Genomic DNA, 57671 nt, shown 5'->3' with positions numbered 1-57671 from the left:
TTTACGCAGTAATACCTTCAATCGAAGACATTTCCATACGTCTCATTTGGGCTTCAAATAGAGCTTTCTTAAGTCTCAACGTGGGATGCTTAAACGCATTTTGATAGAGTTCCAGTCTAAATACTGCGGATGCACTTGGAGAAAAAATGAAGCTACTTTACTGGTTAGATGAATGGCAAGCTCTTACTCAACAAGAACAAGAGATGGCTTTACCTATCTCTGGCTACGATTTACTTGATGATGTGTTTGTGAAGTATGAACTCGTCGATCTTAACAAGCCATTGTTGTTTACATTTTCTCCTTCCGGTACTGATGTGCAGGTACAAGATTTAACTCCGGATTTTTCTCCTTGGGGCTACGAGCTCGGAATACAACAACAAGTAAACATTATTGCCTTTCAACATTTAGGACAAAGTAATTGGTTCCGTAGTCGGAATTTGATTTTCTTTCTGGATCAGCTATCTGAGTTGCTTCATCCCTTCAAATGTCGTTTGGGTTATGGGCAAAGTCGAGGTGGCTTTGCAATTGGCGCGTTCGCTAACTTGCTGAAACTAGAACATCTTTTGTTGTTTTATCCTGTTAGCACTAAAAATAAAGCGTTAGTGCCTTGGGATGATCGGCCGAGTACTGAGCTTGCTCAGCAGTTTGCTTGGGAAAGCGGCTACCATGATCGAGATTTGGGCAATGCCAAAGGTTATATTATTTATGACCCATCCAATCGCATTGATCGTCTTCATGCTGAACGTTATCCAGAGCTTACCCATTTAAAAGTCGTCGGTATGGGACACGGCACTCAATCCACACAATTAGATAAATTAGAATTTTTTAATCTGGTGGCGCAGGAGTTTGTTCGCCATCAAACCTTAGATATTGACCAATTTAATAAGCAAATTCACGCTTTGTTTTAAAAGAGGACTGATATCAGAGTCCCCTGTAACCAGGGGGAGATGATCACACACTAAAAACTAGATTTTTAACACAATTGCTAGGCGCAATTTAGATGGAGGATTAATGAAGTTACTGTACTGGTTGGATGAATGGCTGGCTCTTTCTCGTGAAGAACAGCAAACCAGGCTACCGATGTCCGGGGAGGACTTACTTGATGATGTATTTGTTAAGTATGAGTTTGTCGACCGCAATAAACCGTTGTTGTTCACCTTTTCCCCTGCTGGTACGAATCTACAAGTACAGGACTTACACTCAGACTTTGCGCCTTGGGGCTATCGCTTAGCCCAGAAACAAAAAGTAAATATTATTTCATTTCAGCATCTTGGGAAAAGTAACTGGTTTCGCAGCCGTAATTTGATTTTCTTTCTAGAGCAGCTATCAACTTTACTTGAGCCTTTTGAATGTCGTTTAGGTTATGGGCTTAGCCGCGGTGGTTTTGCTATTGGTGCCTTTTCCAATCTATTAAAGTTGGATCAAGTATTGATGTTTCACCCGGTCAGCACAAAAAACAAAGTTTTGGTGCCATGGGATGATAGGCCAAGTACTGAACTAGCCCAACAATTTGATTGGGAAGGAAAGTATCACGACCTTGACCTTGGCGATGCAAAAGGCTACATCATTTATGATCCAACTAATGAAATCGACCGCCTTCACGCCAAACGCTACCCAGAGCTCACTCACTTAAGAGTCTTCGGGATGGGACATGGTACCCACGCGACGTATTTGAATAAATTCGGTTTTTATAAGCAAGTGGCTGTAGACTTTATACGTTATCAGAAGATAGATATAGCGCAGTTTCGTCATCAGACTAAAACGCTGCGATTAAAAGAAGATTACTATCAGTGCCTTAACAAGGCGAATGCGAGTTCACAGCATCGTTTGAACTTACTGAGTACCGCTCATAATGTGTTAATTGAAGAAAAGAAAGAACATGTGAAGGAGCATCAAGCGCAAATCGATATTCAGCCACTTGTTGATATTGCGATGAAGCATGAGCATGACAATCCGCAAGATGCAGTACAACTTTTGGAAGTGGCTCAGCAGTTAGTTCCGAATGACCCCGTTGTGGAGCACAAGTTGCAGCAACTGTCGTAACGTTGAGATGTAATGCGGACGATATTGGTCGAAATAGGTCAGTGGCTTTTGTCGCTGGCCTTTTTAATAGCTTATGGATTGATATTTCGATGAAATTTAATGAAGCAGTACAAAATAAAAAGCCCAAGCAAATGCTTAGGCTCCATAAATGTTAATGCGAGTTTTAAAATTCTTTTGGCGCAAAGCCTGTCATCACATCAAGGCGAAGTTCTTTACCAACTTTTGTTAATGGGTGAACGATTACTAAGCCGCGTACGCGTTTTTTTAGTTTGCCTATGTCCGCTTGTTCTGCTTTGGTGATTTCACGAGAGAAAGGCATATCAAGTAAGCTTTTACGTTCTTTGTTCAGCTCATAGTTTTGCTTGTGCTTTAACTGGTTAAGCTTTTTGGTCAGCTGTTCTACTTCATCCGTGAACTTTGTAATCATTTCGTGATCACCACGAGAACGTGCCGCATCAAGTTTACGTTGGCATGTATCTAAACGGTTGTGCAGCTTTTGAATATCAGTTTTTATGCTCATGGTAATTTGGCTCAAATTTTAAATAGTCGAGGAGTATAGCATAGCTGAGATCACACGCTCTACTATACTTCTCGATTGTCTGGCTTTAGTTAATCAGTTCATTGCCCGATACGTTACCAGAGAAAAAGGCTTCGACGTTATCAAGCGTCACAGAGGCAATATTATTAAGTGCTTCGTGAGTCAAGAATGCTTGGTGGCCAGTAAACAGCACGTTATGACAAGCCGATAAACGGCGGAAAACATCATCTACAATGACATCGTTAGATTTATCTTGGAAGAATAAGTCTTTTTCATTGTCATACACGTCTAGGCCAAGCGCACCAATCTTACCTTGTTTCAACGCTTCTATCGCCGCTAGTGAATCTAGCAACTCGCCTCGACTGGTGTTAATGATCATTACACCATCTTTCATTTGCGCGAAGGCTTTTTCGTTCAATAAGTGATAGTTTTCTTCACTCATTGGACAATGGAGAGAGATAACATCCGCATTAGCGTAGATTTCTTCAAGCGAACAGTAACGGGCTCCCATTTCTAGTGCTAATGGATTTTCGTAGGGGTCGTAGCAAAGCAGTTCCATGCCAAGCCCTTTGAAGATACGCATCGTCGCGATACCAATCTTACCCGTACCAATAACACCAACAGTTTTTCCGTAAAAGTTAAAGCCAACAAGACCTTCTAGCGAGAAGTTGGCGTCACGTGTGCGTTGGTAGGCCTTGTGAAGACGGCGGTTTAGGCACATCATTAAACCAACCGTGTGCTCTGCCACTGCTTCTGGTGAGTAAGCAGGAACTCGAACCACTTGTAAGCCTAGTTCTTTGGCTGCTTGTTGATCAACTTTATCATATCCCGCGCAGCGCATAGCAATAAGCTTGGTCCCGCCCAGAGAAAGCTGTTTAAGGACAGGAGCTGAAAGATCATCATTAACAAACGCACATACAACATCACTGCCGTGCGCCATCTTGGCTGTTTTTTCGGTTAGTCGGAAGTCGTGATAGTGAAATTCAAAATCGCGGTTATTTTTAATTTTATTAAAAGAGGCTTCGTCGTAGGATTTTGCACTAAAAAAAGCAATGTTAATCATGGTTCCCTCTCAAAAAGTGCGGACTTTATAAATAAATATGCTTATAAAGTAATGCAACTTAGCCGCAATGAATAGAGAAATCTTCTCTTTGACTTTTGTTGTATCAAATAACAATAAGAAGTACGCCTTTCAGCGAGTGCTATCTTACGGTTCCGCATTAGATACTGTTTGCTTTACGAGCATTAACTGACTAGCATTATCGCTCTTTTCTTGTTCACTTTATTAGCTTAGGCGTTACGACAATGTCAGTAAAATGGTGCTCTATGTTCTTGTGTTGTATGTTTGCTTCTGGCACTCACGCAGCTGTTGACCTCGTTAAAGTCGACAAGTCTAAGCGTCGAATGTATTTGATGGAACAAGGAGCAGTGCTAAAAGAATACCGAATTGCTTTAGGAGCGAACCCTCAAGGACATAAACAAGAAGAGGGAGACAATCGCACGCCAGAGGGCGAATACACTCTAGATTATGTTATAGAGGACTCTGCTTTTTATCGTTCTGTGCATATCAGTTACCCTGATGCGATTGATGCGTTGGAAGCGAAGCGCCGAGGTGTATCCCCTGGAGGGAACATCAAAATTCATGGCTTAAAAAACGGTGAGAGTCAGTTGCCGATTTACATCCAAAGTTTTGATTGGACTAATGGGTGTATTGCGATTACCAACGAGGAGATGGATGAATTTATCCAGCTTGTCGAGATGGGGACACCAATTCAGATTGAGTGGTAATAAAAGGTCCCCTTTAATGTTCTGGCTCTTATAGGCTATGGCATAAAGCGCTGTGGATGATCACTAAAAATACCGTCTAATTGAGGTAGGTATTTCAGTTTATTTGGATTGTTCACCGTATAGCACATCACTTTGTAACCGGCTTGTTGGAGTTTGTTTATCTGGCGAGTACGAACCCAGTTAATGTTTAGGTTGCAGCTATAGGCACTAACTTCTTCCAAAAGGCGTTTATCTTTTCTCGTAAAGAATTCACTTAACACACCCAATCGGTAGCCACTGCAGTATTTGTGCATCGCTCTAATGACGTCATGACTAAAGCTGGATAGGAGTACATTCTCTTGCGGCATTGGACTTTTTGCTAACGCATTGGCTAGAGTCTGCGCCACTTCTTCCGCTGGATGGTTGTCTACTTTAACTTCAATATTCAAGTTAAGCTTATTCTCAGTAGCTAAAGTGAGCAGTTCATCTAGTGTCAAGATCTTCTCGCCTGAAAAGTCTGTGCTAAACCAACTACCGAAATCTAATGCTTTTAACTCTTCCAGGGTGAGCTCATCAACACGCCCTTGTCCATTGCTGCATCGATTGACGGTATGATCATGGCAAACCACTAAAACATTATCTTTGGTAGGCTGTATATCCACTTCCACCCACTTTAATCCCAGGTCAATGGCTGCTTGAATGCTTATTTTTGTATTCTCAGGGTATGAACCTGCCACGCCACGGTGACCAATTAATAACGTTTCCATTCGCTTTATCTTTTGCTTTGCGGTTGCCAGATTGTACTCGTTTTTTCTATGAAGATATATCTAGGTGCATATTGTTAGGAACCTTTAGTACAAGTGAACATTAAACTCTAATTAGTACGTTGCTGCTTCTTGGACTGAGTCCTGTGGACTTAAAGCCTTAGAGTGTGTAGTTGTTTAATTGGTAAATGAGTAATAAAATGCGAACCATTTTTATTTGAATGGTGAGTGGTAATGTCACGAGTTTTGATAGTCGATGATGACGTTCCTTTGTGTGAGCTGTTAGAAGCGGTTTTGCAAGAGGAGGGCTACATCGTATCTTCTGTGCATTGCGGTGAAAGTGCGCTGCAATATATGGAAAAAACGCCTGTAGATCTTGTATTGCTTGATGTCATGTTACCAAACCTTAACGGCATGCAAGTTGCTCGTAGGATCTGTCAGCGCTTCGCGACACCTATTCTAATGCTTACCGCTCTCAACGATGAAAACTCGATGCTTGATGGTTACCAAGCGGGGGCCGATCAGTATATCGGAAAGCCCTTTAATGTCGCTGAGCTTCTAATGCGCATCAAAGCGATTCTTCGTCGTGTTGGCTTGGAACGTCAACGTCAGACGATGTGTAGTACCGTTCAAACGATCAGCGACCAGCTTAATAGCTTACCCCTCACAAGTACGGAAGCTGAACTATTGAGCTACTTGGTAAAAAACCAAGGAGTCGTGATTTCAAAAGCAGAGCTTCAAACTGAAGTGTTAAAGAAAGAGCTGAGTCCTTTTGATCGCAACCTTGATATGCACATCAGTAACATACGTCGCAAGTTAGTTGAAGCGGGGCTTTCCAAGCAACATATCAAAACCTTCCGTGGCAAAGGTTACAGTTATTTAGAGGCTGTAAACCGTTAATGAAGCTCCGATGTCCACCTTTTATTGCAAAACGTAAAGATAGCTTAGCGTTCAAGTTATTTAGTTGCATGACCGCAATTGTCATTAGTATTTTGGTCGTGCAATCCTTAGCGGAACAAGCTCTGGTGAAAGCCATGTTGAAAGTGCCCGATAGTGTACGAGAAGAAATGCTAGACCTTGCACATCAAGCCAATGTATTGATTGAGCACGGAGACATGGACGAACTTGCTGACTGGGCAAATGCGCAAAACTTTTATTTATTTGTGTTGAATGAACATCAGCAACCAGTTACGCACCGTCTGATGCATCCGCACTTCGAGTTCAAACTTCAATTTAAGAGAAGCATCGATGATCAACTTGAGGGGAAAGTGAATCGCCCCATCATCAATATTCCTTTAGTTCATGGCAATACTTTAGTGATTCAATTGCCACATCGACTGCACCCTGCAAATGACTTCATTCTGTATTTCTCTATTCTCAAAGTCGTGATTGCAGTGGTTATTTTGGCGCTCTTTTCGCTGCTAATGGCACGTAACTTACAGCAACCATTGGATCGATTGAGAGAAGCAAGCAAAAAGCTATCTAATGGCGATTTTAATGTCAGTGTCGTGAAAGAGCTGAAGTCGAGCACGCGTGAGTTTAACGAGTTAGCGCAAGATTTCGATCACATGACGCAACAGATTCATTCTCTCGCTGAAAAGCAGCGACTGCTTATAAGAGATGTCTCTCACGAATTGAGAACGCCGTTAGCGAGGCAGAACTTGGTTCTGCATCTTTTGCGAAAGCGTGTTGGAGAAAGTGAGCAAAGTCTAGTGACAAGGCTAGAAGATGAAGCAAAAGAGCTAAACCATTTGATCAGCGATATATTGGAGTTCAGTCGCTTGGAAAATGCGCGCTTCGACAAAGCCACGAAACGCTGTGATTTAGAAGTTTTGCTCTCCCCGCAAGTAGAGCGTTGCAAAATAGATTTGAAGCCAGAACAGACGTTGTCTTTCCGCTCAGAAGCTGTATGTGCTAAAGCTTTTTGTGAAGAAACGCTCGTCATTCGTTGTTTGAACAATCTTATTGGTAATGCCATTAAATATTCAGGACAAGCATCTCAGATAGAAGTTTCTCTGGAAAATTATGTCAAAGAAGGGCAGCAGTTCACCATAATGTCAGTATCTGATGATGGTCCTGGTATTCCAGATAACAAGCTGGTCGATATTTTTGATCCGTTTACACGCTTAGATGCTTCTAGAGATAAAAAGCTTGGTGGCTACGGTTTAGGTCTTGCGATTGTCAAAGAATCCATGCGTATTATGGGTGGAGCAGTTACGGCGAAAAACCGTGAGCAAGGTGGTCTGAGGGTTACTTTAGTGTTCAAGCAATAAGTATGATTAAGTCGTAATTTTTGTGACTAATATCACATTGTCATAGCGCGTAATCAGAGAGTACTTTACAAAAGTTTGCAAATGCAAAGAATGTAAATTTAATGCAAATGGTAATACTTATCACTTATATTCACCCGCGAAATAATTAAGAGGGAATCGCATTCAACAAGTATGTGGCCCGAAAAATAATAATCGGAGTGAAAGGATATGTTTACTAAGAGCCATTTGGCGTTAGTGATCGGTGCGGTGTTAGCAACACCTGCAGTGGCGGAAGTTCAAACAGACGAACATGTAGTTGTAGAAGGTCGAGAGTTCGGCTACAAGGCGGATATAAACAGTACAGCAATGCGCATGGAAATGACGCAGCTGGAAACGCCGGGACAAGTAGCGGTTATCGATGAAACGGTAATTGATGAGCAGCGTGCAAGTACACTTGGTGAAGTGCTACGTAACGATGCAAGTGTTAGCGCGGGTGGTACAAGCCGTAACCGCGAACGTTTCTCTCTACGTGGTTTTGAACTTAGCAGTTCAGACGGTTTTCTTCGTGATGGCCGTCAACACTGGTCACACTACCGTCAGCCAATTGAGCTTTTAGAGCGTGTTGAAGTGCTTAAAGGTCCATCAGGTCTGCTATACGGTAAATCTGAGCCGGGTGGCTTGGTAAACATGGTTTCGAAAAAACCAACAACTCAAACACAAGCAAGTTTGAGTCAAGATCTAGGTTCGAATGATCACTCACGCACTGTGCTTGATGTGAGTGGCGCGCTAAATGATGCAGAGACACTGCGAGCGCGCGCAATTTTTGCCAAAGAAAGCTACGGCTCTTGGCGCAGGTACGGTGATGGCACTGAGCCTAAAACAGATCGTACGGTAGCGGGCCTAGTGGTTGAGTACGACATCACCGACAACTTTATGGTATCGGCTCATTACGATCGCACGAAAGACGATGGTAGCGTAGACTCTGGCGCATACATTGTTGATGGCAAAGCGGTTCGCGGTGATAAGTACATTTGGGATGCGCAGTGGTCTGAAATTGATAACGAAGTAGAAAACTACGGTGTCGATATTAATGCGCAAGTCACGGATAACGTGAACGTAAAAGCAGGTTACAACCGTCAAGACTTTAAGCGTTTTGATGTGGAGTCTTACCCAGGTTTCGAAACTTATGACCAAGATACTAAGATCGACCATTCTGGTAACGAACGCAAAGATAATTGGGTGTTTGATACTGCATATATAGATGTGACGACGGACTTTTCTCTGTTTGGTACAGATAACACGTTTTTGGTAGGTGCGAACTATCTAGAGTATACCTATGACCGTTTCCAAAAGTATTACAACCCTATAAGTATAGAAGCCGGTCAGACAGTGCCTCGTCCTGGGTACTCTGGGAAAGTTAAACAGTCCACAAGCGAGCACGATACTTGGGGTATCTACGCGCAAAATATGATGACGATTAATGATTACTGGCAAGTGCTTGCAGGTGTTCGTTATGACGAAAAGCGTGATGATGACCTGACCGAAAACCAGGTTTCTCCAAAATTTGGTGTAATTTTCCACCCAGCGACGAATGGCTCGGTTTACGTTCAGTACTCTGAAAGCTTTATGCCGCAAGGTGAAGTCAGCAGTGGTCGTGGCAAAAAGTATATCAATGATGGTGAGAAGCTAGACGCAGAGCGTGGTATCTCTTACGAGATCGGAACTAAGTGGGAACTGTTTGATCAGCGCTTATTTGTATCTGGTGCTGTGTTTGATATCACGTTAGAGAACATCTCGCTGGATGTTGAAAGCGGCAAAGACGCGGGCGGCAATCTCCTACACAAGAAAACGCAAGGTGGTGAGCAAGTTCACAAAGGTGCTGAGTTAATGGCTCAAGGTTTTGTGACCCCAGAGTTGTCGCTAACGGCTTCTGCAATGTATTTGGATGCAGAGTTGACGAAAGCGGATAAAAAATTCGAGGGTAACCGCCCTGTAGACGTGCCAGAGTTCTCGGCAAGTCTATGGTCTAGCTACAAGGTTCAAGACAACACTAACTTAAACCTTGGTTTGATTTATGAAGGTGATCGCTACGGTGATGCAAAGAACACCTTCAAGAAAGATGGCTACGCTCGCGTTGATATGGGCGTGTCATACAAACATAAGTACGATGAAAACTTGGATATCATTGCTCGATTCAATGTCGAGAATTTATTCGATACCGACTACTTCGCAGGTGGTGGTAGCACGAATAGCGAGCAAAAAGGTGCGAGTGGGGTTGTGGTTGGAGAAAGCCGCAACTACATGGCAACAATCCAGTTCAAGTACTGATAACAATTTGATTATTAGAGGGGAAGGGTAGTCTTCCCCTTTGGTCGTTTTTGGAACACAGAAATATAACTCGTATGAATCTAATGAAATCAAGTATCGCTCTGTTGATATCATCGGTTTTGATTCCCGCTCACGCGGCGAACTTAAACGATGCACAAGCTGTGCAGAGTAAAACAAACCAGTCGTCGGCGGTAAGCCAAAAACGTATTGATGCAAGCGCAGAAAAATCACTTACTCTAGAAGCTGAAATTGAGCAGCTGCAAGAGGAAGTCGGTAACTTGAAGATTTATCGCGATCATCTTGCAAGCCTTGTTGAAAGTCAAAATCAAGAAGTTGATAGCTTGAACGAGCAAATTGAGCAGATTGCTCAAACTCGTCAAGGTGTCGTGCCTTTGATGTATCACATGCTTGAGGGCTTAAAAGTGCTCGTCGCTAACGACAAGCCTATACGCAAAGCGCAACGTGAGGAGCGAATTGCAAAGCTGGATTCCATGATGACGCGTGCAGACGTTGCGGATGCAGAGAAGTTTCGTCGTATTTTAGAAGCGTACCAAATTGAAATGGATTACGGCACCAAGCTTGGCGTTTACCAAGGCAAGATTAACCTAGGTGACAATGAAGCTGTGGAGGCGGACATTCTCTATTTAGGCCGTTTGTCTTTGGTAGCGCGTAGCTTATCTGGTGACACATTTTGGAGCTGGTCACAGCAACAACAAGCATGGCAACAAGTGGGTTCTGAGCAAAAATCAGAGCTAGACAAAGCGTTCGCTATGGCGAATAAACAGATCGCGCCGAGTATGTTGACTCTGCCAGTGTCGTTAACCGCTGCGGAGGGCAAATAAATGATGAAAAAATGGTTATCGGTTGCATTAATCTCGACAGCCGCATTAATGCCTTATACAACTTTTGCTAGTGATGCGTTGTTACAAAAGGCGCAGCAAGAAAATCGTCAACAGCAATCGCACAATGTCGCGCGTGAATCAGGTTTTAAGCAAACAGAGCAAGACCTACAGGCTATAAAGAATAAATTGGTGGCAGAGCGTGCTGCTCTTCAAGCAGAGGCGGACTCATTAAGTGTTACCTTCGGTGAAAATGAAGCAGAACTGGCACAGCTAGAAGAAAAGTTGCGTCTAGAAACCGGGAGCCTAGGTGAGTTATTTGGCGTCGTTCGCCAGAACGCAAAAGAGCTAGAGTCTGAGCTAAAAAGCTCAGTAACCGGTGTAGATGCAAACTCATATCAGAAAGATATCGATGCTATTGTTGCGGCTAAATCACTGCCAACGTTGACCCAACTTCAGGCGATGTGGCGCAGCATGGAAGAACAAATCAAAGCAAGCGGTGAAATGGCAAACGTCTCTTTCACACTGCTAAATGGCGAGGGTCGTGAACAAACGGTTAGTGGTGTTCGTCTTGGTTCTATGGCGCTGCTGGATGACACTGGCTACGTTAAGTGGAATGGTCAACGCGGAGATGCGGTAAACTATCTTCGTCAGCCTGAAAGCGGTCCAACAGCGAATACTATTTCCTCTGGTGACATTGATGCGCTTGTCATAGATCCGTCACGTGGCATTCTTCTTGAGCAGCTCGCAAACTCACCGACTTTGGCTGATCGCCTAAATGCGGGTGGCGTTGTCGGCAAAATCATCCTTGGTTTATTGGCTATCGGCCTATTGATTGCGCTCGTACGTGGTGCATCTCTGATGATTTCGCGCCAGAAAATCATGAAGCAACTGAAAACCCCAGCGCAGCCAGGAAACAACCCTTTGGGTCGCGTGCTTGCGGTATACCAGAAAGACAAGCATCGCAGCGTAGAAGCGTTAGAACTACGTCTTTTGGAAGCCGTTGTTGATGAGCAAACCCACCTAGAAAAAGGGTTGTCGATGCTTAAGCTTCTTGCTGCTCTAGCTCCTATGCTTGGCCTACTAGGCACGGTAACGGGTATGATCGAAACCTTCCAAGTCATCACTCAATTTGGTAATGGTGATCCGAAAGTAATGGCGGGTGGCATTTCGATGGCACTTGTGACTACCGTACTTGGCCTTGTTTCAGCCATGCCTTTGCTATTAGCGCACAACGTATTGAGCTCTCAAGCAGAAAATATTCGCAGTATCTTAGAAAAACAAGGCATCGGTTTAGTTGCAGAACAAGCTGAGCGTGATATGCCGAATAACAAAAGTCACTCTAACACCTTAGCGGAGAACGCAGCGTAATGGAGCAGATCCTACTCAGCACATTGGGTTTGATCAGTGAGGATTGGGCCACAACCTTGATGAGCTTTATGCAGCAAGGTGGTCAAATCCTATGGTGGCTGGCCGCCGTCGTGGCGGTGTGCTGGCTGTTGGTTATGGAGCGAGTTATTTATCTCACAACGGTTTTCCCTGGGGTAAAAAAACAGCTTTGTGAGCAGTGGCACGCAAGATCAGAGCACCACTCTTGGTACGCGCATCAAATCCGTGAAGGATGGATTGCAAAAGCGCAAATCGAACTACGCCAAAACCTATCGACTATTAAGCTACTTGTGGCGGTTTGCCCAATGCTAGGGTTGTTAGGGACGGTGACAGGCATGATTACGGTGTTTGACGTAATGGCATCGCAAGGCAGCAGCAATCCGAAATTGATGGCTTCTGGTATCTCACTTGCTACGCTGCCAACCATGGCAGGTATGGTAGCAGCGCTTGCGGGCATGTTTATTCATGCTCGCCTTAGCAAAGTGTGTGAACGAAAAGCTATCCAGTTAGAACAATCTTTAAGGAGTCAAAAGTGAGACTCGGACGCAGACCTAACCAACAAGATGAAGCTCAAGTCGATTTAACCTCGATGCTTGATATCGTCTTCATCATGTTGATCTTCTTCATTGTGACCAGTTCGTTTGTACGTGAATCCGGTGTAGAAGTGAATCGCCCCCAGGCTTCTAATGTAGTAAGTCAAAAAGACGCGGGCATTTTTATCGCAGTAACGGCAGCGAATGATGTGTACATTGACAAACGAGTGGTTGATATTGAGCGTGTTGAGGCCTCTATTGAGCACCTGTTACTTGATCAACCTGATGCCTCGTTAGTTATCCAAGCTGACGAGCATGCTTACAATGGCACTGTCGTGAAAGTGATGGACGCTGCAAAGGCGGCGGGTGTGAAGAACATTGCATTGGCGGCGGAGAAACCTTAATGGGCAGGCTGTTACTTGCACTACCAGCATCACTGTTAATTTCTGTGAGCTTGTTTAGCTTTATGGCGTGGATGGTTGATAAAGGCAACCAGCGTGCACCAGAAGCTTCAGAAGCCGTTCGTTTTGATATGGTGATGGTAGAGAATGAAGCAGACGTGCAGCGTCGTCAACGTTCAGTGCCGGAGCAACCAGAACCACCTCAAGCGCCGGAGCCAATGGATCTATCTCAAGCTGATACTCAAATGGAACCAATGAGTCAGATGACGCCAGTCAGTGCTTTAGGTTTAAACACTGCCCTTGAAGGCATTGCGATTAGCGCCCCAAACTTGAAGGGAACAATGGGCAACCAGCAAGCACTGCCGTTGTATCGTGTTGATCCTCGCTATCCAAGTAAGGCGCTGAAACGTAGAGTGGAAGGTTATGTCATTATGCGTTTCACGATCGATGCAACTGGACGACCAAAAGATATTGAAGTGATCGAGGCTGAGCCCGAGCGCATGTTTGAAAGGGAAGCAATCCGTGCGCTTAAAAAATGGAAGTATCAGCCAAAAGTTGAGGATGGTGTGTCAATTGAGCAGTTCGGACAAACCGCTAAAGTGGAGTTCAAGTTAGCCAAATGATGAAAAAATTCTTAATCGGTACGGTATTAAGCCTGAGTGCACTCTCAACCATTGCCAGTGAGTTAAGCCAATACACCGCAGCGAGAGTTCAACGAGCACATAACTTGGCTCAAGAAGAGAAACTGAAAGAAGCGATTTCATCTCTTGAGGCTATGGAGCTTTCTCGTGGATATGACCAAGCTTATGTCGCTCGAATGTTGGGTATTTTTTACTGGCAGAACGAGCAAACTCAAGCGGCGATTAAGCAACTTGAGTTGGCAGTCAATAGTGGTTTGCTACAAGATGAGCAAGCATGGCAAACCCGAAAAATGTTGGCTGATATACTACTAAACGAGCAACGTTTTTCTAAGGCTTTACCTCATTACTATGCCTTGAGCAAAAACATTCCTAAAGGTCAAAAAGCGCATGAGCTATGGCTGCGTATTTCCCAATCTCATTATCAACTGAGTCAGTGGCAAAAAGTGCTTTCAGCAATGGCTCGTTATGAGAAATTTGGTCAGCCAGACAAGCTTGGCGCATTGTCGATAAAGCTTTCTGCTGAGCTAGAACTGAAAAAGTGGAAGCCGGCAATCTCGACCATCAAACGCTTAATCGTGATTGAACCTGAGCGAATTGAATGGTGGCGTCAGCTTGTTGCTCTATACCTACGGGTTGATGACAACAAACGTGCCCTAGACTCTTTGGCGTTGGCAAAACTGAAAGGGTTACAACTTAGCCAAGATGACTTAAAGCTGCTGGCACAATTGTACGCGAAACGAGGTATTCCTGAGAGAGCTGCGTTGGTGATGAACGAGCTAGAGGATGTAAACTCGAATAGTAAGCTAAAAGCTCAGCAAGCAACGTATTGGCAAATGGCAAAAGAGTGGGAAGAGTCTATTGATAGCTGGCGTATTGCAGCTCAGCTAGATAGGCAGTATTACTGGAACTATTCTCAACTGTTGGTGCAAGAAGGCCATTATAAAGATGCCATTGCCGCGCTCGATAAGGTCAGAGGTCGTAAAGCGGATGTTGCACTTATCAAAACTCGCGCTTACTACAAACTTAAGCGGTTTGACGATGCGCTCGCTAATGCCAAAAGAGCGAATGAGATTAAGCCATCGAATCAGGCAAAGAGTTGGGTTAAGTATCTATCACAGCTACGCAAAGTAGAATCGACGCAGAACTCATAGCGAACATTTTTATTAAATACCCGAGCTCAGTCTCGGGTATTTTTTTGTCTAAAGTCATAAAGGCTATTTATTGTATGAGCTTTTCATAAAAAGCTAATGCATCAAATGGTCGGGAGAAAAAAGGGCTTTTCTCTATGTATTCTTGATGTACCTTGCTCAGTGTTTCAAACTTTTCTCTCGATGTAGGTTCGATATGAAAAGTTAGGCTTTCAGTCGATTCTACAAGCTTTAATGTTGAGGTTCTTGAAGCGTTATTTTTTGCTATTAATAGATAATATGCTAGCTCTTGCTTCTCTTTTAATACACAAGCCTCAAAAGCTTTCTCGCTTAAAAACGGCAGAACAGGAGTTAATGCTTCTATATGCTTCTTTGAATACTCTAGGGTTTGTTTGTCAGGTGTATTCTGGTCTGCCATAGATTCGCACAGCTTTATCTTAGCACCATAATTATCGATAGATTGGCTTACGTTGTTAAACAAACTGGCTTCAAACTTTTCACTTGCGAAAGTGACACTTGAGAAAAGTGATAAGAGAATTATTCCAACATTCTTGTTCATATTTTTCCTTCTGAACTACACCATAACGTTTGGCTAGCATCAGAAAATCTTCTCTATCTAACCCTACACTAACTTCTTAGCTTACCTTTTTTATCTAGTTTATGGATAGTTTTTAAGCTTTTCATTAAATATACATAAAGGCGCATTTTGGTGGAGTCTATCCCACTTTTTAGTATTGGAAATATCATTAAATTTTGAGTCATTAAAATTGATAGGGTTATTATCTAGAGGGTAGGCAATCGGTAACTCGCATTGGCCCAAATAGCTAAAACATGTGCAAGCCAAGCTGAATTGAAAAAGTAAACAATGTAAATTAAATGCCAATACGAATGATTATCACCTAAATTATGCCCCACATTTATTGGTGATGATTGTTTCTATGTTGCTTAAAAGCAAAGGTGTTCAAACTTGGGCTCGCCGCCTACATATCTATATTTCGATGGCTCTTCTCTTAGTTACGCTGTTTTTTGCAGTAACTGGTATTACCCTCAATCGCCCCGAATTGTTTGAACGCAGTGAACCTATCATTCAACAACATACTCTGACGGTTCCGCACTCAGTTTTATTCTCACATTCAGATACCTTTCAACCTAATCGTGAAGGGCTGGTGGCTTTCTTGACTAAAGAAACCGAGCTTCGCGGCACTCCCTCCGCACTAGATGTGTATACCGAAGTTGAGCAAGGTGAGTTGTTACTCGGAGAGCTTTCTATGGATTTTAAAGGCCCGGGTTATAACGCTACGGTCTTTATTGATATGACTACTGGTGCAGCAGACGTCGAAACGACGCACTACGGTATTGTTGCGCTGCTGAACGATCTACATAAAGGACGCAACAGTGGTGGGATTTGGAAGTGGTTTATCGACGTCACTGCGCTTTTGATGGTGTTTTTTGTTCTTACAGGCGTGTGCTTGTTACTGCCTAAGAAGAAGACGCTCAGAACGTCAATGCAATGGATGAGCTTTGGTACGTTACTGTCGCTCGTAATTTATTTTGTTGCTGTTCCATAACAGCTTTTTTAGAGAACACTTATGTTGAACACAGGAAGATTTTTCCGCCGTAATCACTTTTGTAAAGCCGCTTTGATCGCGGCTTTTACTCCTTTCTCTCTTTCCGCGGCGCCTCTACCAGATAACGCGAAGGTCGACTTCGAACTCGAACTTCCAAAGATAGATACCTCAATGTATGCACGCCCTTATGTGGCGGTTTGGGTTGAAAACGATCAGCGTAAACCGGTTAAAACCATCCAGTTATGGGTAGGGAAAGACGAATGGTTAAAAGATCTACGCAGCTGGTGGAGAAAAGCGGGTCGTTATGATCGTGAACTTGTTGATGCGGTGACTTCTGCAACACGTCCTGCTGGTCAATACCGCTTTGTCTGGGATGGAACCAATGACGCAGGGGAGCGTTTGGAACAAGGAAATTACACGTTGTACGTCGAGGTCGTTCGTGAACACGGTGGGCGAAACTACTTACGTCAAAAAATAACGCTAGCGGACAGTGACGTGCGCTATGAGCTTAAACCAACACAAGAGACGGGTGTCATCACCGTCAATTATCAAGTTAAGTGATTAAAGGACACAACAATGAAAACCAAAATGAAAGTAGTGGCATTGGCGAGTGTAATGGCAATGGGATTGGCTGTAACCACCACCGCACAAGCACATCCACGTTGGGTTCTGCCCTCTCACTTTACGGTTTCTAAAGAAGGCGGTGACTGGCTGACATTTGATGTTACTGCCTCTCACGGAACGTTTGTTTTTGATAAGCCTGCGGGTAGTGATCAGGCATTTGTGGTGATGCCGGATGGCCGCTCTGAGCGTCCTAACTTTGTTGTTCGTGGCAAGCGTCGCTCTATGTTTGATTTCTTTTTTACAGAAGAAGGCACGCACAAAGTCGCGATTAATAATCAGCCGAGCTACTACACACAATACAAAGCGGGCCGTCGTGATACGGTGAAATGGGCGCGAGCAAACAAAGCTGAGCGTGGTGACGTGCTTCCTGAGCAAGCGCGTGATGTGGTTACTCAACTAAGTTACACCCGAGCAGAAAGCTACATTACGGTTGGTATGCCAACGGACAAAGCGTTGGAGATTGAAGGCAAAATGCTGGAGATGAAACCGATCACGCATCCATCGGACATCATTGAAGGTGAGCCTGTGACTTTCCAGTTTTTCTTTAACGGAGAGCCACAAGAGGGCGTTACTGCTGAGATTACACGTGAAGGTACCATGTACCGAAACCATCAAGAACAAATCGATGTGGTGAGCGATAAAGATGGCAAAGTGATCTTCACGCCAGAAGTCGCTGGGCGCTACTTAATGAAAGCGAACTACAAAGGTGAATTAAAAGATAATCCATTGGCGGATAAAGCGAGTGCCAATGTTCATCTTACGTTTGAAACTCAACTTAACTAATCGAATTAGGCTCAGCAATTGCTGGGCCATTTTGGAATTATCATGAATAACACTTCTCTTCTAAAAGCTGTTTTGCTTTTTTCTGGATTTGCGTCCTTTCACGCTGCTGCACATTTTCCTCTGATGAGCTGTCACTTGGCGCAAGATAAAGTGATTTGTGAAGCGGGCTACTCGGATGGATCGACAGCGGTCGACTACGATGTCGAAATGTACGATTACGACGACAATCTGATCGCCAAAGAAAAAACAGATAAGCGTTCCATCGCAGAATTTACTCACCCTGAAACAGATTTCTATTTGGTATTTGATGCCGGACATGAAAGCCCGGTGGAAGTGGATATCGTTGAGCTGAAAGAGAAATGAGTGTACAGAAAGTTCGCCCTGATGATGGTAACCGAGAAGGAAAGTGGGTCGCACTGACAATCGCAGCAATTCTCAGTTCAGCAGCCATACTTATGCCCTACCATCAGGTCGCGACTGAAAAGCCAGACATGCAGTCTCATCAAGTGTTAATCACGGATTTACATCAAAATGAGTTGGGGTTGATCGCTGAGCTTAAGCTCGCTCATGAAGAGATTCGTGATTTGCAGCTAGAAACTGGAACTTGGCCTGAGGTCTCTGACATGGAGGCGCTTTGGATTGCTCCATTCGTGAAAGACCAAAACTGGAAGCGTAAAGGTTCTCATCAGTGGCAACGAATTGATGACGGTGTCTACATTGGCGTGAAGACCAGTGCCCAAGGCTCTGCTTCCATGCTGTTGGATAGCCGCAGTTCTCAAGCTGATATTTGGTTTAATGATTCTAGCCGTTCGTTAAATGTGGAGGGACTAAGCGATCTAGCTAAACGCCACGATTTCGGCTGGAAACAAATCGTTCTGTCAGGCTCTTCTTCCCACTCTCACGCCCATTAAGACAACATAATTGATAAGTACTATGATCAAACGCTCTCTTTTACGTCGTATTCTTACAGCCACCGCGTTATTGGCGGTGTCTTCTACAGGCTTTGCTGCCGAAAAACTCAGTATTGGTATTACGCTACAACCTTATTACAGCTATGTTAAAGCCGTTGTGGGTGAGAAGGCGGACATCATTCCTTTGGTTGATGCTGGTTTTAATCCTCACAACTATTTACCACAACCTAATGATCTTAAACGCTTAAATGAAATGGACGTAATAGTGATCAATGGTATTGGTCATGACGATTTTGCACTGAAAGTGATCAAGGCTTCTCAGCGTGATGATCTCGTGGTTATCGAAGCGAACAAAGAAGTGCCTTTATTGCCCGCTATGGGGCAGTCTGTTGGTCAAGGAGCAGTGAACCCTCACACCTTTGTCGGTCTATCAACAACCATTCAAAAGGTTTACACCATCGCGAGTGAGCTAAGCCAATTGGACCCAGACAATGCTGCGTTCTATCGCCAAAATGCCCGTAAATACGCGAAAACATTTCGCCTGATGAAGCGTGATGCAATGTTGTCTCTTGGTGAGTTGGACACGGCTGGTATGAAGGTGGCGACAACCCACAATGCTTACGGATATATCCTTCAGGAGTTTGGTGTTGACGTTGCCGCTGTCATTGAGCCTGCTCATGGTGTAGAACCAAGTGCAAGTCAGCTACAGGAAACGATAGAGAAAATTCGTGAATCGGGCATTGATGTTCTGTTTTATGAGCTCAATATGCCGAATCGCTTTGTTGATACCATCGAAGAGGCGACTGGGGTGCAGCTTTATCGCTTTTCTCACATGACTCACGGTGAGTATGAGGCCGATAAAGTTGAGGTTGAGATGCGAGATAATGTGGAAACACTAATCGAAGCCATGAAATTTGTGGCGAGTAAGCGAGCAGGGGAAAAGTCGTAATGACTGGACCTTCCGTTTCCTTAAGTAACGTGGGCCTAAAATACGCCGACAATATCATTTTGCAGAACATCAGCGCCGAATTCGAGAACGCGAAATGTCACGTGATTATGGGACCGAATGGTGGTGGGAAAACTTCTTTGCTTCGTTCGGTACTTGGACTTACGCCATTTTCGGGAAACATTGCACTCAATTGGCCAGAACCATCAGCTGCATCGGGGAAGATAGGGTATGTGCCACAAAAAGCGATGTTTGAAGCAAGCCTCCCGTTAACCGTGATGGATTTTGTACTGCTTAACCAAACCCGTATCCCTCTATTTTGGCGACGTAAAACGAAACAAACTCAACATGCCCTGGCCCAGCTGGATCGCGTGGGTATGGCAACGCGTAGCGACCGTCGTATGGGGCAACTCTCTGGCGGTGAGCAACAGCGTGTTTTGTTTGCGCAAGCTTTACTGGATGAGCCCAATTTATTGGTTTTAGACGAACCTACAACTGGCATGGATGAGCAAGGTGTTCGATATCTTGAAGGTTTGATTCATGAAGTCGTTGGAGAAGGCAAAACGGTACTGGCAGTACACCATGACGTGACCGCAGTGCGCCGTTTAGATGCGCAGGTCCATGTTGTAAATCGTCAAATTGTGGCGTCAGGGCACCATTCAGATGTACTAAGTCCTGATCGTATAGAAACATTATTCAAGCACTACACAGCAAAAGTGGAGGCTGCATAATGGATTGGTTGCGAGAGTTAGCGGTTAGCGGCGTTGAAGCTGGATGGTTAAGCGATAGCTTTTCTTATGCTTTCATGGTGAACGCAATTGTTGCAGCGCTGATATTAGGACCATTACTTGGTGGTCTTGGTACATTAGTCATCGCCAAGCGACTGGCTTTTTTCTCTGAAGCGGTTGGGCATGCTGCGCTTACCGGAATCGCGATTGGTGTGTTGCTCGGTGAGCCGCCAGAGAATCCGATCATCGGATTGTTTAGCTTTTGTATGATTTTTGCGCTGTTGCTTCACTTTGTTCGTAATCGTACGAATGTACCTTACGACACACTGGTTGGGGTTTTTCTTGCACTAGCGTTAGCGGTTGGTGCTGCGCTGTTAATGTACGTTGCTCGCAAGATCAACATTCACATGTTGGAGAACGTGTTGTTTGGCTCGATCTTGACTGTGACGGACAACGATATCCTTATTTTAGCGATCAGTTGTTTGATCATATTACTGCTTCTTATTCCAACGTTTAACCGCATTTTGCTAACTTGTATCAGCCCGGATATTGCACGTGTACGCGGCTTTAATACCAGCTTTTATGATTACTTATTTGTCATGATGATCACCTTGGTCACCATCGCCGCGGTAAAGATTATTGGCGCGGTATTGGTTGGTGCATTGCTACTGATTCCTGGTGCAACGGCTAGGTTATTGACTAAACGCATGGGCAGTTTCGTTCTCCTTTCTTCTTTATTGGCAACCATTGCGTGTTTAGTAGGAACCATACTGCCGATGGAGCTTGAGCTACCAGTGCCATCAGGCGCATCCATCATCATTGTTTCTGCGGCATTTTTCCTAACAGCAACGGTTTACCGAATTATCCAAAAAGCGTAACCCTTTTTATAAAGTAATGAACATGAAGATAAAAAAATTAGCGATAACTTTTGGTTTGGTTATAGCGACAACACTTCCATCGTTGGCAAGCGCCAAAGACATTTTAACCAGCACTCCCGTCACGTATATGTTGTCTGAGCAACTCATGAAAGGTACAGGGATAGAGACTCAGTATCTGCCTCCAAAGCGTTACGGCGTTGAGCGTCTTGAAAACTGGTTCGCAAATAAAGGTACAGAGCAAGTTAAGCAAGCGGGTCAAGCCGCGACGGTTGCTATTACTCTTGGTGCGATTTGGAAACAAGACCCGACTTATGTTTACGCTCGACAGGGCAACATTCACTTGATTGAAATCGATGCATCGCAGGCCATTTCTCCTAGAGCTCAAGGAGTTGCAGTACTGACATTGGAAAACGGGTCAACATCGAAGTACGCGTGGCTTAACCCTACAAACTTAATCCGAATGGCGGGTATTGTTGGAGAGGATCTACAACGTGTATATCCTGAACACCAAAAGACGATTCAAACGAATCAACAGGCTCTTATGCTCAATGTGCGTGAACTGATCAACCAACAACAGGCAGAGATCTTCGATAAAGGCATCGATTCAGTGGTACTGATGAGTGAGTCACTAGAGGACTTTGCCTCTGGCAACCAATTGTTTGTGGTTGGGCGCGAATTTAAGCCGGAATTTGAGTGGACAGAAGAAGACAAATTATCTTTAAAAGCTCAGTTTGAACAAGATAAAACGCTATGGTTAGTGACGGATAAACGACCGTCGAAAACCTTGACATCGCTTATTAAACCGAGCCGCATACTGCAAATTGATGTTATTGACCGCTGGGGCAGTAAGGGTATCAAAACTGAGAAGCCACTCGCACGTTGGGAGATGTGACACGTAAAAAGCCACAGATTTTATGATGGGGAATGAAAAGTTCCCTATTTTTTTGTGACTCAGTTCAAAATGTGAGCATTAATACCACTGGTTGCATAAGAAAGTGTTTGTTTCATTTCTATTTCATTACTACTTTGTTATGTGTTCGTTGCGATTGATTCGGATTTAATCTGTTTCTAAGCGAACCGGTACAAACAACTATACGGATGTTAACAATGAAAATGAAAACTCTAGCCGTTGCAGTGGCGGCACTAGCATGTGGTTCACAGGCCTTCGCAGCAGAAGTTTACAACAGCGATGGTACATCTTTATCGATCGGCGGTCACGTTTCAGTTGGCGTGGGTGAGTATTTCGAAGAAGATGTAAAAGTTCACCAAGTGTCTCCACGTATTAACGTTGCGGGTAAGAAAGACATTGGCAACGGTATTACTATCGACGCTAAAGGTGAATGGGCGCTTAACTACCTAAATGGTGGTGAACAGTCATTCAAAACTCGTCTAGGTTACATCGGTGCTACTCATGAGCAGTTTGGCCGTTTAGTAGCAGGTACTCAATGGTCACCTTACTACGATGTCGCTGGCGTTGCGGATCTACCAATCGCGTTTGCGAACGACTTTTTGTACGACAACCACGGCAACCTAGGCTCAGCTCGTGCTGATAAAATGCTTAGCTACCGTAAAGGTTTTGAATTTGGTGAAGGTTTTGCTTTCAACCTAGGTTTAGGTTGGCAAGGTGAGCAAACTTCAGATGCAACAACATACGAGCAACGTGGTCAAGTTGCATTGAGCGGTTCTGTAGCTGGCTTTGGTCTAGGCTACGTATACAGCGGCGGTGATGTTAAAAACGCGACTCTAGGTACTAAGAACGCTGAATCACACCTATTCTCTGTAAACTACGGTCAATACGGTTCAGGCCTTTACGCAGCGGTAGTATACGGTATGAACGAGTACTTCTACCAAATGCGTAAAGACACTTCTCAACTTGAAGCTCTTTTGGCATACGGCGTAAACGATTGGACATTCAGCGTTAACTACGAAGGCGTAGAAGACGAAGAAGACAACAAGACACTTTCAAGCGAAACTGCGCTACAAGCAGAGTACGCTGTAACTCCTGCTTTCGTAACGTTTGCAGCTTACCAGTTTGATCTAGGTAACGACTACAACAATGAAGAGAACGACTACTGGACTCTAGGTGCTCGTTACTACTTCTAATAAATAGGCCAGTTTCTACTGCCTAAACACATTTATTGTGTTAACGCCTACTCGTTGTGAGTAGGCGTTTTTCTTTCTGCTTTCCGTTGGCTATAAGAGACACTGGTAGTTCTGTGCTTAGGTAACCCAACTCTTTGTTTAGAGAGTGCGTCTATAAAAATGCCCGCAATTTGCGGGCATTTTTGTTGTTAGAAGAGATGCAGTTCGATTAATACGCTTATTTTTTATCGAGTAAATCGAGGAAGAACGCATACTCTAACGCATCTTCTTTTAAGCGCTTAAATCGACCAGATGCGCCGCCGTGTCCGGCTTCCATATCGGTTTTGAACAACAAGACGTTATCGTCTGTCTTCATTTCACGAAGTTTGGCGACCCACTTCATTGGTTCAAAGTACTGTACTTGAGAGTCGTGCAAGCCAGTCGTTACCAACATGTTCGGGTAGTTTTGCGCCTTGATGTTGTCGTAAGGCGAGTAACTCAACATATAGTCATAGTATGTTTTGTTATTTGGGTTACCCCATTCATCATACTCATTGGTGGTCAATGGAATCGATTCATCGAGCATAGTGGTTACCACGTCCACAAACGGAACATGTGCACCGATACCGCGGTACAGTTCTGGTGCTTGGTTGATGATAGCCCCCATTAAGAGACCTCCTGCAGAGCCACCAACAGCGAAGACTTTATCTTTCGCACCATAGCCTTGTTCAACCAAACCTTTAGTCACATCAATAAAGTCGTTGAATGTGTTTTGCTTGGTTAGTTTTTTACCGTCTTCATACCAAGGGCGGCCAAGCATTTCAGATCCACGAATATGAGCAATGGCGTAAACAAAGCCGCGATCCAATAGACTCAAACGTGTCGAGCGGAAAGTTGGCTCAATGGTTGCGCCATAAGATCCATAACCATATTGGTAGAGTGGATTCGTACCATCTTTCTTAAATAAGTCTTTACGATACACCAAAGAAACGGGTACTTCTTTACCGTCACGGGCTGTGACCATGATGCGTTCTGATTGGTAATTGTCAGGATTAAAATCACCAAGTACAGGTGTTTGCTTCATGATTTCTGACCCGCCCGTTTTTAGATCGAAATCGTAGTAGGTTCCTGGAGTGGTTAAACTGCTGTAATAAATACGAACTTTCTCGTTATCCAGCTCTAGGTTACCTGTCAAATAGGCAGCAAACGCATCGTCATTAAATGTGAGGGGGAGTTCTTTTCCTGTTGAAAGCTGACGTACAGTGACGCTTGCTAGGCCGTTAGAGCGCTGCTCATAGACGATGTGATCATCGAATAACTCGAAGTCGACAAGTTGAGTGTTGTCGTCTGCGGCAATCACATCTTGCCATTTAGAGCGGTCACGCATGTCATTTTGATGAACTTTCATCAAACGGAAGTTGACGGCTTGATAGTTAGTATAAATGTAGTACCAATCGCCTAGCTTAGAAATACTGTATTCAATGCCATCTTCACGAGGATAGAACGGTTTCGCCTTTGCTTTAGGGTTGTTCGCATCAATGATAGAGACCCCACTGGTTTCTGTACTCGAATGCCAGATATAAATATCTTCGCCATCTTTGCTTTTGCTTAGTGAGGTGTAATAGGCGCTGTCGGTTTCCTCAAAAATCAGCTCATCGCTGCTTTGTGGTGTGCCCAATACATGACGATAAACTTGGTAGCCCAATAAGGTCTGTGGATCTTTTTTGATGTAGTAAAAGGCGTTGTTATCGTTCTGCCATGCGACAGCGCTTGAGGCCCCTTCGATTTCATCTTGTAGGTAATTGCCTGTTGTCAGGTCTTTGATCTTAAGGGTGTACACGCGGCGGCTTAATGTGTCTTCGCCATACGCCAATAAGTTTTCATTCGGACTAACGTATAGGCCGCCGATACTGAAAAATTCATGTTCTTTTGCTAGTTCATTGACATCTAAAATGATTTGTTTGTCTTTGCCTGCAAAGTCTTTAGCTCGCAAATGGACTTCGTACTCGTTATCTCCGGTCACTTCACTGGAGTAGAAATAGTTGCCTTTACGAACCGGTACTGAGTTGTCGTCTTTTGCGATGCGCCCTTTAATTTCTTCAAATAGCGTATCTTGAAGTGTTTCAGTGTGCTTTAGAACGGTTTCTGCGTACTGATTTTCTTTCTCTAGGTGCTGTAAAATTTCAGGGTCTTTACGTTCGTCGTCACGCATCCAGTAGTAGTTATCAACGCGGGTATCGCCATGAATAGTCATCGAGTGAGGGACTTTTTTCGCAACCGGAGCTTGAGTTTGTTGAGCAACGATCTGTGTTTGGGAGTATTGAGTCATGCTGGGGATTCCTTGATTGCTGCATCCGGCGACAAGCGCGACCGAGACGGCCAACGTAGTTAAAGTGAAACGCATCTGATTTTATCCTTATTGTACACCCAAGTGGCCTCATCCTGAGGGCTGGGCTTTCATTTTGTTAGTGGTTTTCAGTTGTCCATTCTTTGTTATGGGGTATACCGAAAAAGTGAGAATCCTCAATATTTCGAGTTGGATACTCAATTTGAAGGGAGCTGAAAACACATTGTGTAAGCAGCTGTTATTTTTAACAAATATCAATTCGAAAGTTAAATCATTCTCATCGGGAAATCGATATAGTGTGATATGAAAAAAGGGACACACTTGTTGAGTGTGTCCCTTTTGGATTTTGAAAGTAAGCTGATAATGATCAGATAACTTGCGGTACTTCGTTTGAGTGATTGTGTGCTCGATTCACCCACATTAACCCAAGCATTGCAATTACCGACATTGCCATCATCAAAATGCCCAAAGGCATCTGGTTATGCGCTGGAAATAGTGACGCGAGCAAAGTTGCGACACCTGCCCCCAAGTTTTGCATGCCACCCAATGTCGCGCCTGCTGTTCCTGCATGGTATGGGAATGGCGCAATCGCTCCAGTTGTTGCTGCTGGGAAGAGAATACCTGCACCCAAAAAGTACACGGTTGCGCCTCCAACCAGCGTTAATGCAGTGGTTAAACCAAACAAGCCTGGGATGAGCACAATAGCAGAGCCCACAAAAATAGAGACCAAGCCTACATTTAAAGCACGACGCTCAGAGCGACGTCTTGCGATGTAGCTAGATAAGCCTGCACCCACCAAGTAACCTGGGATCGGCAATATAAACAGCAAACTTACCGTTGTTGCTGGTAATTCTAATACCCCACCTAACAACACCCCAGCCGCCGCTTCGAATACACCCACACCAGCGAATGTTGCAACCAGGCAAATCAAAAAGCCTTGAAAGCGACGGTCAGACAAAACGTGTTTGTAGCTTTTGGCTACTGGTTCGAATTTGCGTTTCTCTTTTGGTAGCGTCTCCATCATGCTTGTCATCATGGTGATCACAACCGCGATAGCAAATAGCGCTAAGAACAAGTAGCTCGACCGCCATCCGAAAGCTTCTGTTAGGTAACCGCCTAATACTGGTGCCATTAATGGTGAGAAAATCACACACATGCTAATTAAGCTGTTTGCTCTGTGTAGATCAGAGCCTTCAAAGCAATCGCGAGTCAGAGTGCGTGACATCGCACCGCCGCAGCCAATACCTAAGCCTTGGATAAAGCTACCAATCAAGAACCATTCAAATTGATGTGCAAATAATGCTACCAGTGTACCCACGATGTAGATAAGCAGCCCGACGATGATGATCGGTTTGCGTCCCAAGCGGTCCGATAGTGTGCCATACGCAAATTGCGACAAGCCATATGGGATTAGGTAACAAGCCATCACAGCTTGAAGTGATGACGCAGATACCAAAAACTCGCCCGCCATATGACCGATTGAAGGCACGTACATTGTCTGGGTCATTTGACCCACGGCAGTCAATATAGCGATTAAAAAGGTAAGTTTCGCTAATGGAAACGAAGCAGACATTTGCGTATCTCTCCAAAAAATTTAAGACGTAAAAACCCTTAGCGCTCTTTTATAGAGTGCCAACTGAATTCTTGTGTTGCGGGGGTATTTGCGCGAGATAATAGTGCTTGCTTGTATAATTAGCAATCGAAAAGTGTGAAGTTGAGCAAGATAAAAATCTATGATTTCAATTAGAAAAACTAATCCGATTTTGTTTTCAAAAAGAGATGCATTTCTTTGTCTAATTAAGTTAAATCTTTTACTTTTCGTGAATAGAATGAGCCTTATAGGTAACTGGTTTTAATGGTTAAAGTGCAAAAATAAAGCGTCTGCTCGGTTGATCTGAGTTCAAGATGAAACGAGTGAATAAAAGGTGGAGGAAGGCATCAGAAAGAAAAGGGAGCCGAAGCTCCCTTAGAAATGATTATGTCTATTCGCGCTCAGATGCGTATGCGTAAAGCATTTCTAGTGCGATGGTTGCTCCCGCTAGTGCGGTAACATCACTGTGGTCGTATGGAGGCGATACTTCGACAACATCCATACCCACGATATTCATGCCGGCTAAACCACGAATAATTTTCAGCGCTTTGTCTGAGTTCAAGCCACCACAAACTGGTGTACCAGTTCCCGGTGCGAAGGCCGGGTCTAAGCAGTCGATGTCAAAAGTGACATATACTGGCTTGTCTGCGACGGTGCGACGAATTTCTTCTAGGATCTCGTTCACCGACATGTCATTCGCTTGCATCGCATTAATCACATTGAAGCCGTGATCTTGCTTTTTGTACTCCGTACGAATGCCGATTTGTATTGAGTTCTTTGCTGAGATCAAACCTTCTTTCGGCGCATGGTAGAACATCGTACCGTGGTCGTATGAACTGCCATTTGCATAGGTGTCCGTATGAGCATCAAAGTGAATCAACGCCATTTGGCCATGATGCTTCGCATAGGCACGTAGGATAGGTAGCGTGATGAAGTGGTCACCGCCCAATCCCAACATGGTTTTACCACTTTTTAGAATTTCACTGGTTGCCGCTTCAAGGCGGTAAGTAAAATCTTCCGCATCACCGCAATCGAACACGAGATCACCTGCGTCGATCACTTTCAGTTTATCCAATACGTTGAAGCTCCACGGGAACTTCTTACCTTCCCATGCCAAGTTGACTGAGGCACGGCGAATTGCATCTGGACCCATACGCGCACCTGGACGACCAGATGTTGCCATGTCCAGAGGGACTCCCAACACCACAACGTCTGCGTCTGCCGATACCGGGTTACGAATGTACGGCAGACGTAAAAACGACATAGAGTTGGAGTAAAGCGAATAATCAGTTTTAGTAAACAAATCATTCATATCAGAAGTCCTCTAAATAGGTGTATCCTGCTAGACCTTGTTCTAGTTCTGCTAGGATTTGTGTTTGTTCATTGGCTTCAACTCGCTGTGAAACCAATTGTTTATAATTGTCACGAATCGCATCCACGTCGATATGAACGTAGCGCATCATGTCTTCTACACTATCACCTTCGTTGATGTAACTGATCTCAAATTGACCGTGTTCATCAACATTGACTACAGCACTGTGGGTATCACCAAATAGGTTGTGCATGTCACCAAGGATTTCTTGGTATGCGCCTACTAGAAAAAAGCCCATTAGGTACGGTTTGTCTTTGCTCCAAGCTGGTACAGGTAGCGTGCTCTCGATGCCTTGACCATCAACGTAGTGATCGATCGCGCCATCAGAGTCACATGTGATGTCCAACATCACTGCACGACGCTCTTCCGCCTCGCCCAGACCAGAAAGTGGCAGAACAGGGAACACCTGATCAATACCCCAAGCATCTGGTAGAGATTGGAAGAGAGAGAAGTTCACGAAGAACTTATCCGCAAGACGTTCGCTCAACTCGTCCAGAATCGGACGGTGGAAGCGATTCTTAGTGCTCATCTTGCGGCTTAATTCGAAGTAAATGCGCAGTGACAATTGTTCTGCCCACGCACGTTGCTCCAAGTTAAGCACGCCTGTAGCAAATTGAGAGTGCACTTCTGCCAAATCACTTTGGGTATCATTGTAAATCTCAATTAACGCACGAGCGTCTGTACCATCTTGTAAGTTTTCCCAGTTTCGCCACATGTTTTGTAGCAAAAGCGGAGCGTCATCATCAAGCTCATGTACTTCTTCCGGTAGGTACGACTCGGTACCAATTACGTTAGAAATCAATACAGCGTGGTGCGCTGTTAGCGAGCGACCCGATTCCGAAATGATCACTGGCATTGGTTGTTCGTATTGCAGACACACATCGCCCACAGTGTTGACGATATTACGTGCGTATTCTGCAAGTCCGTAGTTCATCGAATTCGATGATTGGCTGCGTGTGCCGTCATAATCCACTGCCAAGCCGCCGCCCACATCGAAGTACTCGATGTTTGCACCGAGTGCGCGTAGTTCGCAGTAGAAACGTGCAGACTCGTTCACACCATTGCGTACATCACGGATGTTTGCCATCTGTGAACCAAGGTGGAAGTGAACCAGTTGCATCGCGTCTAGGTTGCCTTCGCGTTTAAGACGTTCAATAACGCTAAGCACTTGCGATGCTGATAAACCAAACTTCGATTTTTCACCGCCACTTGCTTGCCATTTCCCTGCGCCTTGAGAGGCGAGGCGAATGCGTAAACCAAGGCGCGGTTTTACGCCCAAACTTTTCGCTTCTTCTAGTACCAGATCCAGCTCAGAAAGCTTCTCTAATACGATGAATACCTTGTGACCCAGCTTTTCCCCGATCAGTGCAAGACGCACATACTCACGGTCTTTGTAGCCATTACACACGATCACGGAGCTACCTTGTTGAGCCAATGCAAGTACCGCCAACAATTCTGGCTTGCTACCCGCTTCAAGACCAAGCTGCTTGGTTTCTAGTTGAGCTTGGCTCGCTAGAATTTCATCCACCACTTCACGTTGTTGGTTTACTTTAATTGGGTACACCAACAAGTATTTGTTTGGATATTGGTATTCTTCAATTGCTTGGTTGAATGCGTGGCAAATACCATGCACACGTTGGTGCACGATTTGCGGGAAGCGTACTAATACAGGAAGATTTAACTGCTTCGCTTCTAGCTCATTTACAATAGCGCTGAAAGGGATTTGATGTGCACGATCACTACGTGGTGATACATATACTTCGCCTTGGTCATCAATGCCGTAGAAACCTTGGCTCCAGTAGTGAACGTTGTAGTCCGCGCGGATGCGGTCTAATTTAGTTGCTTTTTCCAACTCGATTCTCACAAAAATGTACTTAACTCCTTAATTAATTAGAAGGAAAAGTACAAAAAAGCAAATCATGAGGCATTTACCTCATACCCTGACACGAACTCCGTGTGCGCGCATTAACGGATAAAAGGGCCCTTGAGTCTAATGATTAAAATCTATCATCTCGATTATGATTTGTTGTCGTCGCTACGTGTGAATATTTGTTTACCGAAGCGTCCATTCTGCTGTTATAGTTGGTCTGACCAGTAAGGATTCGGTCATGAAGCATCTCACTAAAATAAGGACATATTTTGCAGCTGCACAGAATTCAGGGGTACATTCAGACCATGTATCTCGCCGAATATTCCGATAAATTATTGTTGCTTGATGGTGCCAGTCGAGCAGACATCCCTCATCTTAAAGACTTTATTGAACATCAACTCCATCGTCCTTTTTCTGACCTAAAGTTGGTTGTTGTGACCCACATGCATCCAGACCATGCTGGTGGTGCGCACAAACTACGTGATTTAACAGGATGTAAGCTATTGGCCGCAAAGCGAGAGAGCCAGTGGTATAGCGGTGTAGACGGTTGGCTAATGCATTTGACCGATTTAATGTTAGCACGCTGGATGGCGAATCGGATGCGTAAACCAAAGCAAAACCTGTGGTATTCCCGCAAGCTAAAGCCAGATATTGAACTTATTGATGGACAGTTTATTCCTGGATTTGATGATTGGCAGGTGCTAGAAACGCTAGGGCATACTGATCGAGATCTGTCGGTTTATCATTCTGAACAAGATGTGTTGTATGTGGCGGATTTAATGGTGCAGGTGAAAAAGCATCTGATTGCGCCGTTTCCCATATTTCATCCGAATCAATATCGGCAATCATTAAAGCGTGTGTTTGAGATGAATCCGCAATGTTTGCTTTTGGCACATGGGGGAGAGGTGACTTTGGATGAAAAAGCGTATCAGCACATTTTGAATACAGCGCCGACTAAGCCAATGACGCACTGGCGAGTGACAAAAGTTAAAGCGAAGGGATTGTTGTTTGCGCTATTTCGTAGGAAGTAGGCGAAGATAAAGCCAGACGAGTGATGCTCAACAAAAACGTTCGATCACTCATCTGAAGCTACGGGGTTAAGATGCCAATAAGTGAGATTGGCTAGGATCAACGAGCACTTTGTCTGCCATGCCCTGACGACCTAACAGCATCATGTAAGTCATTTTTTCACGGTTAGTCAACGTAATGTCGATTGGCCATTGTTGGTCGCCCATACGCAGCATCGTCGTGATCACGCAGCGGTGCTCAAAAGTACCGTTAGAAGACTTAACCTTACGGTTTGCTTTTAGTTTCGCTGTGCAGCGAACCACTTGTTCTAAATGGTATACATCTGGGTGCAGATCGAATGCAACATAAGACTGACCATCTTTTTCAAAGCAATCAATATTGTCTACATGTAATGAAGAGGTTTGAGCGCCTGTATCAATACGCGCTTCAAGGTGAGTAATCCCTAACTCTGGCAAGCAAATAGCTTCGGCATTCCCAATGATCATTTTCTGATTCATAGTGTCATCCTAGCGACGAGTAACAAGAGAGCCGGTTTTTGGCTCTCTTGTGCGTTAAACAAAAATCAACCTTTACCGCGAGTACGGTTTGAATTTGGCTTAGCGTTTTTCTCGATAAAATCGAAGATCATACCTGCAATGTTTTTACCAGTTGCTAGTTCGATGCCTTCTAGACCAGGGGAAGAGTTCACTTCCATTACCACTGGGCCATTTTTAGATTGAAGGATATCCACACCACAAAGGTTCAAGCCCATCACTTTCGCTGCATTTACAGCGGTCGCACGCTCTTCTTTGCTCAAACGCACGAGTTGTGCAGAGCCGCCACGGTGAAGGTTAGAACGGAACTCGCCTTCTTTTGCTTGGCGCTTCATTGCGGCGATTACTTTATTTCCGACAACAAAACAACGGATGTCCGCGCCTTTTGCTTCTTCGATAAATTCTTGCACCATGATGTTAGCTTTCAAACCCATGAAAGCTTCAATCACGCTTTCTGCCGCTTTATTTGTTTCAGCAAGTACAACACCAATGCCTTGAGTGCCTTCTAGCAATTTAATTACTAGAGGTGCGCCACCAACGTTTTTGATCACGTCCTGAATGTTGTCAGGATGGTGAGCAAAGCCAGTGCGTGGCAAACCGATGCCTTTACGTGATAGCAGTTGCAATGAGCGCAACTTGTCACGAGAGCGGCTGATCGCGACAGATTCGTTGACACAAAATGTACCCATCATTTCAAACTGACGTACAACAGCAGTGCCGTAAAACGTAATAGATGCCCCAATACGTGGAATAACAGCATCGTATTGCGGTAATTCTTCACCCTTGTAGCGGATCTTAGGGTTGTTGCTCGTAATGTCCATATAACAGTGAAGCGTGTCGATCACATCGATTTGATGCCCACGTTCTTCACCCGCCTGTTTTAGGCGCATGGTTGAATATAAATTCTCATTACGAGAGAGAATAGCAATACGCATGGCAATTCCTTAGTAAGTCAGTACCAAATTAAAATATAAGTATAGAGCATAGAATGCAGTAGGCAGGTGATCATGTTATGACATAACCTACTTACTTCAACGATTTAGAATTGTGGTTGAACAACCACGTCGTCAGAGGTGCGCACCTTAGGGCGTTTTTTTGTGAGATGAAAACGAAAAAGCATCGTCGACACGACAAAAATATTTTATCGAACGCTCACGCCTTGCGGTATGAGACTGTCAAGGGTGAGATAAATAAAATTGAGCAAAAATTTCATCGCTTTGTCACGAATTATCGCTTAAAAAAGCGGCCAATTTGACCGCTGTTTTTAGCTGTTTTGATAGTGACTTAAAAAAAGTTCCGCCGTTTGGGTAGCTAACAGCCTAGATTCTTCATTCGACAAAGAGGGGCGAATTCCCATTAACTGCGGCCAGAATGCACTGCCTTTAAGTAAGTTGTGCAATTGAGTGCTTGCTATATGTACATCATCAATTTGCAAAGCGCCACTGTTCGATTTCTCCGTAAGCCAGCGGTACAGGGCGGTTTCCTGTTTCGACATTTGTTCTGCTTGTTCTTTGAGATCTTCTGGCTTAAATAAGAAGTGCCCAAATGCCACTTTTGCCAGCTCAATATAGTTTGGTTCCGTCACCACAATGATCTCGCTGTAGAGTAATTCAATCAATTGATCTTTTAGCGGGAGTGTTGGTAAACGTTCAATGTCGCTATCCATCATTGAAGAACGCCATAGTTCGGTTAGTAACTCTGTCACGATCGCTTCTTTAGAAGGGAAATGGTTGTAGACCGTGCGCTTAGAGACTTGCGCGATAGCAGAGAGCTTATCCATGCTGGTGTTTTGCACCCCAAACTCTTGGAACGCTTGCTTTGCTGCGCACAGGATGGCTTCTCTTTTGGTTTCGCTACGACTTTTTCTTTTTACATTCATAAGCTTGCTAAGTTAAGAAGATCATTTCTTGATCTATTTTACACTAAGTAGTTTACTTTTGATAATTAGAAAGTAAACTGCACCGTGTAGTTTACTTTTGTTCGGGTTAACTTTTTATGAAAAAAACTTTGCTAGCCACAGTAGGAGCGTTCGCGATGGGTACATCAATGATTTCTTGTTCTAATGTTGATACTGAAAAAGCGCCAACATACCCGGACAAATTTTCAAACATAGAGTTGGAATACAAAAGCGGTTTGGGCGACATGTTCGAAATCATGAAAGCGTATTTTACGACTGAGCGCCTTAACCCAACACCAACGATTGAAATTCCAGTGCATGCGATCACAGCGCGGCAACTGTTAGAAGAGCAAGATGACGTCATCTATCGTCTGGGTCATTCAAGCGTATTAATGAAGCTCGATGGAAAACTGGTAATGACCGACCCTGTATTCAGTGATCGCGCGTCTCCTGTACAATGGGCAGGGCCAAAACGCTTTCACCAAACCCCCATCACGATAGAAGATTTGCCAACTATCGATGTGGTGGTGATCAGTCATGACCATTACGATCACCTAGATAAAGCTTCTATTAAAGTGCTAGGCGACAAGGTGGGCACTTTCTTGGTGCCGTTAAAAGTAGGCCAATTACTGGTGAATTGGGGTGTACCCAAAGAGAAAGTGATCGAACTAGACTGGTGGGAGTCACACTCTGTTGACGGCATTGAATATACACTAACTCCGACTCAGCATTTCTCTGGTCGAGGTTTGACAGACCGCGATACGACGCTGTGGGGCAGTTGGGTTATCAATGCACAGCAACATAAAGTGTTCTTCAGTGGTGACTCTGGTTACTTCAATGGCTTTAAAGAGATTGGCGAAAAGTACGGTCCGTTTGACTTCACTATGATCGAAACCGGCGCATACAATGAACTTTGGTCAGACATTCACATGTTCCCAGAGCAAAGCGTTCAAGCACACATTGATGTGCAGGGCAAAGTGATGATGCCAATTCACAACAGTACGTTTGATTTATCGATGCATGATTGGAATGAGCCGATGCAACGCGCGTTAGATATCAGTGAAGAGCGCGGTGTAACGTTAGTGAGCCCTGAGATTGGTCAACGCTTGGCGATTGCGGAGCCTCAGCCTGCGAAGGCATGGTGGCAATAATGGCTGAGCTAAACAGCCAAACATCAGAATAGTTAAGTCACTTATTAGTAGTTACTTGGTCAGGGATAAGGATAAAGGTGCGATGAAAGCAAAGTGGACGTTGTTACTTACATTAAGCATTCTGCCTACCTTTGCACTAGCAGGAGTAGAGCAAGATATCTCGACGTTGATAACACGAGTTGAGCAATCCTCTTGCACCTTTATCCGCAACGGCAAGTCGTACACTAATCAAGAAGCAGCAGAACACATGCGCAACAAATGGGATTACGCCAAAGATGACGTTGATTCCGTGGATGTGTTTATAAAAGAAGTTGCGTCGAAAAGTTGGTTATCTGGCAAACCATATTGGGTGGATTGCCAAGAGGAACGCATTACCAGCGAAGAGTGGCTAACATCATTGATGCGCACCACCGATCACATCCAATAACACTTCTTTGATGGTCTGATAGCGCAGAGGTAGAGCACGACTGCGCTTACGAACCAGAAATAGCTCTTCACATACAGTGTTTTTCAGTTGAGCAATGTATAACGTGTCTTTTAATGGAAAATTGTCGACCGCACTTTGAGGCAGCACGGTGAAGCCAAGTCCTTTGCTGACAGGCAGCAAAATTTGGCTCAATTGATTTACGTAGCCGGATAATGGTAAATCGCTCATCTTAATTTCTTGGAGCTGTGGTTCTTCACATTGGTCAAAAAACAGCGTCATGTAATGCTCGGCATCAGGGTGGCTAATGACACCACAGTCATGCAAGAGTTGTGGCGTTATCTGCTTATTTTGATAATGCTTTGGCAGAACCAAGCACAACCTCTCTTTACCAATTCGCTCACTGTGAAACAGACCTTTGTTGGGAACATCAGTCACGATACCAATATCGATGTGCCCTTGCGTTATGGCGTTGAGAATAGATTGATTTGGCGCGGCTTCTAAATGTAACGATAAGCTCGGGTGCTGTTTTTGCTTCTCCAAAATGGGCCCATACAACATTAACGCCATTGCACCAGAACAAGCCAGTTTACAGTGGCCTGAAAACGCATCATCAAAACTGAGCTCTTCGAGCAGCTTCTTCTCTCTATCTTCTAACTCGAGCGCATATGCGTAGACAATCCTGCCTTGCTCGGTTAATTCGAAGCTTTTGTTTTCGCGCTTGATCAAGGCATGCTGACAACTTTGCTCTAATTTTTTGATGTGTTGGCTGACGCCAGGCTGAGTCATAAAAAGTTTTTCTGCCGTTTGCGTAAAATGACCGACTTCAATCAATGTCTTAAATGTATGTAACCAAACAGGATTAAGCATAGTGTGTGATTTTCTGAGAGCTTTGTTGGGAGACGTAAAGAAAATGATAGCACGGTGTTTTATGAAAACAGAGAAGACTTAAACGATAAAGATGAATCGCTATCAATACATTACAGACAAAATAAAACCCCGCCTGGTTTCCCAGACGGGGCTTATTCTTTTTCGCAGCAATCCAGCTACTAATAGGTGCTCCCTGCATCTATCCTTGATTGTGGCTAAGTCCTTTAACCGAGTTCCTTGTTCATCGCCTTCCTAGCGGTGTCCATTCTTGCCTATCATCCTGACGGGCGAACTCTATCCTAGAGCTTAACTACATCCTTGCTGACAACTCATCCTAAGCTATCAAATCTTCATCCTGAAGATACCCAATCCTTTAGGCTTTTTTCCTGTTCCCGCCAACATCCTGTCGACAAATTGAGTATTGATGTTTTGCTGATTTGACTCAATTAACTTTTCTAAATTATTTTTACTTATTATTTTAAGTGAATTTAAATATTACTTTTAAATCATATATTTAATGTTTTTTCTGGCATTGCTCTTAGAGGTGATTAATCTATTTGCTTACAACTCTTGTAAGAGATCTCGCACAAGTTTGGTGGTGAATGTATTAATGTGCGCTTTTTGTTCCGAGTTCTGTGGATTGAACTGGATCACAATGCGTTAAAAGGGAGACGATAAAGATGAAAGTGAATTGATCTTGAGTAGAGATTTGTTTGAAAAGAAATAAAAATTCTTGCGGTTTTTATAAACAGTATGGTAAATCTGAAATGCCCACCTTGTTAATCCTTATTAAGATTCAATGACAGTATAAGTAGGGAACTTGATTGCCATTTTTCTGTCATATCTGGTGAGTAAGTTAACTGTGTCAGATAGATAATATGCCGTTTGCCAGTAAAAACAGGCTGCAAGAAATCGGTAATTATCATTATGTTGTGAAATTGGTCACGGTTAAATGATTGATTCCCTTATAGATTGAAGGGGATACGACCTTAGACAATAAGCTCCATGAGGAGCGTTACTTATATAAGATGAGGGACTTTACTATGAAAAAGACTAGAAGAGCTCAGCTACATCGTGTGCGTATTCAATACTGGAAAGACACGAAAGACGCCCCAGCTAAAAAATCATAGTTAATTATACCTAAAGGCACGAGCTGGCTGTGGAACGCAGTTTCCCGTTGATTGCCAGCTCAAAAACGCCACAATCACTCCGCGCAACTTCCCAAGCACCCTATTGTTAATATCGCATTCTTCCAAAAATAAAAAAGCCAGTCTTAAGACCAGCTTTCTCTACCATTTACTGAGCTCTGCGTATTACAGGTTGCCCTTTAGTTACAGGTAGTTGGCGTCAACTAGTTCGCCCGCTTGCGCGCTTTTCACTTCTGGGCGTGCTTCTAACCATTTGATAACTTGCGCTTTCTGTTCTTCAGTCGCACTGCCGTAACGGTCAGTAGAACATAGGAAGCCTTCAAACAGTTCTAGACCACCGCCACCGAAGCAAAGACCAAGCTCGTCAATGTAGTCGATAAAGTCATCAACGAATGCATCGTAACGGTCGAAGTCGTTAATGTCTGTTTCACAGCTGATCTCGAAACCTAGGATTGCGAACTCACCTAAGAACAGCTTTTTACGGATACGACGGCTCTTGTTATCGATCTTGTCTAATTTCATGATTATCTCTCGTAGATGATTTGATTTCGTACACCTTATACCTTCTATCACACTTTAGCCCAAGTAAAATCAGAATGAAGCGATACAGTTGGTGATTATGTAACCAGAATTTAATTGCTTCGTTAGCTGTGTTGGTTGGTTTGCAGTATTGTTGAAACACAAGTTTCATATGTTTTAAGCACTTTTGTCATTTTTCTTATCCAAACTTCTTGCCGTTCAACTAATCACTTATTTATTAATTAAACTATAAGATCGGGAAAGTAAAAATGAGCAAGGAAACCTTTGACGCGACGCGTTATAACCAAAGTGAAAACAAACCATTTGAAGAAGTATTAGAAGCGAGCCTATCTCGACGCAGCATTCTGAAAGGTGGTTTAGGTATCAGTGCGATGACAGCGTTTGGTGCTTTCGGATTGGCTGGTTGTAACTCGTCTGACTCAGGGAGTACAGTAAGCAGTGGTTCGGGCGCATCTAAAGCCGTTCTTAACTTTGAATCTATCCCTGGCTCACTCACTGACGCAGTTTCAATTCCACAAGGTTACACCGCACAAGTACTAGTACCTTGGGGAACACCACTTAATGCACAAGGCAGCGCATGGCAAAATGATGGTACCAACACCAGTACCGATCAGTTAAATGCGCTAGGCATGCACCATGACGGCATGCATTTTTTCCCATTGAACGATAGCACTACAGATGGCTTGCTATGTATTAACCACGAGTACATCGACACATCAGCACTGCATCCAAACGGTCCGACGGTTGAAAATGGCGTACGTACCATTGTAGATGAAGTGCGCAAAGAGATTAACGCGCACGGTGTATCAGTGGTTCGCATTCAACTGAAAGACAACATGTGGAAGTTGGTTGATACCGACCCACTAAACCGTCGTTATACTGGTGCGACAGTCATGGATTTGTCTGGCCCGGTGGCCCACACATCTTTAACTGTCACTCGTTTCTCACCAGATGGCAGCCAAGCGCGTGGTACGTTAAACAACTGTGGCAACGGCTACACGCCGTGGGGCACGTACTTAACGTGTGAAGAGAACTGGCCAGGTTACTTTGTTAATGCCGGGACTCGTACAGAAGAGCAAGATCGCATTGGTGTTGATGACCAAAGCACACGCTACTTGTGGGAGACATTAGCAGGTAATGCAGAAGAGCGTCTTGATGAGTTCTCTCGCTTTAATGTGGCTCCAACAGGAGCAAGTGCGATGGATGATTACCGTAATGAAGCCAATGGTCACGGTTACATTGTCGAGATTGACCCTTACACGCAAAACTCACGTGCGAAGAAACGTACTGCGCTAGGTCGTTTCCGTCACGAGGGCTGTACTTTCGGTAAGCTTGAAGAAGGCAAACCAGTGGTATTTTATTCTGGTCACGATTCTCGCTTTGAATACCTATACAAATTTGAATCTGCGGCAGCGTGGGATCCAGCAGATGCTAACCCTGATAACCGCTTGGCGATGGGTGACAAGTACATGGACGAAGGCACACTGTATGTGGCGCGCTTCAATGAAGACAGCACAGGTACTTGGTTACCATTAACGCTTGATAGCGTAACAACCGCTGGTGGTACGTTAGCGGATCACTTTAACTCACTGGCTGAAATTATCATCAATACTGCTGGCGCGGCGGATTTAGTTGGGGCAACACCAATGGATCGACCTGAGTGGTGTACGGTTGATCCATTCACGGGTTCAGTATATTTAACATTGACGAACAATACGCGCCGTACAGATGAAACCAACCCTGCGAATCCACGTTTGAATAACAAGTTTGGTCATGTTATTCGTTGGGATGAAGGTGCTTCAGCAACTGACTTTACTTGGGATATCTTTGTCTTCGGTTCGCCAGCAAATGGTGATGCAGATACCAACCGTTCTGGCTTGAATGAGCTAAACCAGTTTGCGAGCCCAGACGGATTAGCGTTTGATGGCCGTGGTATTTTGTGGATTCAGACTGATAACGGCGCAGATGAAGTCACGTCTTACACCAATGATCAAATGTTGGCTGTTGTTCCATCTAAGCTAACAGATGAGAATGGTGATCAAGCTGTGATTGGTGCGGATAATCAAGCTGAATTGAAACGCTTCTTTGTCGGACCAAATGGTTGTGAAGTAACAGGCTTTACCATCAGCCCTGATTACAAATCATTGTTTGTGAATATTCAGCACCCAGGCAACTGGCCATACAGTGAAGATGCAGCCGAAGAAACGCCTGCTGGTGTTTCTGTGCGCCCACGAGCGGCGACAGTGGTTATTCGCCGTGAAGACGGTGGAGAGATTGCAGTTTAAACACCTTAAAATTCAAGCCCTGCAATTGCAGGGCTTGATGGTTTAGGCGAATGCCTAGTTGCACTTTGTACCTAGACAACAGGCTTAGCTTTTCAATGAACCGCCTGAAGTACGAATCACGTCTTGATACCAGAAAAAGCTTTTCTTACGTTTACGTTCTAGCGTTCCTTGCCCATCATCATGACGATCGACATAGATAAAGCCGTAACGTTTGCTCATCTCAGCGGTTGAGTTCGCGACCAAATCGATTGGCCCCCAGCTGGTAAAGCCCATCAACTCAACGCCATCCAGAATCGCTTCGTGTGCTTGCACAAGGTGGTCGTTCAAGTAAGCGATGCGGTAATCATCTTGAATCTCACCGTTTTCATCGATTTCATCACGTGCACCTAAGCCGTTTTCTACGACAAACAATGGTTTTTGGTAGCGATCGTGAAGGAAGTTCAGCAGAATGCGCAGGCCTTTTGGATCGATCAACCAGCCCCATTGGCTCTTCTCAAGATATGGGTTTGGTACGCTATCGACAATGTTACCCACTTCCTTCTGTTTCGGGTCTGCACTTGCACAGCCACTTGCGTAGTAGCTGAATGAGATGAAATCGACACTTGCCGATGCAATTTCTTCTAAGTCGCCTGCTTCCATCTGAATTTCGATGCCGTTTTCACGGAAGTAACGCTTCATGTAGCCAGGGTACTGACCACGTGTTTGCACATCACCGAAGAACAACCACTTGTTGTTTTCATGCATTGCTGCCAGCACGTCATCAGGATTACAGGTGTATGGGTAGTTGATTGCGCCAAGCAGCATGTTACCAATCTTGCCGTTTGGTACGATTTGCTGACACAGTTTTACCGCTTTTGCGTTTGCGACTAGCTGGTGGTGAATCGCTTGGTAAATCTCTTGTTCATTGGCGTCTTCTTGCAAACCAACACCAGTAAATGGTGCGTGTAGAGACATGTTGATTTCGTTGAACGTTAACCACAGCTTCACTTTGTCTTTGTAGCGTTCCAGCACTGTGCGAGCATAACGTTCGAAGAATTCGATGACGCGACGATCGCCCCAACCGCCATAGTTTTCAACCAGTGCGTAAGGCATTTCGTAGTGAGATAAGGTCACGAAAGGTTGGATGTTGTGCTCGGCAAGTTCGTCAAAAATTTTATCGTAGAACGCCAAACCTTCTTCGTTCGGTTCTAACTCGTCCCCGTTCGGGAAGATGCGGCTCCAAGCTAAAGATAGGCGCAGACAGTTAAAGCCCATCTCTTTGAACAGCGCGATGTCTTCTGGGTAGCGATTGTAGAAGTCGATCGCCACGTCTTTGATACCCGGTGTACGCTCTTCACGGGTTTGATGCGGACTCAAAATACCGTTTGGCAGCATGTCTGATGTCGATAACCCTTTACCCCCAAGGTTGTACGCCCCTTCTACTTGGTTTGCAGCAATGGCACCACCCCAAAGAAAATGTTCAGGAAACTTAATCATGTTTCTCACTCTTTATATTTAGGAAATGTTTGTGGATTTATTGCTTGAGAATAGTGTAGGAGACACCTCGATACTTGTATCGAGATCGTATTTTTCTCAAACAGCGGGGATGCTTAGTTCTAATGATGATTTTGTAATCAATATCAACCTAGGCTGATTTGAACAATAGAGTGAAAGTCAGCCCATTTTGTTCATTCTTATGCACGGTAATTTGTCCGTTCATATCACGCATATTGTTGGCCGTAATCGCTAAACCCAGCCCCAACCCTTCACCAATTTTCTTTGAGGTTTGGAAGGGTTCGAACATGGATTCAAGCATCTCATTCGACACGCCGCAGCCATTATCACTGACGATCAGTTCGACCTGATTGTCGGTTGGATTGACGATCAAGCTGAGCTGCGGGTTGGTGGTATGGTTCATTGCGTCTAGCGCATTCGAGACAAGATTACCGAGTACCTGAAGCAGTCGTTGTTCTTCACCCAAGATGTTAGGTAAGTCATGAGGAACTCGAACACGCACATCCACTTTGTCTAGTTGGGTTTGATAAACGCGTAGGGTTTCTTCGAGTGCGGAAGTAAGAGAAATTGCTTGTAGGCTTTCTGGTTTGTTATAGGCGAACGTCTTTAGCTGACTGGTCATGCTTGCCATACGATCAATCAGCTTCTGCACCAAAACATTGTTGGCTTTCATCATCTCTGTTTCGCCGCGTTCCGCCAACAGTTCGTTCGTGGTGAGCAGGGTACGCAAGCCTGTCAGTGGCTGATTGAGCTCATGAGTAATCGCGCTCGACATGCGACCTAAGGCGGCCATTTTGCTCGATTCAATTAACTGGCTTTGCGCTTCTTTTAGCGCTTGAGTACGCTCTTCTACTCGCTGCGCCAGTTCTTGGTTGACCTGTTGCAGTGATTGCTCGGCTTTTTTCCGCTTGCTGATGTCGATGATCGTCGCAAGGAAATACTGCTCGCCATGCCAAGGGAAACTGGTCAGTGAGAACAAGACAGGGAAGACGCTACCGTCACTGCGTCTGGCAATGGTTTCGACCGTGCTGATCTCTGCGAGCTCTTTATGTTTAGGTAAATCCTTAAGCAACTTGAGTGTGGTGGAATTGGGATTGCCTGCATCGAATAACTCCCAAGCAAAAGCATGTCGATTGACGCTTTCTGGCAAACAGAACAAGCGCTTTGCCATTGGGTTGAGATCGAACAGTTGCCCTTGTTCATCAATCAATAGCAAACCAACGTGGGTCTTATTGATCATCTGTTTCAAGCGGCATTGGGACTCTTCCAACAGAGCTTGAATTCGTTGTTGATTGATGTGCTTTTGTCGTCGTTGTAAGCCAATGATGAGGAGCAATACAACCAATAAGAGCAGCGCTGCTACGCTCCAACCAATCACATTGATGGTTTGTTGAATCGGCTTAGAGGGAGTGAGGTAGCTTACGTACCAATTCAAATCATCCAATTTAACGGTGTGCGCAAAATAGCGTTGCTGATTGAGCGTCCACACACTGATATTGGTGTTGTCGTATAAGCGCTGCGTTTCTAACTGAACGGTGTTGCTTGGTTCGTTAAACCAGTCTGCGTTATAGAGCGAGCTGCTCGATAGGAAAAAGCGTTGCTGACGGTTCTGCAACGTAATGATGTCTTGGCTAGTAATGGTCTGTTCGGTCAATAGGCTAAGGTTGATTTGCACCACCACAATGCCAGCGATATCCAGACCATCGTAGATAGGGGCTGCAAGATAATACAATGGGCTCGAACCTTTGGTTTTGTTCACCAAGGAAACACCGCCGCCTTGGTTGTGAATTTGTTCCACAATGGCTTTTCGGTCAGACAGGCTAAAGCGCTCTTCGATCAAACTTGAGACCAATACTTCGCCAGAGTTAGACAGGATTAGCCAACCTTCCGTATTGGCGGCTTTGTCGAGTTGAGTTAGTTGGGTTTGCAACGGTTCGTAATAAGTCCGGTTTCCTTTCACAAACGCGATGGTTTCCGGGTTATTGGTGACAAGGTAAGGCAAGTGATAGAAGCGTTTGAGTGCACGGCGAACTTCACCAATATAGTCGAGCAGTTTTTGTTGAGCTTCGGTTTGAGTTTGTACGCTCAACCATTGACGAGCAACCTCTCTGCTGGCGCTATAACAAGACAACATCAGCACTGCTGCAATTACGACCACAAGCCACGTTTTGCCATTCCTTTTGCGCTGCATACTGACTCCGTTCAGCTAGTGCGTTCTCACCGAGAGTCATTAAAGAGTGCGCCTAACTGGTTGGATGTTAAAGACTTGTAAGCAAGAAGTGAGATCTAGCTCCTTTTCTCCTCAGTGGTTTTTGCTACCGTTAGCAAAGAGCGATTTCTATTCCACCTACGGTAGTAACTCATGGCTTTTGACGACACCCCTAAAATTGCACTTATCGAAGACGATGACATTGTTCGTCAGGCTACCAGTCAGTGGCTGCAACTGGCGGGGTTCGACGTGACCGCATTCAGTTTAGGAGAAGAAGGGAAAGCGGCCATTCTTAGCCAAGAATTTGATGCGATTGTCAGTGATGTTCGCCTGCCGGACACCGACGGCTTGTCGATACTAGAAAGCCTGATTGCTAATCACATCCCAACGCCAGTTATCTTGATCACCGGACATGGTGACGTCGATATGGCGGTAGGCGCATTACAAAAAGGTGCATTCGATTTTATCGAGAAACCTTTCCAACCTGAGCGCCTATCCCAGCGAGTGACCGATGCGGTCGAGAGTTATCGCGCACAAACGTCTACTCAAGATCGCCAAGAGTACCTATCTAGCGTTAGCGGCTTAGAAGAGGTGTTGATTGGGCGAAGCCGAGTGATGCAACAGCTTAGAGAACAAGTAGCCAAGTTAGCACGCATTGATACTAACGTGATCATTTACGGCGAAACAGGTTGTGGTAAAGAGCTGGTGGCGACCAGTTTGCATAATGAAAGCCAACGCAGATCCCATCATTTTGTGCCAATTAACTGTGGTGCTATTCCTGAGAACTTGTTTGAAAGTGAGCTGTTTGGGCATGAAGCAGGGGCATTTACTGGAGCGGGTAAAAAGCGCATTGGTAAATTGGAATACGCGGATAAAGGCACCTTATTCTTTGATGAAATCGAGAGTATGCCGCTGTCGATGCAGGTGAAAGTGTTGCGTTCATTACAGGAACATACGGTTGAGCGCGTTGGGGGTAACCAACAGATCTCGGTTGATTTAAGAGTGATCGCCGCCGCGAAAGAAGATCTCAATGATCATGACGAGTTTCGTCAGGATTTGTACTATCGTCTTAATGTGGCGCAGATCTATTTGCCACCGCTACGTGAGCGAGAAGAAGATGCGTTGATCTTGTTCGAACACTTTGCTCTGAAAAGTAATCCTGAGAGTCGTCCGCTGAGTGAAGCCGATAGAAAGGCCATTCTTGCTTACTCTTGGCCCGGTAACGTACGTGAGCTTAGGAATGTAGCGATGCGTTTTGCATTGGATGAAACCGTCTCCGTGATGGAAATTCTCTCCAGTCGACCATCCTCAACAACCGAAGAGACGCATGCGGGCGTGCCGTTGGCGATTCAGCTACATAACTTTGAACGTAAGGTGCTACATGATTCTTTAGTCAGGCATCATGGACGCATCAATGAGGTGATGCAGGAGTTGGATTTACCACGTCGAACCCTTAACCAAAAGATGCAGAAGTTTGGTTTGAATCGCTCCGACTATACTTAGTGCGATTTCTAGCTAATGTAAAATCATTGGCATAACAAACACGTTATGCGCTTTTGGCTGGAGCTGGGACAAACTTATAATTTAGGTCTTTCCCTTCTCCAAACAAGGTAACGAGGTTCCTTCCAGTATGTTTAGAGCTATATAGCGCTTCGTCTGCTTCAGCAAGCGCCTCTTGAAGTGATTGCCCCTCAGATAACTGACTGATACCAAAGCTCATGGTCACTTCAGTTTTAAATGATTGCAAAGCGGTTTCAGTTTCGACCGCAAGGCGAATTTGCTCTGCGACAATTTTGGCTTGCTGTGCTTTTTCGAGCAAAACAATCATGAACTCGTCACCACCAAATCGCACAATGCAGGCTGACTCAGGAAGATGCTTTTTAAAAATAGTGGAGATCGTTGCCATGACGGAGTCGCCAACCGTGTGACCATAGTGATCATTAATCGCTTTGAACTTGTCTACATCAGTCATAATAATGCTGATTGCTTGGCTTTTTTTATGTGCTTTATTAACCAAGTTTGGAACGATTTCTTCCATGGCTCGACGATTATATAGCCCTGTGAGTGCATCTAAATGAGAGAGATCATTAATGGATTGCACCAAGCGTCCGTTAATTAACCACAGCATACTAAAGCTCAAAGCAACGATCAGGCAGATGCTAAATAAGAAAGTCAGCTGATGGATAAGGCCTGCGACCATAAAGCTTGGTAACTCACCTGAAAAAGTACTCCAAAGCGCCCTAAATCCCATAAAAAAACTAAATCCAAAGAAAGAGTAAGCCATTGCTTTAACAGGGAGCTTTAAGTCCTTTTGGGTACCTTTAAGCATAGCGACACCACTAAAGAAGGTGACGATACAAATATACATGCTCAGATAAATAATACGGCTTTTGATAGAAGGATCATGGAAGGTGAAATAGTAAAATGAACCACTGAAAACAGGTGTTAACAAGGTGAGACAGTGAGCCAATTTTAAAGGGTGTTGACGAAAAATGCTTACGCTATATAGCGTAAGCAAGAAGCCGACTAATATGAGAGTGTTGGCTATGACGATGGTCAGCCAGTCTGGCGCAGAGCCTCTAAAGCCAAGTAAAAAAGGGCCTAAACCAATGAACAGTAGTGATATCGAGAAGGTTTTTAAGCCTTTGACTCTACCCTGAGTGTATTGATAACAAAGCAGACTAATAGAGTAAATGCAAGAGAACAGAATAACGATAAAGTTCAGTGTTCTGATGTCTAGATACTGATTATCCATAGGCGACCCATATCAATCTTTCATTCAGGCAACTCCTTTGCCTGATATCAATAAGCGAGCTACATAGTAACGCACTTATTGAGCGATGTCTTATGTTAAACGGCTATTCATTCACCAGCTCGAATTGTTCGGTTTGGTTGGTTTTCGTCGTAAACAGCAGACCAACAATCATCATAAATACGCTAGGCACAATCCAGCTAGCAAAGTCATTGTACAGAGGCATGTAATTACCCATCCACTCATCAGTGGAACTTGGCATGTAACCTAGGATGTGCAGCGCATCAACACAACCAAACGTTAGAGCAGTGAACGCCGTCGCGACGACCATGATTTGCGACATCTTGTTGCGCACAGGTGCCATGATCATCAACGCAATCGCTACTGGGTGAAGCGCCACAACCGCTGGCAACGTGATAGCCAATAGTTGCTCTAGACCTACGTTAGCGATCAAACCTGCCAATACCATGGTCGTGATAACGCAGCCTTTGTAGTTAACTTTGCTGAAGGTGTTGTCGTAGAACTCACTGCCTGCGGTGGTTACGCCGATAGCAGTAGTCAAACACGCTAATACCATCACGGCACCTAGTAATAGTGAGCCAAACGCGCCGAAGTGGCTGAAGGTGAATGCCGTTAAAATGTCGCCACCATTGCTGAACTCAGAACCCAAGTATGAGCTTGTCGAGCCAATGTAAGCCAATGAGATGTAAACAAACGCCATGGCAACCGCGTACATCAAAGCTGCGATTAGCGTGTATTTTGCGGTGGCTTTCGGGCAATCCACACCCATGCTGCGAATCGCGCGGAAGATAATCCAACCAAAACCGATAGAACCTAATGCATCCATGGTCATGTAACCTTGGGTTAAGCCTTCAGCAAATGCGCCAGATACGTATGGTCCCGTTGCGGCAGTTAGCTCACCAGCAGGAGAAATCAAAGCCGTCACAGACATGATGATCAAGATACCCATCAATGCAGGCGTTAAGATTTTGCCTAGGTTGTCGACCAATTTGCCCGGGTATAGCGCAAACAAGATGGTGATAGCAAAGAAGGCAATAGTGAAAGGCACCAAAGCGGCATCTCCAAACATTGGTGCAAAGCTAAATTGGTAAGCGACGGTAATCGCCCGTGGTATTACGAACGCAGGGCCAATCACGATAAATACCATTACCCAAAAACTGGTCGCCAAAGGTTTAGGTAGGGCAGCGGTTAATTTGTCTGAACCGTTTACGATAGCCACCATCACCAGTGCCATCGCAGGCAGACCTACGCCCGTTAAGAGGAAGCCAGACATCCCGCTCAGAAAATTTTCACCTGCTTGGTAACCCAAAAATGGAGGGAAGATCAGGTTACCCGCGCCTAAGTACATGGCGAAAGTCATGAAGCCCAAAGCGGCGATATTGCGTGCGCTTAACATTGTTATTCCTCTTATGTTTCGCTTGGAAGAAACTGAAAGGAATGGGAGGAGTATGTGGTGTTCCCGTCAGCTTCTTCTCAAGCTGACAGAAAGTTTAGATATAGCCTGTCAGCTCTGAATCAGTTTCAGAGAGAGCAGGAGGATCGCAGCAGCAACGCCAGATGGGCGTTTTAAAGCGAATTGTAATTGCGCAGTTGCTGACATGGGTGATCCTTAATGACGAAAAAATACCAAGGAATACGTTTGCCTTGGTGTGTTGTTACCCTAACGAACATAGGGCTATTGGCACAACCCCGAAGTAGAAAATAAGTTGATACGGTCAATGTTTGTTTCTGAACTGGTGGATCGAACTGCTTTTTAAATTCAAAATTAGAATAAATGACTTTTCATTTCTGTAACATGGCTTGTTTTGCTGTATTTTTGTGCTATTTGTAGTCGTTTAGGCTATAAACCTCCGCTGATAAAGTGAGCAGTTTAGAATGATGCGCTTTTTCTTCTTATTGTTAAGACGCTCATTAGTTGCAGTTCAATCCAAAATTGCATCGGCAAAATATTGCTTATTAGTGAATCGTGCATTTATTTTGTCTTGATCACATTTTATTAACCTTTTGCGATCTAGGCGTGCAACCTTCTTCTCTTTAATAAGCAAGATCTTGCTCATTACTTTGCTATCAAATCAGCATGATTTTGCTCATTTTTGATGTCTTTCAGCACTTAGTTCAATAAATACAAAGGGTTAAAAGTTGGCATTTCAATTGCTCTAGGGAATGTGTTGTTAATAAAGATTTAACATGATGTAAATCCCCAATCGTGAAACGACTACACGGAGAGTAATAATGAAAATGAATAAGCTGGTAAAAGCTTTGGCTGTCGCTGTGACTTCTTTTGGTATTGCTGCTAACGCTGCTGCAGAGGACCGTAGCTACATTCTTGCAACGGCATCGACAGGTGGTACTTACTACCCTGTGGGCGTAGCGTTGGCGACGTTAAGCAAAGTGAAATTGGCACCAAAGCACCACTTCTCCCTTTCTGCAATCAGCTCTGCGGGCTCTGGTGAAAACGTCAAACTGCTGAACGAAAACGAAGCACAGTTCGCGATTCTACAAGGTCTTTACGGTGCATGGGCTTGGTCTGGTGAAGGTCCTTATGAGAAGAGCGGTCGCCAAGAGCAGCTGCGTTCAGTCTCTATGTTGTGGCAAAACGTTGAGCACTTTATTGTTCGCTCGGACCTAGCAAAAACGGGCACAGTGACTGACCTGAACAACCTAGATGGCAAGAAGTTCTCTATCGGTAAGAAGAACTCAGGTACTGAGAACTCTGGTCGCCAAATCATGAAAGGTCTGAAGGTCGACCCTGATAAATTCAATCTTGCTTACATGGGTTACGGCGGCAGTGCGAGCGCACTTCAAAACGGCACCATTGACGGCATGAACACGCCTGCAGGTGTGCCTGTTGGTGCGGTTACTCAAGCTTTTGCAGCGCTGGGTAAAGACATCTCGATTCTTTCGTTTACTGATGAGCAAATCAAAGAGGCGAACGGCAACTACAACCTATGGACGAAGTACGAAATTCCTGCGAACACGTACCCGGGTCTAGATAAGCCGATCACCACCATTGCACAGCCAAACTTCTTGGCAGTTCGTGAAGATATCTCGGAAGAAGACGTTTACCAGCTAACCAAAGCGATCTACGAGAACCTGCCTTTCCTACAAGGAATCCACAAAGCAACAAAAGCAATGGCGATTGAGAAAGCGATCGCTGGTTTGCCAGTGCCTCTTCACCCAGGCGCAGCGCGTTACTACAAAGAAATGGGCATCGAAATCCCATCAGATCTAATGGCGAAATAACGCCAACTTCGCCCCGAGTTTCGGCTCGGGGCATTTTATCCCTACCGATTTCTAAGATGGAAAAAGCCGCCAGAGCTTGGAGTATGAGATGAGCGACTCAATAGAAAAGGAATTGCAGAAGTTTGAGCTGCCCACGCGCACTGATTTTCCGTGGGTAACCACCACAATCACAGTGTTTGGCGTGGTGTTGTCTGCTTTGCACATTTGGTTTAATACCTTATCGACGTTACCAGAGTTATGGATTTCCGCGACCCACTTTGCAGGCTTTGCGGTGATTTGTGCGCTTTGGTATCCGGCTCATATCTCTCTCAAGCAGAGTAAGATTGCACTCGGTATCGATGTGTTAATTGCCATGGGCGCGGTCGCGTGTTTGCTCTACATTCCCTATGCCGAAGATGCGCTCTACGAACGTGGCGTGAAGTTCGTGACCAGCGATTGGGTCTTCGCCATCATGGCAATCCTGATCGTGATTGAGCTGATCCGACGCACCATGGGCTGGTTTATTCCAGTGCTGATTGTGGTGTGTTTAAGCTACGTTGTGCTTTGGGGGAAATGGGCGACAGGTATTTTCCACTTTCCGGGTTTGAGCATGGAAACCTTGCTCTACCGCAGTTTCTATTCCTCTGAGGGCATGTTTGGTTCTATTTCGCGCATCAGCTGGACTTTCGTATTCATGTTCATTCTATTTGGTGCGTTTCTTGTGCGTTCTGGTGTTGGTGATTACATCATCAATGTGGCACGTGCTGCGGCTGGCAAAATCATTGGTGGTCCCGGTTTTATTGCGGTGATTGGCTCCGGTTTGATGGGCTCAGTATCTGGCTCTAGCGTGGCAAATACGGTTTCAACCGGTGTTATCAGTATTCCTTTGATGCAAAAAGCAGGTTTCCCTTCGCGCTTTGCGGCGGGGGTTGAAGCTGCAGCGTCGACAGGTGGCCAGTTGATGCCACCAGTGATGGGGGCGGGTGCTTTCATCATGGCGTCTTACACGCAAATTCCTTATGTTGATATCATTGCGGTGTCTTTTATTCCTGCTCTTATCTATTTCTTGTCTGTTGCGTTCTTTGTGCGTATCGAAGCCAAACGCAGCGGCGTTCAAAAAATCACGACCAGCGATGAATCTCTATTAAAAGTGTTGATCAGCGGTTGGCACAACCTTATCCCGCTGGCGGTATTGGTTACTTTGTTGGTTCAAGGTTTTACACCGACTTACGCTGCGGGCTTGTCGATCATCTCAGTGGTGGTGGCGTCTTGGTTCTCGAAAGATCACAAGATGGGGCCAAAAGCGATCATCGAAGCACTTTCGCAAGGCGCGAAAAACATGGCGACAACTGCCGTATTGCTGGTGGGTATTGGTTTGGTGATCAACGTGATCAGCACAACGGGTATCGGCAACACGTTCTCACTGATGATCGACGGTTGGGCGAATGGCGACTTGTTCATCATGATCGTTCTGATTGCGCTCGCTTCTCTTGTTTTAGGTATGGGTTTACCTGTGACAGCTGCGTATATTGTATTGGGTACACTGTCTGCCCCTGCGCTTTACAAGTTAATTGCCGAAAACCAATTGCTTGAATTGATGGTGTCAGGTCAATTGCCTGAACAAGCAAAAGCCATCTTCATGTTGGCGGCGCCAGAAAAGTTGGAACTGCTTAACGCACCAATGGCGTTGGAAACCGCAAAAGAAATGGTGGCGCTAGTGCCTGCGGACTTTATGGAAACCCTACTAGAGCAAAGTTTGGGTATAGAAGCAGTAGGCTTGGCATTGCTGGCTGCTCACCTCATCATCTTCTGGTTATCGCAAGACAGCAACGTTACGCCTCCAGTGTGTTTGACCGCATTCGCTGCGGCAACTATCGCGAAAACACCCCCAATGCGCACTGGTTTGATGGCGTGGAAAATCGCCAAAGGTTTGTATCTTGTACCGCTGTTGATTGCTTACACAGGCTTAGTCAGTTGGGATGTGACGTCAGTGATTACTGTAGGCTTCTTTGCCATCATCGGTACCTATGCATTGATTGGTGCGATTGAAGGCTACTTGGAAGGTCCTCTAAACATTCTGACGCGTCTCTTGTTGGTAGTGGTGGGTACATTGCTGGTTTGGCACGACATCCCAATGTTGGTTCGTGTGGCAAGCTGCGCGGTATTTGTCGCGGTGTTCATTTACAGTGGTCGCAAGTTCAAATTGCAACAATCTCAACTATCGGTTTTATAAGAGGTCGTATGAAATCAGTCTATGACTACATCATTGTTGGTGGCGGTATCGTTGGTGTGTCGACAGCATGGCAACTGCAGCAACGCCACCCAGACAAGTCCATTTTATTGGTTGAGAAAGAGTCCGGTTTTGCGAAGCACCAAACCGGACACAATAGCGGCGTGATTCATGCTGGAGTGTACTACGCACCGGGCAGCTTAAAAGCCGATTTTTGTAAACGTGGGGTAGAGCGAACCATTTCGTTCTGTGCTGAGCACGATATTCCGGTGGAGAACTGTGGCAAGTTACTGGTTGCGACCAATGAGCAAGAAGTCGAACGCATGAATGCCCTCTATGAGCGCTGCCATGTCAACGGCATCGACGTAAAGCTACTCGATGAAGTTCAACTCAAGCTGGCTGAGCCAAACATCACGGGATTGGGCGCGATTTATGTTAAAACCACCAGTATTGTCGATTATCGTTTGGTCACGGAGCAGATGGCGGAAGAGTTCAAAAAGCTCGGCGGTCAAATCAGTCTGAGAACCAAAGTGGTGGCTGCCGAAGAGAAGGATGAGGAAGTCCAACTGACCTGCATTTCAGACGGTCAAACCATGCAGCTCAATGCCAAATTCTTGGTCACTTGCAGCGGCTTGATGGCGGATCGTATGATTAAGATGATGGGTATTCCAACCGATTTCCAAATTATCCCTTATCGTGGTGAATACTACCGCTTAGATAGCAAACACGACCAAGTGGTGAATCATCTTATTTACCCAATTCCCGACCCTGATTTGCCATTCTTAGGTGTCCACCTGACTCGCATGATTGATGGCAGTGTGACCGTTGGTCCAAACGCGGTGCAAGGCTGGAAGCGAGAAGGGTATGACAAGGTTAACTTCAGCTTGCAAGATACCATGCAAATGCTCAGTTTCTCCGGCTTTTGGAAGGTGACACAAAAGCATCTAAAAACCGGATTGGCTGAGTTTAAGAACTCGTGGTGGAAGCCGGGCTATCTCAAGTTGGTCAACAAATATTGCCCAAGCATCAAGGTAGAAGATCTCAAACCATATCCTGCGGGTATTCGTGCGCAAGCAGTGTTATCCGACGGAACCTTGGTTCATGACTTCTTGTTTGCCGAGAGCGCAAGAAGCTTACACGTTTGCAACGCCCCCTCTCCTGCAGCGACATCTGCAATGCCTATTGGAGAGTACATTTGCGATAAAGTGAATGAGAAGATAGAAGCGAAAACGGTATAAAACAAAGGCGACGTAACTGTCGCCTTTGTTTTATTTGAATCTGGGGATTAGGAGTCGCCATCTTTAGGGCAGAGTTCCCCTTTCTTTGCGTGTCTTTCTATCATGTAATCGCCTCGGGCACTGTGCAATACAATTGCATTCCAGACTTGACCATCTTGCAACTCGAACTCAAACGCATAATGGGTGCCGCCGACCATTTTGGTTCTCACCTCATGAATTGCTTTCAATTTATCATCGGCATTCATTTGATAAAGCACCATGTTGAGTGAGCGTCTTGCGTCAGGAGTTGCTTCAGCAAGTTGCCAATGACCCTGCTCGTCTGTTGCGGAGCAAATAGACCGCATTTTACTTTTCATGGCGGATGACATCTGCTTGTCTACGGCCAATGCATTTGGTGAAAACAGTGGAACCGTCAAAGGAATCAAAGTTACCAGAAACCGCTTTAAGGTCATAAAAACACTCCGTTGTTTTACTCTTGTTTGAGTATAGACCTCAATGGCTTCAGATGTGGTGCAGTAGACTCTGGGCCTACAATATCGCAGTTCGTATCAACGAACTGATGATAAACAAGGCGACCACGCTTACCAGCCAAATGCCAATGAACCACAAAATGGGTTTTAGTTTCATCAGTGATATCCTTCTCCACGTTTCATCTTGCCGCGGAAAACCCAGTACGAATAAGCCGTGTAGGCTATGATCAGAGGAAGTAATACCATCGCACCAGCAAGTAAAAATGCCAAACTTTTGTCTGGCGCGGCGACGTCTTGATAAGTGAGTGCGAATGGGACCAAGTAAGGGAATGTACTGACACCGAAACCCATCGCGGACAAAAGAAACAGGCCGATCGCAAGAACGTAGGCTCGGACGGCTTTGTGATCGAGTAAGGCTTTGAATAGCTGCCAAATAAGTGCCGCAGCAATAATTGGTAAAATGAAAAACAGTAGCGAGTTTGGTAATGAGAACCAACGTTCAAAGACGATATTTTGGCTCAATGGCAGCCACAAACTGGCGATGAATATACAGGCTACCATCGCTAGTCCCCATCGTCGCGCGACCACGTAATAGCGCCCCATCAGCTCTTCTGGAAGCTTGATTAATAACCAGCATGAACCGAGCAGAATATAAGCACAAACAAGCGCCAGGCCACAAAATACGCTAAATGGTGAAAGCCAATCAAACCATCCACCTGCGTATGCTCGTTCACTAACCTCTATACCTTGGAGCAGGGTTCCGAGCATAATGCCTTGCATCAATGCCGCGGTGAGTGAACCAATGAAAAAAGCGCTATCCCATAAAAACTTTCCGCGTTGTGTTCGGAAGCGATACTCAAAAGAAACCCCGCGCAGAATTAACCCGAGCAGCATTAAAATCAGGGGAGCATAGAGTGCTGGCATAATGACCGCGTAGGCGAGGGGGAACACGGCAAAAAGCCCACCTCCGCCAAGAACTAGCCAAGTTTCATTCCCATCCCAAACAGGAGCGATGCTGTTCATCATCATGTCGCGCTCTTCATCATCATTAGCGCTGAGGAATAGGATACCAATACCGAGATCAAAGCCATCTAACACGACATAAATCAGAACAGCGAGCCCAATCAAAGCGTACCAAATTAATGCGTAATCCATGAGTAAGCTCCTAGGTTAGATGGTTAGAATGTGTGATGGCATCGGTTTTCGTGCCATCAGGAAGTCGGCTATCTAGACCTTCTTCATATCGAGTTGGAGACTTGCGCATCAAACGTAGGAGATAGAAGAAGCCAGCTCCAAAAACCACAAAGTAAACCACGATGAACGCCGTCAGGGAGACGCTCACCGCGGCGGCATCAATAGGCGATGCCGAATTGGCTGTGGTTAAAAGACCGTATACGGTGTAAGGCTGTCGACCGACTTCGGTAGTTATCCAGCCTGCTAAAACTGCAATGAACCCCGCTGGGGCAAACAGCACACAAATACGTTGAAGTGCCCTCGAATCAAAAAGTTTGCGACGTTTTCTTAGCCAAAGGCTCCACAAACCAATAACAAGCATGCCAAAACCAAGCGCGACCATTACTCGGAAAGACCAGAAAACGATAGAGACAGGAGGGTGTTCCTCCTCTGGAAAAGCATCTAATCCCTTCACTTCACCGTTGAGGTCATGAGTTAAAATCAAACTACCGAGTTTGGGGATTTCCAGTGCGTATTCCATGCGTTTTTCTTCATCGTTAGGGATACCGAAGAGGATCAATGGCGCGCCTTGGTGAGACTCATAGTGCCCTTCCATCGCGGCAACTTTGGCGGGTTGATGTTCAAGGGTGTTTAATCCATGCATGTCTCCAGCAACGATTTGAATTGGTGTCACGATGGCAGCCATCCACATTGCCATCGAGAACATAATTCTGGCTAGAGGGTTATGGTTTGCTTTTAGCAAGTGATAAGCGGCAACGCCGGCTACAACAAAGGCAGTAGTAAGGTAAGCGGCGAGCAACATATGAACGAGCCGGTAAGGGAAGGAAGGGTTGAAGACAATCGCCCACCAGTCTTCTGGGATAAACTGTCCGGCTTCGTTGATACTATAGCCCGCTGGTGTTTGCATCCAACTATTAACCGAAAGTATCCAAAACGCAGACAAAAACGTCCCGAATGCAACAATACAAGTCGCGGCGAAGTGAAGCTTCTTACCTACCTTATCCATACCGAAAAGCATCACGCCTAAAAACCCAGCTTCGAGGAAAAACGCAGTAAAAACTTCATAACCCATTAGCGGGCCTAGGATTGGGCCTGTTTTGTCGGCAAACACGCTCCAGTTAGTACCGAATTGATAGCTCAACACGATGCCACTCACCACACCCATACCAAAACTGATGGCAAAGATTTTGAGCCAGTACTTATAGATTTGCATGTACTGTTTGTTGCCCGTTTTTAAGTACAAGCCCTCTAATACAGCGAGATAACTTGCCAAACCAATCGTAAACGCTGGAAAAATAATGTGGAAAGAGACAGTAAAGGCAAATTGGAATCTAGCTAGGTCAATGGCGAGTGTGTCCATGAGCGGTCCCTTTTTCGTTGGATAAACTGTTCGCCGGATTTAAAGAGGAGACAGAAGAGTGGCGAACAAGGTGAAATACGAAGAAGGAAGACGAAGAGATTAAAAAACGATCGCTTTTTACACATGTGCGTACCATCTTTTAGATAAAGGAGGAGCGTTATGAGCCTTAAACATTACTTTGAGAAAGCGACACCTAAGTTTGGTCCAGGTGGGAAGTATCACAAGTTCTACCCACTTTTCGAAGCTGTCGAAACCATTTTTTACACGCCTGGTAAGGTAAACCAGGGCATGACTCACGTTCGAGATAGCATCGATTTAAAACGTATTATGATCATGGTGTGGTTGGCGGTCTTCCCTGCCATGTTCTGGGGTATGTACAACATAGGCCAGCAAGCGAGTGATGCCTTGTTGTATGGAATGGATCAAGCCTCAGCTCAGCAAGCGCTTGTTTCTTCATGGCAACTGAGTTGGGTATGGGGCTCGTTAGATGCGGTTTCACAAGCGGGGTGGGGAAGTAAAATGTGGCTTGGTGCTACTTACTTTCTCCCGGTTTATGCGACGGTGTTTATCGTTGGTGGTTTCTGGGAAGTTCTGTTTGCTATTGTGCGAAAGCATGAGGTAAATGAAGGCTTTTTTGTCAGCTCTATACTCTTTGCGCTGATCCTTCCTCCGACAATTCCACTATGGCAAGCGGCTTTAGGTATCACTTTCGGTATTGTTGTGGCGAAGGAGATTTTCGGTGGTACTGGACGAAACTTCCTAAATCCAGCTTTAGCAGGGCGCGCGTTCTTATACTTTGCCTATCCTGCCAACATGTCCGGTGGTGCCGTGTGGGTCGCGGCTGATGGTTACTCTGGCGCTACTCCACTTAGCCAATGGTATGAAGGAGGGCAAAGTGCTTTGATAAATAATATGACGGGAGAGCCAATTTCATGGGGAGATGCTTTTGTTGGTAATTTACCAGGCTCGATGGGTGAAGTCTCCACGTTGTTGATCGCACTAACAGGCTTGGTTCTCATCTTTATGAAGATTGCATCGTGGAGAATTGTTGCGGGCGTGTTGGTCGGTTTAATCGGAGCTTCATTACTATTGAATGCGATCGGTTCAGACTCTAACCCCATGTTCTCCATGCCGTTCTACTGGCACTTCGTGATTGGTGGGGTTGCGTTTGGTACCTTCTTTATGGCGACAGACCCTGTCTCGGCAGCTTTTACCAATAACGGGAAATGGGCATACGGACTATTAATCGGCGTGATGACGA

General features: G+C 45.0%; 51 protein-coding genes (1 of these 51 only partly in view). 31 read left to right on the top strand and 20 right to left on the bottom strand.

Annotated features, from left to right (window positions below):
- Positions 1 to 146 precede the first annotated feature (146 nt).
- Complete coding sequence (locus tag R7093_RS09245; RefSeq protein WP_047102845.1) at positions 147 to 908, top strand: hypothetical protein; 762 nt, start codon at positions 147 to 149, stop codon at positions 906 to 908.
- Positions 909 to 1011: 103 nt separating this feature from the next.
- Positions 1012 to 2043 (top strand): hypothetical protein, encoded by a 1032-nt coding sequence (locus R7093_RS09240; RefSeq protein WP_005393521.1) that lies wholly within the window; start codon positions 1012 to 1014, stop codon positions 2041 to 2043.
- A 163-nt stretch (positions 2044 to 2206) separates the two neighbouring features.
- On the opposite strand, the gene R7093_RS09235 is transcribed toward R7093_RS09240, so the two are convergent.
- Both R7093_RS09235 and R7093_RS09230 read right to left on the bottom strand, forming a co-directional pair.
- A complete protein-coding gene (locus tag R7093_RS09235; protein WP_005374274.1) occupies positions 2207 to 2563 on the bottom strand; it encodes a YibL family ribosome-associated protein in 357 nt (118 codons plus the stop codon).
- Between the two features lie 85 nt (positions 2564 to 2648).
- Entirely contained in the window at positions 2649 to 3644 is a 996-nt protein-coding gene (locus R7093_RS09230; protein WP_017635547.1) for a 2-hydroxyacid dehydrogenase, read from the bottom strand.
- 242 nt (positions 3645 to 3886) lie between these two features.
- Between R7093_RS09230 and R7093_RS09225 the strand changes: the two genes are divergently transcribed.
- Positions 3887 to 4369: a murein L,D-transpeptidase family protein gene (locus R7093_RS09225; RefSeq protein WP_047102844.1), complete on the top strand. Its 483-nt coding sequence runs from the start codon at positions 3887 to 3889 to the stop codon at positions 4367 to 4369.
- A 35-nt stretch (positions 4370 to 4404) separates the two neighbouring features.
- Here the strand turns inward: R7093_RS09225 and R7093_RS09220 are convergent, their stop codons facing one another.
- Positions 4405 to 5115, bottom strand: coding sequence for a glycerophosphodiester phosphodiesterase family protein (locus R7093_RS09220; RefSeq protein ID WP_047102843.1), 711 nt, complete (start codon positions 5113 to 5115; stop codon positions 4405 to 4407).
- A gap of 231 nt (positions 5116 to 5346) precedes the next feature.
- Here R7093_RS09220 and R7093_RS09215 point away from each other — a divergent pair, with 231 nt between their 5' ends.
- The 9 genes from R7093_RS09215 to R7093_RS09175 all read left to right on the top strand — a co-directional run bounded on the left by R7093_RS09215 (position 5347) and on the right by R7093_RS09175 (position 14646).
- On the top strand, positions 5347 to 6012 hold the full coding sequence (locus tag R7093_RS09215; RefSeq protein WP_005386018.1) for a response regulator transcription factor: 666 nt from the start codon (positions 5347 to 5349) through the stop codon (positions 6010 to 6012).
- The gene (locus tag R7093_RS09210) at positions 6012 to 7385 is read left to right on the top strand and encodes a sensor histidine kinase (protein ID WP_047102842.1); all 1374 of its coding nucleotides are present in this window, start codon (positions 6012 to 6014) and stop codon (positions 7383 to 7385) included. Before R7093_RS09215 ends, R7093_RS09210 begins: the two co-directional genes overlap by 1 nt.
- Before the next feature lie 207 nt (positions 7386 to 7592).
- Positions 7593 to 9692, top strand: coding sequence for a TonB-dependent siderophore receptor (locus tag R7093_RS09205; RefSeq protein ID WP_047102841.1), 2100 nt, complete (start codon positions 7593 to 7595; stop codon positions 9690 to 9692).
- Between the two features lie 74 nt (positions 9693 to 9766).
- A complete protein-coding gene (locus R7093_RS09200) occupies positions 9767 to 10534 on the top strand; it encodes a DUF3450 domain-containing protein (RefSeq protein WP_005374260.1) in 768 nt (255 codons plus the stop codon).
- The gene (locus tag R7093_RS09195; RefSeq protein WP_042523423.1) at positions 10535 to 11902 is read left to right on the top strand and encodes a MotA/TolQ/ExbB proton channel family protein; all 1368 of its coding nucleotides are present in this window, start codon (positions 10535 to 10537) and stop codon (positions 11900 to 11902) included.
- A complete protein-coding gene (locus R7093_RS09190; protein WP_017819708.1) occupies positions 11902 to 12456 on the top strand; it encodes a MotA/TolQ/ExbB proton channel family protein in 555 nt (184 codons plus the stop codon). The genes R7093_RS09195 and R7093_RS09190 overlap by 1 nt, the downstream gene beginning before the upstream one ends.
- Positions 12453 to 12857, top strand: a complete 405-nt coding sequence (locus tag R7093_RS09185) for an ExbD/TolR family protein (protein WP_005374257.1) — start codon at positions 12453 to 12455, stop codon at positions 12855 to 12857. The genes R7093_RS09190 and R7093_RS09185 overlap by 4 nt, the downstream gene beginning before the upstream one ends.
- On the top strand, positions 12857 to 13477 hold the full coding sequence (locus R7093_RS09180; RefSeq protein WP_005374256.1) for an energy transducer TonB: 621 nt from the start codon (positions 12857 to 12859) through the stop codon (positions 13475 to 13477). The genes R7093_RS09185 and R7093_RS09180 overlap by 1 nt, the downstream gene beginning before the upstream one ends.
- Positions 13474 to 14646, top strand: coding sequence for a tetratricopeptide repeat protein (locus R7093_RS09175; RefSeq protein WP_017635539.1), 1173 nt, complete (start codon positions 13474 to 13476; stop codon positions 14644 to 14646). Before R7093_RS09180 ends, R7093_RS09175 begins: the two co-directional genes overlap by 4 nt.
- Before the next feature lie 67 nt (positions 14647 to 14713).
- Here the strand turns inward: R7093_RS09175 and R7093_RS09170 are convergent, their stop codons facing one another.
- Entirely contained in the window at positions 14714 to 15202 is a 489-nt protein-coding gene (locus R7093_RS09170; protein WP_042523421.1) for a hypothetical protein, read from the bottom strand.
- Positions 15203 to 15581: 379 nt separating this feature from the next.
- Here R7093_RS09170 and R7093_RS09165 point away from each other — a divergent pair, with 379 nt between their 5' ends.
- From R7093_RS09165 to R7093_RS09120, 10 genes are all read left to right on the top strand, one after another.
- On the top strand, positions 15582 to 16211 hold the full coding sequence (locus R7093_RS09165) for a PepSY-associated TM helix domain-containing protein (RefSeq protein WP_005374254.1): 630 nt from the start codon (positions 15582 to 15584) through the stop codon (positions 16209 to 16211).
- 21 nt (positions 16212 to 16232) lie between these two features.
- Positions 16233 to 16772 (top strand): DUF2271 domain-containing protein, encoded by a 540-nt coding sequence (locus tag R7093_RS09160; RefSeq protein ID WP_017635538.1) that lies wholly within the window; start codon positions 16233 to 16235, stop codon positions 16770 to 16772.
- A 15-nt stretch (positions 16773 to 16787) separates the two neighbouring features.
- Positions 16788 to 17618: a DUF4198 domain-containing protein gene (locus tag R7093_RS09155; protein ID WP_047102840.1), complete on the top strand. Its 831-nt coding sequence runs from the start codon at positions 16788 to 16790 to the stop codon at positions 17616 to 17618.
- Positions 17619 to 17660: 42 nt separating this feature from the next.
- Positions 17661 to 17981 carry a hypothetical protein gene (locus R7093_RS09150; RefSeq protein WP_005374251.1) on the top strand — a complete coding sequence of 107 codons (321 nt, stop codon included), beginning with the start codon at positions 17661 to 17663 and terminating at the stop codon, positions 17979 to 17981.
- Positions 17978 to 18529: a DUF6162 family protein gene (locus R7093_RS09145; RefSeq protein WP_047102839.1), complete on the top strand. Its 552-nt coding sequence runs from the start codon at positions 17978 to 17980 to the stop codon at positions 18527 to 18529. The genes R7093_RS09150 and R7093_RS09145 overlap by 4 nt, the downstream gene beginning before the upstream one ends.
- Before the next feature lie 22 nt (positions 18530 to 18551).
- A complete protein-coding gene (locus tag R7093_RS09140; protein ID WP_047102838.1) occupies positions 18552 to 19478 on the top strand; it encodes a metal ABC transporter solute-binding protein, Zn/Mn family in 927 nt (308 codons plus the stop codon).
- Positions 19478 to 20206, top strand: a complete 729-nt coding sequence (locus R7093_RS09135; protein WP_017635536.1) for a metal ABC transporter ATP-binding protein — start codon at positions 19478 to 19480, stop codon at positions 20204 to 20206. The genes R7093_RS09140 and R7093_RS09135 overlap by 1 nt, the downstream gene beginning before the upstream one ends.
- Complete coding sequence (locus tag R7093_RS09130; RefSeq protein ID WP_005393560.1) at positions 20206 to 21081, top strand: metal ABC transporter permease; 876 nt, start codon at positions 20206 to 20208, stop codon at positions 21079 to 21081. Before R7093_RS09135 ends, R7093_RS09130 begins: the two co-directional genes overlap by 1 nt.
- Before the next feature lie 22 nt (positions 21082 to 21103).
- The gene (locus R7093_RS09125; RefSeq protein ID WP_047102837.1) at positions 21104 to 21973 is read left to right on the top strand and encodes a metal ABC transporter solute-binding protein, Zn/Mn family; all 870 of its coding nucleotides are present in this window, start codon (positions 21104 to 21106) and stop codon (positions 21971 to 21973) included.
- A gap of 215 nt (positions 21974 to 22188) precedes the next feature.
- A complete protein-coding gene (locus R7093_RS09120) occupies positions 22189 to 23184 on the top strand; it encodes a porin (RefSeq protein ID WP_031780879.1) in 996 nt (331 codons plus the stop codon).
- A gap of 217 nt (positions 23185 to 23401) precedes the next feature.
- Here the strand turns inward: R7093_RS09120 and R7093_RS09115 are convergent, their stop codons facing one another.
- The 4 genes from R7093_RS09115 to speA all read right to left on the bottom strand — a co-directional run bounded on the left by R7093_RS09115 (position 23402) and on the right by speA (position 30325).
- Positions 23402 to 25567, bottom strand: a complete 2166-nt coding sequence (locus tag R7093_RS09115; protein WP_080960100.1) for a S9 family peptidase — start codon at positions 25565 to 25567, stop codon at positions 23402 to 23404.
- Positions 25568 to 25877: 310 nt separating this feature from the next.
- Positions 25878 to 27083 (bottom strand): multidrug efflux MFS transporter EmrD, encoded by a 1206-nt coding sequence (emrD, locus tag R7093_RS09110; protein WP_017635532.1) that lies wholly within the window; start codon positions 27081 to 27083, stop codon positions 25878 to 25880.
- A 409-nt stretch (positions 27084 to 27492) separates the two neighbouring features.
- The gene (speB, locus tag R7093_RS09105) at positions 27493 to 28413 is read right to left on the bottom strand and encodes an agmatinase (protein WP_047102834.1); all 921 of its coding nucleotides are present in this window, start codon (positions 28411 to 28413) and stop codon (positions 27493 to 27495) included.
- A gap of 1 nt (position 28414) precedes the next feature.
- Positions 28415 to 30325 (bottom strand): arginine decarboxylase, encoded by a 1911-nt coding sequence (speA, locus tag R7093_RS09100; protein ID WP_047102851.1) that lies wholly within the window; start codon positions 30323 to 30325, stop codon positions 28415 to 28417.
- Positions 30326 to 30648: 323 nt separating this feature from the next.
- Here speA and R7093_RS09095 point away from each other — a divergent pair, with 323 nt between their 5' ends.
- Positions 30649 to 31374: an MBL fold metallo-hydrolase gene (locus R7093_RS09095; RefSeq protein ID WP_047102850.1), complete on the top strand. Its 726-nt coding sequence runs from the start codon at positions 30649 to 30651 to the stop codon at positions 31372 to 31374.
- Between the two features lie 66 nt (positions 31375 to 31440).
- On the opposite strand, the gene R7093_RS09090 is transcribed toward R7093_RS09095, so the two are convergent.
- The 3 genes from R7093_RS09090 to R7093_RS09080 all read right to left on the bottom strand — a co-directional run bounded on the left by R7093_RS09090 (position 31441) and on the right by R7093_RS09080 (position 33784).
- A complete protein-coding gene (locus R7093_RS09090) occupies positions 31441 to 31869 on the bottom strand; it encodes an ATP-dependent zinc protease (protein WP_005384193.1) in 429 nt (142 codons plus the stop codon).
- A gap of 65 nt (positions 31870 to 31934) precedes the next feature.
- Positions 31935 to 32840, bottom strand: coding sequence for a 30S ribosomal protein S6--L-glutamate ligase (gene rimK, locus R7093_RS09085; RefSeq protein WP_005374224.1), 906 nt, complete (start codon positions 32838 to 32840; stop codon positions 31935 to 31937).
- 329 nt (positions 32841 to 33169) lie between these two features.
- Positions 33170 to 33784: a TetR/AcrR family transcriptional regulator gene (locus tag R7093_RS09080; RefSeq protein ID WP_005374222.1), complete on the bottom strand. Its 615-nt coding sequence runs from the start codon at positions 33782 to 33784 to the stop codon at positions 33170 to 33172.
- Positions 33785 to 33939: 155 nt separating this feature from the next.
- Here R7093_RS09080 and R7093_RS09075 point away from each other — a divergent pair, with 155 nt between their 5' ends.
- Together R7093_RS09075 and R7093_RS09070 are read left to right on the top strand one after the other, a co-directional pair.
- Positions 33940 to 34953 (top strand): MBL fold metallo-hydrolase, encoded by a 1014-nt coding sequence (locus tag R7093_RS09075; RefSeq protein WP_033906239.1) that lies wholly within the window; start codon positions 33940 to 33942, stop codon positions 34951 to 34953.
- Positions 34954 to 35035: 82 nt separating this feature from the next.
- The gene (locus R7093_RS09070; RefSeq protein WP_005374212.1) at positions 35036 to 35380 is read left to right on the top strand and encodes a DUF5329 family protein; all 345 of its coding nucleotides are present in this window, start codon (positions 35036 to 35038) and stop codon (positions 35378 to 35380) included.
- Here the strand turns inward: R7093_RS09070 and R7093_RS09065 are convergent.
- A complete protein-coding gene (locus tag R7093_RS09065) occupies positions 35348 to 36247 on the bottom strand; it encodes a LysR family transcriptional regulator (RefSeq protein WP_017635526.1) in 900 nt (299 codons plus the stop codon). The two genes, R7093_RS09070 and R7093_RS09065, sit on opposite strands and share 33 nt — an antisense overlap.
- Positions 36248 to 37578: 1331 nt before the next feature.
- On the bottom strand, positions 37579 to 37917 hold the full coding sequence (locus tag R7093_RS09060; RefSeq protein ID WP_005374208.1) for a YggL family protein: 339 nt from the start codon (positions 37915 to 37917) through the stop codon (positions 37579 to 37581).
- Positions 37918 to 38183: 266 nt separating this feature from the next.
- Here R7093_RS09060 and R7093_RS09055 point away from each other — a divergent pair, with 266 nt between their 5' ends.
- The gene (locus R7093_RS09055; protein WP_047102833.1) at positions 38184 to 40220 is read left to right on the top strand and encodes a PhoX family protein; all 2037 of its coding nucleotides are present in this window, start codon (positions 38184 to 38186) and stop codon (positions 40218 to 40220) included.
- 84 nt (positions 40221 to 40304) lie between these two features.
- Here R7093_RS09055 and R7093_RS09050 read toward each other — a convergent pair whose 3' ends face one another.
- Entirely contained in the window at positions 40305 to 41696 is a 1392-nt protein-coding gene (locus R7093_RS09050) for a glycoside hydrolase family 1 protein (protein ID WP_047102832.1), read from the bottom strand.
- 148 nt (positions 41697 to 41844) lie between these two features.
- Positions 41845 to 43905 carry a sensor histidine kinase gene (locus R7093_RS09045; RefSeq protein ID WP_318146633.1) on the bottom strand — a complete coding sequence of 687 codons (2061 nt, stop codon included), beginning with the start codon at positions 43903 to 43905 and terminating at the stop codon, positions 41845 to 41847.
- Positions 43906 to 44076: 171 nt separating this feature from the next.
- On the opposite strand from R7093_RS09045, the gene R7093_RS09040 reads away from it, so the two are divergent.
- Positions 44077 to 45426, top strand: coding sequence for a sigma-54 dependent transcriptional regulator (locus R7093_RS09040; RefSeq protein ID WP_318146632.1), 1350 nt, complete (start codon positions 44077 to 44079; stop codon positions 45424 to 45426).
- A gap of 43 nt (positions 45427 to 45469) precedes the next feature.
- Here R7093_RS09040 and R7093_RS09035 read toward each other — a convergent pair whose 3' ends face one another.
- Both R7093_RS09035 and brnQ read right to left on the bottom strand, forming a co-directional pair.
- Positions 45470 to 46678 carry a GGDEF domain-containing protein gene (locus R7093_RS09035; protein WP_318146631.1) on the bottom strand — a complete coding sequence of 403 codons (1209 nt, stop codon included), beginning with the start codon at positions 46676 to 46678 and terminating at the stop codon, positions 45470 to 45472.
- 103 nt (positions 46679 to 46781) lie between these two features.
- Positions 46782 to 48092, bottom strand: coding sequence for a branched-chain amino acid transport system II carrier protein (gene brnQ, locus R7093_RS09030; protein ID WP_318146630.1), 1311 nt, complete (start codon positions 48090 to 48092; stop codon positions 46782 to 46784).
- Positions 48093 to 48928: 836 nt separating this feature from the next.
- On the opposite strand from brnQ, the gene R7093_RS09025 reads away from it, so the two are divergent.
- The 3 genes from R7093_RS09025 to lhgO all read left to right on the top strand — a co-directional run bounded on the left by R7093_RS09025 (position 48929) and on the right by lhgO (position 53386).
- The gene (locus R7093_RS09025) at positions 48929 to 49939 is read left to right on the top strand and encodes a TAXI family TRAP transporter solute-binding subunit (RefSeq protein ID WP_005374185.1); all 1011 of its coding nucleotides are present in this window, start codon (positions 48929 to 48931) and stop codon (positions 49937 to 49939) included.
- An 88-nt stretch (positions 49940 to 50027) separates the two neighbouring features.
- Complete coding sequence (locus tag R7093_RS09020) at positions 50028 to 52151, top strand: TRAP transporter permease (RefSeq protein WP_122069332.1); 2124 nt, start codon at positions 50028 to 50030, stop codon at positions 52149 to 52151.
- An 8-nt stretch (positions 52152 to 52159) separates the two neighbouring features.
- Entirely contained in the window at positions 52160 to 53386 is a 1227-nt protein-coding gene (lhgO, locus tag R7093_RS09015) for an L-2-hydroxyglutarate oxidase (protein ID WP_318146629.1), read from the top strand.
- A 47-nt stretch (positions 53387 to 53433) separates the two neighbouring features.
- Here the strand turns inward: lhgO and R7093_RS09010 are convergent, their stop codons facing one another.
- From R7093_RS09010 to R7093_RS09000, 3 genes are all read right to left on the bottom strand, one after another.
- Positions 53434 to 53838 (bottom strand): hypothetical protein, encoded by a 405-nt coding sequence (locus R7093_RS09010; protein ID WP_047102827.1) that lies wholly within the window; start codon positions 53836 to 53838, stop codon positions 53434 to 53436.
- Between the two features lie 174 nt (positions 53839 to 54012).
- A complete protein-coding gene (cydB, locus tag R7093_RS09005; protein WP_047102826.1) occupies positions 54013 to 55011 on the bottom strand; it encodes a cytochrome d ubiquinol oxidase subunit II in 999 nt (332 codons plus the stop codon).
- Between the two features lie 10 nt (positions 55012 to 55021).
- Positions 55022 to 56410, bottom strand: a complete 1389-nt coding sequence (locus tag R7093_RS09000; RefSeq protein ID WP_017635517.1) for a cytochrome ubiquinol oxidase subunit I — start codon at positions 56408 to 56410, stop codon at positions 55022 to 55024.
- Between the two features lie 159 nt (positions 56411 to 56569).
- On the opposite strand from R7093_RS09000, the gene R7093_RS08995 reads away from it, so the two are divergent.
- Positions 56570 to 57671, top strand: partial view of an NADH:ubiquinone reductase (Na(+)-transporting) subunit B gene (locus tag R7093_RS08995; protein WP_047102825.1) — the 5' portion only. It continues 143 nt past the right edge of the window; only the first 1102 of its 1245 coding nucleotides appear in the window; its start codon is at positions 56570 to 56572; the stop codon falls past the right edge of the window.

This window comes from Vibrio sp. 1580, from assembly GCF_033340055.1.
This window is presented reverse-complemented; position numbering and strand designations above follow the sequence as displayed.

Coding starts and splice junctions, on each gene's coding strand:
- R7093_RS09245 (WP_047102845.1), top strand. CDS start 147: ATGAAGCTACTTTACTGGTTAGATGAATGGCAAGCTCTTACTCAACAA.
- R7093_RS09240 (WP_005393521.1), top strand. CDS start 1,012: ATGAAGTTACTGTACTGGTTGGATGAATGGCTGGCTCTTTCTCGTGAA.
- R7093_RS09235 (WP_005374274.1), bottom strand. CDS start 2,563: ATGAGCATAAAAACTGATATTCAAAAGCTGCACAACCGTTTAGATACA.
- R7093_RS09230 (WP_017635547.1), bottom strand. CDS start 3,644: ATGATTAACATTGCTTTTTTTAGTGCAAAATCCTACGACGAAGCCTCT.
- R7093_RS09225 (WP_047102844.1), top strand. CDS start 3,887: ATGTCAGTAAAATGGTGCTCTATGTTCTTGTGTTGTATGTTTGCTTCT.
- R7093_RS09220 (WP_047102843.1), bottom strand. CDS start 5,115: ATGGAAACGTTATTAATTGGTCACCGTGGCGTGGCAGGTTCATACCCT.
- R7093_RS09215 (WP_005386018.1), top strand. CDS start 5,347: ATGTCACGAGTTTTGATAGTCGATGATGACGTTCCTTTGTGTGAGCTG.
- R7093_RS09210 (WP_047102842.1), top strand. CDS start 6,012: ATGAAGCTCCGATGTCCACCTTTTATTGCAAAACGTAAAGATAGCTTA.
- R7093_RS09205 (WP_047102841.1), top strand. CDS start 7,593: ATGTTTACTAAGAGCCATTTGGCGTTAGTGATCGGTGCGGTGTTAGCA.
- R7093_RS09200 (WP_005374260.1), top strand. CDS start 9,767: ATGAATCTAATGAAATCAAGTATCGCTCTGTTGATATCATCGGTTTTG.
- R7093_RS09195 (WP_042523423.1), top strand. CDS start 10,535: ATGATGAAAAAATGGTTATCGGTTGCATTAATCTCGACAGCCGCATTA.
- R7093_RS09190 (WP_017819708.1), top strand. CDS start 11,902: ATGGAGCAGATCCTACTCAGCACATTGGGTTTGATCAGTGAGGATTGG.
- R7093_RS09180 (WP_005374256.1), top strand. CDS start 12,857: ATGGGCAGGCTGTTACTTGCACTACCAGCATCACTGTTAATTTCTGTG.
- R7093_RS09175 (WP_017635539.1), top strand. CDS start 13,474: ATGATGAAAAAATTCTTAATCGGTACGGTATTAAGCCTGAGTGCACTC.
- R7093_RS09170 (WP_042523421.1), bottom strand. CDS start 15,202: ATGAACAAGAATGTTGGAATAATTCTCTTATCACTTTTCTCAAGTGTC.
- R7093_RS09165 (WP_005374254.1), top strand. CDS start 15,582: ATGTTGCTTAAAAGCAAAGGTGTTCAAACTTGGGCTCGCCGCCTACAT.
- R7093_RS09160 (WP_017635538.1), top strand. CDS start 16,233: ATGTTGAACACAGGAAGATTTTTCCGCCGTAATCACTTTTGTAAAGCC.
- R7093_RS09155 (WP_047102840.1), top strand. CDS start 16,788: ATGAAAACCAAAATGAAAGTAGTGGCATTGGCGAGTGTAATGGCAATG.
- R7093_RS09150 (WP_005374251.1), top strand. CDS start 17,661: ATGAATAACACTTCTCTTCTAAAAGCTGTTTTGCTTTTTTCTGGATTT.
- R7093_RS09145 (WP_047102839.1), top strand. CDS start 17,978: ATGAGTGTACAGAAAGTTCGCCCTGATGATGGTAACCGAGAAGGAAAG.
- R7093_RS09140 (WP_047102838.1), top strand. CDS start 18,552: ATGATCAAACGCTCTCTTTTACGTCGTATTCTTACAGCCACCGCGTTA.
- R7093_RS09135 (WP_017635536.1), top strand. CDS start 19,478: ATGACTGGACCTTCCGTTTCCTTAAGTAACGTGGGCCTAAAATACGCC.
- R7093_RS09130 (WP_005393560.1), top strand. CDS start 20,206: ATGGATTGGTTGCGAGAGTTAGCGGTTAGCGGCGTTGAAGCTGGATGG.
- R7093_RS09125 (WP_047102837.1), top strand. CDS start 21,104: ATGAAGATAAAAAAATTAGCGATAACTTTTGGTTTGGTTATAGCGACA.
- R7093_RS09120 (WP_031780879.1), top strand. CDS start 22,189: ATGAAAATGAAAACTCTAGCCGTTGCAGTGGCGGCACTAGCATGTGGT.
- R7093_RS09115 (WP_080960100.1), bottom strand. CDS start 25,567: ATGCGTTTCACTTTAACTACGTTGGCCGTCTCGGTCGCGCTTGTCGCC.
- emrD (WP_017635532.1), bottom strand. CDS start 27,083: ATGTCTGCTTCGTTTCCATTAGCGAAACTTACCTTTTTAATCGCTATA.
- speB (WP_047102834.1), bottom strand. CDS start 28,413: ATGAATGATTTGTTTACTAAAACTGATTATTCGCTTTACTCCAACTCT.
- R7093_RS09095 (WP_047102850.1), top strand. CDS start 30,649: ATGTATCTCGCCGAATATTCCGATAAATTATTGTTGCTTGATGGTGCC.
- R7093_RS09090 (WP_005384193.1), bottom strand. CDS start 31,869: ATGAATCAGAAAATGATCATTGGGAATGCCGAAGCTATTTGCTTGCCA.
- rimK (WP_005374224.1), bottom strand. CDS start 32,840: ATGCGTATTGCTATTCTCTCTCGTAATGAGAATTTATATTCAACCATG.
- R7093_RS09080 (WP_005374222.1), bottom strand. CDS start 33,784: ATGAATGTAAAAAGAAAAAGTCGTAGCGAAACCAAAAGAGAAGCCATC.
- R7093_RS09075 (WP_033906239.1), top strand. CDS start 33,940: ATGGGTACATCAATGATTTCTTGTTCTAATGTTGATACTGAAAAAGCG.
- R7093_RS09070 (WP_005374212.1), top strand. CDS start 35,036: ATGAAAGCAAAGTGGACGTTGTTACTTACATTAAGCATTCTGCCTACC.
- R7093_RS09065 (WP_017635526.1), bottom strand. CDS start 36,247: ATGCTTAATCCTGTTTGGTTACATACATTTAAGACATTGATTGAAGTC.
- R7093_RS09060 (WP_005374208.1), bottom strand. CDS start 37,917: ATGAAATTAGACAAGATCGATAACAAGAGCCGTCGTATCCGTAAAAAG.
- R7093_RS09055 (WP_047102833.1), top strand. CDS start 38,184: ATGAGCAAGGAAACCTTTGACGCGACGCGTTATAACCAAAGTGAAAAC.
- R7093_RS09050 (WP_047102832.1), bottom strand. CDS start 41,696: ATGATTAAGTTTCCTGAACATTTTCTTTGGGGTGGTGCCATTGCTGCA.
- R7093_RS09045 (WP_318146633.1), bottom strand. CDS start 43,905: ATGCAGCGCAAAAGGAATGGCAAAACGTGGCTTGTGGTCGTAATTGCA.
- R7093_RS09040 (WP_318146632.1), top strand. CDS start 44,077: ATGGCTTTTGACGACACCCCTAAAATTGCACTTATCGAAGACGATGAC.
- R7093_RS09035 (WP_318146631.1), bottom strand. CDS start 46,678: ATGGATAATCAGTATCTAGACATCAGAACACTGAACTTTATCGTTATT.
- brnQ (WP_318146630.1), bottom strand. CDS start 48,092: ATGTTAAGCGCACGCAATATCGCCGCTTTGGGCTTCATGACTTTCGCC.
- R7093_RS09025 (WP_005374185.1), top strand. CDS start 48,929: ATGAAAATGAATAAGCTGGTAAAAGCTTTGGCTGTCGCTGTGACTTCT.
- R7093_RS09020 (WP_122069332.1), top strand. CDS start 50,028: ATGAGCGACTCAATAGAAAAGGAATTGCAGAAGTTTGAGCTGCCCACG.
- lhgO (WP_318146629.1), top strand. CDS start 52,160: ATGAAATCAGTCTATGACTACATCATTGTTGGTGGCGGTATCGTTGGT.
- R7093_RS09010 (WP_047102827.1), bottom strand. CDS start 53,838: ATGACCTTAAAGCGGTTTCTGGTAACTTTGATTCCTTTGACGGTTCCA.
- cydB (WP_047102826.1), bottom strand. CDS start 55,011: ATGGATTACGCATTAATTTGGTACGCTTTGATTGGGCTCGCTGTTCTG.
- R7093_RS09000 (WP_017635517.1), bottom strand. CDS start 56,410: ATGGACACACTCGCCATTGACCTAGCTAGATTCCAATTTGCCTTTACT.